Annotated in this window: 49 protein-coding genes and 7 pseudogenes (2 of these 56 cut by a window edge); 41 read left to right on the forward strand and 15 right to left on the reverse strand. The window is 50.4% G+C overall.

What is annotated here, in order from left to right; genetic code table 11:
* The 7 genes and pseudogenes from A3SI_RS09275 to A3SI_RS09305 form a co-directional block, all read left to right on the forward strand.
* On the forward strand, positions 1-296 hold the 3' portion of the coding sequence (locus A3SI_RS09275; protein ID WP_156810253.1) for a cell division protein FtsQ/DivIB. 238 nt of this gene lie to the left of the window's left edge; only the last 296 of its 534 coding nucleotides appear in the window; its start codon lies beyond the left edge, outside the window; it ends in the stop codon at positions 294-296.
* Positions 297-340: 44 nt separating this feature from the next.
* Positions 341-1,674 (forward strand): annotated as a pseudogene (gene ftsA / locus A3SI_RS09280) (cell division protein FtsA).
* 54 nt (positions 1,675-1,728) lie between these two features.
* Positions 1,729-3,672 carry a cell division protein FtsZ gene (ftsZ, locus tag A3SI_RS20735; protein WP_040670584.1) on the forward strand — a complete coding sequence of 648 codons (1,944 nt, stop codon included), beginning with the start codon at positions 1,729-1,731 and terminating at the stop codon, positions 3,670-3,672.
* 646 nt (positions 3,673-4,318) lie between these two features.
* Positions 4,319-4,579, forward strand: a complete 261-nt coding sequence (locus tag A3SI_RS09290) for a hypothetical protein (protein ID WP_156810254.1) — start codon at positions 4,319-4,321, stop codon at positions 4,577-4,579.
* A 66-nt stretch (positions 4,580-4,645) separates the two neighbouring features.
* Positions 4,646-5,791 (forward strand): hypothetical protein, encoded by a 1,146-nt coding sequence (locus tag A3SI_RS09295; RefSeq protein WP_009055359.1) that lies wholly within the window; start codon positions 4,646-4,648, stop codon positions 5,789-5,791.
* On the forward strand, positions 5,745-6,428 hold the full coding sequence (locus A3SI_RS09300; RefSeq protein WP_238531701.1) for a carboxypeptidase-like regulatory domain-containing protein: 684 nt from the start codon (positions 5,745-5,747) through the stop codon (positions 6,426-6,428). The genes A3SI_RS09295 and A3SI_RS09300 overlap by 47 nt, the downstream gene beginning before the upstream one ends.
* Positions 6,389-7,234 carry a hypothetical protein gene (locus A3SI_RS09305; protein ID WP_156810256.1) on the forward strand — a complete coding sequence of 282 codons (846 nt, stop codon included), beginning with the start codon at positions 6,389-6,391 and terminating at the stop codon, positions 7,232-7,234. Before A3SI_RS09300 ends, A3SI_RS09305 begins: the two co-directional genes overlap by 40 nt.
* Before the next feature lie 184 nt (positions 7,235-7,418).
* Here the strand turns inward: A3SI_RS09305 and A3SI_RS09310 are convergent, their stop codons facing one another.
* Entirely contained in the window at positions 7,419-7,946 is a 528-nt protein-coding gene (locus tag A3SI_RS09310; RefSeq protein WP_009055362.1) for an NADPH-dependent FMN reductase, read from the reverse strand.
* A 170-nt stretch (positions 7,947-8,116) separates the two neighbouring features.
* Here A3SI_RS09310 and A3SI_RS09315 point away from each other — a divergent pair.
* The 6 genes and pseudogenes from A3SI_RS09315 to dnaN all read left to right on the forward strand — a co-directional run bounded on the left by A3SI_RS09315 (position 8,117) and on the right by dnaN (position 13,545).
* Positions 8,117-8,952 (forward strand): annotated as a pseudogene (locus A3SI_RS09315) (purine-nucleoside phosphorylase).
* 14 nt (positions 8,953-8,966) lie between these two features.
* Positions 8,967-9,950 (forward strand): ATP-binding cassette domain-containing protein, encoded by a 984-nt coding sequence (locus tag A3SI_RS09320; RefSeq protein ID WP_009055369.1) that lies wholly within the window; start codon positions 8,967-8,969, stop codon positions 9,948-9,950.
* Between the two features lie 249 nt (positions 9,951-10,199).
* Positions 10,200-10,640, forward strand: coding sequence for a gliding motility-associated ABC transporter permease GldF (locus A3SI_RS22600; RefSeq protein ID WP_009055371.1), 441 nt, complete (start codon positions 10,200-10,202; stop codon positions 10,638-10,640).
* Positions 10,637-11,149, forward strand: a complete 513-nt coding sequence (locus A3SI_RS21620; protein WP_262491769.1) for a DUF7088 domain-containing protein — start codon at positions 10,637-10,639, stop codon at positions 11,147-11,149. The genes A3SI_RS22600 and A3SI_RS21620 overlap by 4 nt, the downstream gene beginning before the upstream one ends.
* On the forward strand, positions 11,116-12,315 hold the full coding sequence (gene gldG / locus A3SI_RS09330; RefSeq protein WP_262491770.1) for a gliding motility-associated ABC transporter substrate-binding protein GldG: 1,200 nt from the start codon (positions 11,116-11,118) through the stop codon (positions 12,313-12,315). Before A3SI_RS21620 ends, gldG begins: the two co-directional genes overlap by 34 nt.
* A gap of 105 nt (positions 12,316-12,420) precedes the next feature.
* Entirely contained in the window at positions 12,421-13,545 is a 1,125-nt protein-coding gene (gene dnaN / locus A3SI_RS09335; RefSeq protein WP_009055373.1) for a DNA polymerase III subunit beta, read from the forward strand.
* Between the two features lie 122 nt (positions 13,546-13,667).
* Here dnaN and nadD read toward each other — a convergent pair whose 3' ends face one another.
* From nadD to A3SI_RS09355, 4 genes are all read right to left on the reverse strand, one after another.
* Complete coding sequence (gene nadD, locus A3SI_RS09340) at positions 13,668-14,234, reverse strand: nicotinate (nicotinamide) nucleotide adenylyltransferase (protein ID WP_009055375.1); 567 nt, start codon at positions 14,232-14,234, stop codon at positions 13,668-13,670.
* A 6-nt stretch (positions 14,235-14,240) separates the two neighbouring features.
* A complete protein-coding gene (gene gmk / locus A3SI_RS09345; protein ID WP_009055377.1) occupies positions 14,241-14,816 on the reverse strand; it encodes a guanylate kinase in 576 nt (191 codons plus the stop codon).
* Positions 14,817-14,909: 93 nt separating this feature from the next.
* A complete protein-coding gene (locus tag A3SI_RS09350) occupies positions 14,910-15,194 on the reverse strand; it encodes an anti-sigma factor (protein WP_009055379.1) in 285 nt (94 codons plus the stop codon).
* Between the two features lie 61 nt (positions 15,195-15,255).
* Entirely contained in the window at positions 15,256-15,861 is a 606-nt protein-coding gene (locus A3SI_RS09355; protein WP_009055380.1) for a sigma-70 family RNA polymerase sigma factor, read from the reverse strand.
* A 204-nt stretch (positions 15,862-16,065) separates the two neighbouring features.
* Here A3SI_RS09355 and A3SI_RS09360 point away from each other — a divergent pair, with 204 nt between their 5' ends.
* From A3SI_RS09360 to A3SI_RS09390, 9 genes and pseudogenes are all read left to right on the forward strand, one after another.
* Positions 16,066-16,920 (forward strand): lysophospholipid acyltransferase family protein, encoded by an 855-nt coding sequence (locus A3SI_RS09360; RefSeq protein WP_009055382.1) that lies wholly within the window; start codon positions 16,066-16,068, stop codon positions 16,918-16,920.
* Between the two features lie 37 nt (positions 16,921-16,957).
* A complete protein-coding gene (locus tag A3SI_RS09365; protein WP_009055385.1) occupies positions 16,958-19,216 on the forward strand; it encodes an ATP-dependent helicase in 2,259 nt (752 codons plus the stop codon).
* An 82-nt stretch (positions 19,217-19,298) separates the two neighbouring features.
* Entirely contained in the window at positions 19,299-19,946 is a 648-nt protein-coding gene (locus tag A3SI_RS09370) for a DUF4290 domain-containing protein (protein ID WP_009055387.1), read from the forward strand.
* Positions 19,947-19,952: 6 nt separating this feature from the next.
* Positions 19,953-21,256: pseudogene (gene murA, locus A3SI_RS09375) on the forward strand (UDP-N-acetylglucosamine 1-carboxyvinyltransferase).
* A 40-nt stretch (positions 21,257-21,296) separates the two neighbouring features.
* Positions 21,297-21,938 (forward strand): hypothetical protein, encoded by a 642-nt coding sequence (locus tag A3SI_RS09380; protein WP_009055389.1) that lies wholly within the window; start codon positions 21,297-21,299, stop codon positions 21,936-21,938.
* A gap of 191 nt (positions 21,939-22,129) precedes the next feature.
* On the forward strand, positions 22,130-22,339 hold the full coding sequence (locus A3SI_RS20740) for a hypothetical protein (RefSeq protein ID WP_009055391.1): 210 nt from the start codon (positions 22,130-22,132) through the stop codon (positions 22,337-22,339).
* A 5-nt stretch (positions 22,340-22,344) separates the two neighbouring features.
* Positions 22,345-23,562 (forward strand): alpha-amylase family glycosyl hydrolase, encoded by a 1,218-nt coding sequence (locus A3SI_RS09385; RefSeq protein WP_449406405.1) that lies wholly within the window; start codon positions 22,345-22,347, stop codon positions 23,560-23,562.
* Entirely contained in the window at positions 23,538-23,981 is a 444-nt protein-coding gene (locus tag A3SI_RS20745) for an alpha amylase C-terminal domain-containing protein (protein WP_238531702.1), read from the forward strand. Before A3SI_RS09385 ends, A3SI_RS20745 begins: the two co-directional genes overlap by 25 nt.
* Before the next feature lie 66 nt (positions 23,982-24,047).
* Entirely contained in the window at positions 24,048-24,635 is a 588-nt protein-coding gene (locus tag A3SI_RS09390) for a GNAT family N-acetyltransferase (protein ID WP_009055397.1), read from the forward strand.
* Positions 24,636-24,662: 27 nt separating this feature from the next.
* On the opposite strand, the gene A3SI_RS09395 is transcribed toward A3SI_RS09390, so the two are convergent.
* The 3 genes from A3SI_RS09395 to A3SI_RS09405 all read right to left on the reverse strand — a co-directional run bounded on the left by A3SI_RS09395 (position 24,663) and on the right by A3SI_RS09405 (position 29,597).
* A complete protein-coding gene (locus tag A3SI_RS09395) occupies positions 24,663-25,175 on the reverse strand; it encodes an SHOCT domain-containing protein (RefSeq protein ID WP_009055399.1) in 513 nt (170 codons plus the stop codon).
* Positions 25,176-25,364: 189 nt separating this feature from the next.
* Entirely contained in the window at positions 25,365-28,808 is a 3,444-nt protein-coding gene (locus A3SI_RS09400; RefSeq protein ID WP_009055401.1) for a pyruvate carboxylase, read from the reverse strand.
* A gap of 177 nt (positions 28,809-28,985) precedes the next feature.
* Positions 28,986-29,597 carry an RNA polymerase sigma factor gene (locus A3SI_RS09405; RefSeq protein ID WP_040670614.1) on the reverse strand — a complete coding sequence of 204 codons (612 nt, stop codon included), beginning with the start codon at positions 29,595-29,597 and terminating at the stop codon, positions 28,986-28,988.
* Between the two features lie 308 nt (positions 29,598-29,905).
* On the opposite strand from A3SI_RS09405, the pseudogene tgt reads away from it, so the two are divergent.
* The 7 genes and pseudogenes from tgt (at position 29,906) to A3SI_RS09440 (ending at position 35,333) form a co-directional block, all read left to right on the forward strand.
* Positions 29,906-31,035: pseudogene (gene tgt / locus A3SI_RS09410) on the forward strand (tRNA guanosine(34) transglycosylase Tgt).
* A gap of 3 nt (positions 31,036-31,038) precedes the next feature.
* Complete coding sequence (locus tag A3SI_RS09415) at positions 31,039-32,112, forward strand: LptF/LptG family permease (protein WP_009055407.1); 1,074 nt, start codon at positions 31,039-31,041, stop codon at positions 32,110-32,112.
* Entirely contained in the window at positions 32,112-33,059 is a 948-nt protein-coding gene (locus A3SI_RS09420) for a DMT family transporter (RefSeq protein ID WP_009055408.1), read from the forward strand. Before A3SI_RS09415 ends, A3SI_RS09420 begins: the two co-directional genes overlap by 1 nt.
* 245 nt (positions 33,060-33,304) lie before the next feature.
* Positions 33,305-33,604, forward strand: coding sequence for a hypothetical protein (locus tag A3SI_RS09425; protein ID WP_009055410.1), 300 nt, complete (start codon positions 33,305-33,307; stop codon positions 33,602-33,604).
* Between the two features lie 132 nt (positions 33,605-33,736).
* Positions 33,737-34,348, forward strand: a complete 612-nt coding sequence (locus A3SI_RS09430; RefSeq protein WP_162098442.1) for a 6-bladed beta-propeller — start codon at positions 33,737-33,739, stop codon at positions 34,346-34,348.
* On the forward strand, positions 34,305-34,871 hold the full coding sequence (locus tag A3SI_RS09435) for a hypothetical protein (protein ID WP_009055413.1): 567 nt from the start codon (positions 34,305-34,307) through the stop codon (positions 34,869-34,871). The genes A3SI_RS09430 and A3SI_RS09435 overlap by 44 nt, the downstream gene beginning before the upstream one ends.
* A gap of 6 nt (positions 34,872-34,877) precedes the next feature.
* The gene (locus A3SI_RS09440; RefSeq protein ID WP_009055414.1) at positions 34,878-35,333 is read left to right on the forward strand and encodes a hypothetical protein; all 456 of its coding nucleotides are present in this window, start codon (positions 34,878-34,880) and stop codon (positions 35,331-35,333) included.
* A gap of 104 nt (positions 35,334-35,437) precedes the next feature.
* Here the strand turns inward: A3SI_RS09440 and A3SI_RS22605 are convergent, their stop codons facing one another.
* The gene (locus A3SI_RS22605; protein ID WP_316929152.1) at positions 35,438-35,758 is read right to left on the reverse strand and encodes a 4-(cytidine 5'-diphospho)-2-C-methyl-D-erythritol kinase; all 321 of its coding nucleotides are present in this window, start codon (positions 35,756-35,758) and stop codon (positions 35,438-35,440) included.
* A 35-nt stretch (positions 35,759-35,793) separates the two neighbouring features.
* Positions 35,794-36,249: a 4-(cytidine 5'-diphospho)-2-C-methyl-D-erythritol kinase gene (locus A3SI_RS22610; protein ID WP_316929153.1), complete on the reverse strand. Its 456-nt coding sequence runs from the start codon at positions 36,247-36,249 to the stop codon at positions 35,794-35,796.
* 550 nt (positions 36,250-36,799) lie between these two features.
* On the opposite strand from A3SI_RS22610, the gene ilvD reads away from it, so the two are divergent.
* The 12 genes and pseudogenes from ilvD to A3SI_RS09505 all read left to right on the forward strand — a co-directional run bounded on the left by ilvD (position 36,800) and on the right by A3SI_RS09505 (position 53,192).
* Positions 36,800-38,482, forward strand: coding sequence for a dihydroxy-acid dehydratase (ilvD, locus tag A3SI_RS09450; RefSeq protein ID WP_009055415.1), 1,683 nt, complete (start codon positions 36,800-36,802; stop codon positions 38,480-38,482).
* An 18-nt stretch (positions 38,483-38,500) separates the two neighbouring features.
* Positions 38,501-40,182: pseudogene (gene ilvB / locus A3SI_RS09455) on the forward strand (biosynthetic-type acetolactate synthase large subunit).
* Between the two features lie 10 nt (positions 40,183-40,192).
* Entirely contained in the window at positions 40,193-40,690 is a 498-nt protein-coding gene (ilvN, locus tag A3SI_RS09460; protein WP_009055419.1) for an acetolactate synthase small subunit, read from the forward strand.
* A 26-nt stretch (positions 40,691-40,716) separates the two neighbouring features.
* Complete coding sequence (ilvC, locus tag A3SI_RS09465; RefSeq protein WP_009055421.1) at positions 40,717-41,763, forward strand: ketol-acid reductoisomerase; 1,047 nt, start codon at positions 40,717-40,719, stop codon at positions 41,761-41,763.
* Positions 41,763-43,275: pseudogene (locus A3SI_RS09470) on the forward strand (2-isopropylmalate synthase). The gene ilvC and the pseudogene A3SI_RS09470 overlap by 1 nt, the downstream one beginning before the upstream one ends.
* A gap of 1 nt (position 43,276) precedes the next feature.
* A complete protein-coding gene (gene leuC / locus A3SI_RS09475; RefSeq protein WP_009055423.1) occupies positions 43,277-44,677 on the forward strand; it encodes a 3-isopropylmalate dehydratase large subunit in 1,401 nt (466 codons plus the stop codon).
* 11 nt (positions 44,678-44,688) lie between these two features.
* The gene (leuD, locus tag A3SI_RS09480) at positions 44,689-45,279 is read left to right on the forward strand and encodes a 3-isopropylmalate dehydratase small subunit (RefSeq protein WP_009055425.1); all 591 of its coding nucleotides are present in this window, start codon (positions 44,689-44,691) and stop codon (positions 45,277-45,279) included.
* A gap of 26 nt (positions 45,280-45,305) precedes the next feature.
* Positions 45,306-46,874, forward strand: coding sequence for an alpha-isopropylmalate synthase regulatory domain-containing protein (locus A3SI_RS09485; RefSeq protein WP_040670597.1), 1,569 nt, complete (start codon positions 45,306-45,308; stop codon positions 46,872-46,874).
* Positions 46,875-46,888: 14 nt separating this feature from the next.
* Complete coding sequence (gene leuB, locus A3SI_RS09490) at positions 46,889-47,950, forward strand: 3-isopropylmalate dehydrogenase (RefSeq protein ID WP_009055428.1); 1,062 nt, start codon at positions 46,889-46,891, stop codon at positions 47,948-47,950.
* A 145-nt stretch (positions 47,951-48,095) separates the two neighbouring features.
* Positions 48,096-48,872: a tRNA pseudouridine(38-40) synthase TruA gene (gene truA, locus A3SI_RS09495; protein WP_040670616.1), complete on the forward strand. Its 777-nt coding sequence runs from the start codon at positions 48,096-48,098 to the stop codon at positions 48,870-48,872.
* Positions 48,873-48,944: 72 nt separating this feature from the next.
* On the forward strand, positions 48,945-49,814 hold the full coding sequence (locus tag A3SI_RS09500) for a bile acid:sodium symporter family protein (RefSeq protein WP_009055430.1): 870 nt from the start codon (positions 48,945-48,947) through the stop codon (positions 49,812-49,814).
* A 141-nt stretch (positions 49,815-49,955) separates the two neighbouring features.
* Positions 49,956-53,192, forward strand: a complete 3,237-nt coding sequence (locus tag A3SI_RS09505) for a S41 family peptidase (protein WP_009055431.1) — start codon at positions 49,956-49,958, stop codon at positions 53,190-53,192.
* A 179-nt stretch (positions 53,193-53,371) separates the two neighbouring features.
* Here A3SI_RS09505 and A3SI_RS09510 read toward each other — a convergent pair whose 3' ends face one another.
* The 5 genes and pseudogenes from A3SI_RS09510 to coaBC all read right to left on the reverse strand — a co-directional run.
* Complete coding sequence (locus tag A3SI_RS09510) at positions 53,372-54,043, reverse strand: DUF2911 domain-containing protein (RefSeq protein ID WP_009055432.1); 672 nt, start codon at positions 54,041-54,043, stop codon at positions 53,372-53,374.
* A gap of 9 nt (positions 54,044-54,052) precedes the next feature.
* Positions 54,053-54,868, reverse strand: a complete 816-nt coding sequence (locus tag A3SI_RS09515) for an enoyl-ACP reductase FabI (protein WP_009055433.1) — start codon at positions 54,866-54,868, stop codon at positions 54,053-54,055.
* Positions 54,869-54,973: 105 nt separating this feature from the next.
* Positions 54,974-56,623: a DNA repair protein RecN gene (recN, locus tag A3SI_RS09520; protein WP_009055434.1), complete on the reverse strand. Its 1,650-nt coding sequence runs from the start codon at positions 56,621-56,623 to the stop codon at positions 54,974-54,976.
* A gap of 10 nt (positions 56,624-56,633) precedes the next feature.
* Positions 56,634-57,551 (reverse strand): type IX secretion system protein PorD, encoded by a 918-nt coding sequence (gene porD, locus A3SI_RS09525; RefSeq protein WP_009055435.1) that lies wholly within the window; start codon positions 57,549-57,551, stop codon positions 56,634-56,636.
* A 13-nt stretch (positions 57,552-57,564) separates the two neighbouring features.
* Positions 57,565-57,671: pseudogene (gene coaBC, locus A3SI_RS23245) on the reverse strand (bifunctional phosphopantothenoylcysteine decarboxylase/phosphopantothenate--cysteine ligase CoaBC) (it continues 1,120 nt past the right edge of the window).

The following is a 57,671-nucleotide window of genomic DNA, read 5'->3' on the forward strand; positions in this document are numbered from 1 at the left end:
GGGTGATGACCTTATCTGGCCCAGGTGCAGAGGCGCTGGTCCTGCATGAAGTGCCCGAAAAGCAGCTACAGGAATTGACACAGTTTTTAAAGTATGTATATGGGGATAGTTTTTGGTTTTCTCAGCTGATTCATGCCCATGTGGATGAACAGCTGGAATTAGCGCTTTATCAGCAGGTAGGCAAGCAGGTAATCGCTTTCGGTACAGCGGAGCACTTCGTGCAAAAGCTGGAAAAGGTCATTGTTTTTTATGAGGAGATCGCGCCAAGAAGGGATGGAACGCTTACGAGCGTGTAAATGTAAAGTTTAGTAATCAAATTATATGTGAATAGGGAAACGCTATGGAAAATGAGAAGCTTATAGTAGGTCTAGACATCGGGACGACGAAGATTTGTGCTGTGGTGGGGCGCAAAAATGAGTACGGCAAATTAGAAGTTTTAGGAGTAGGTAAAGCGGTCTCTGATGGGGTAAAGCGCGGCATGGTGGCGAATATCGACAAAACGGTGACAGCGATCGAGAAGGCTGTGCGCGATGCCAGTGACATGGCGCAGGCGGATATCGGCGAGGTATTAGTGGGGATCGCGGGTCAGCATATTCGTTCTTCGGTGCATCACGGCTCTATGGTGCGCAGCCAGGGGCAGGAAGAAATCAGCGTAGAAGATATTCGAAAAATGTCGAATGACATGCATAATATCGTGGTTCCAGCAGGAAACCGTATTATTCATGTCATGCCACAAGATTACACCGTGGACTATGAAGATGGTATTAAGGATCCTGTCGGCATGTCAGGAAATCGTCTGGAGGCAGATTTTCATATTATTACAGCACAAATAGGGCGATTCAGAACATCAACCGATGCGTTTCTCGTGCCAATCTGGAGGCGTCCGAGCTGATTTTAGAGCCTATCGCTAGTTCTTTAGCGGTGCTAAGTGACGTCGATAAGGAAGCGGGTGTGTGCTTAGTAGATATCGGTGGGGGAACTACGGATATCGCCGTTTTTTACGATAATATTATTCGCCATACGGCGGTCATTCCGCTAGGAGGAGAGATCGTCACCTCGGATATTCGCATGGGCTGTAATGTGCTGGCGCATCAGGCGGAGCTGCTCAAGACCCGTTTCGGCAAGGCTATCGCAGAGGAGGCCAGCGAAAATGAAATCGTATCCATTCCAGGGATTCGCAATAGGCCGGCGAAGGAAATTTCCATGAAAAACTTAGCGGCTATTATTCAGGCGCGGATGGAAGAAATTATAGAGTTTGTTTATAGTGAGCTGATGCAGAGTGGCTACCACAAGCAGCTAGCAGGGGGTATCGTACTCACGGGTGGAGGGGCTCTAATGCCCCACTTGACGCAGTTATTTGAGTACTGTACGGGAATCGATACACGTATCGGCTACCCGAATGAGCACTTAGGGAAGTGTCCTGATGAAGAGCTTAAGAGCCCGATGTATGCTACCAGTATCGGCTTGGTGCTGGCTGGGTTTATGTCGATCGATAACAGAGAAGAAAGGTACCGGACGGAGTACGCGCAGGGCGTGGTACAAAATTCAGGTTTGCGCCACAGCGCGCCAGAGGAAGCTCCGAAGGAGGGTAAGACCCGTACATTCGGATTTCTGCAGACGATAAGTGATACATTAAAACGAACGATGAAGGATTCCGGGGACGATTCGTACTAGACCTTTTTATGTAAATTTTTTATAACAACCAGCAGCAATTTAAAGAATAAAGATATGTCAGATAACGCGAGAGAATATATGTTTGATCTCCCAAAGAACCATAAATCCATTATCAAGGTGGTCGGCGTGGGAGGTGGTGGCTCGAATGCGGTCAACCACATGTACAATCAGGGTATTAAGGATGTGGAGTTCGTGGTGATGAACACGGATGCACAGGCCCTGCAGAGCAGTCCAGTGCCGAATAAGCTTCAGATCGGTACGCACCTGACGGAGGGATTAGGGGCAGGCGCCAATCCCGAGCGTGGCAAAGAGGCGGCTGTAGAGAGTAAGGAAGAGATTCGGGATATTTTCGGGACGAATACCAAAATGGTGTTTATCACCGCCGGCATGGGGGGTGGTACGGGTACAGGTGCAGCGCCTGTAATCGCTAAAATTGCCCGTGATATGGATATTTTAACAGTGGGGATCGTAACTGCGCCATTTGCTTTTGAGGGGAGGAAAAAGATTTTGGCTGCACAGGCCGGAATAGAAGAGCTAAAAAGTAGCTGCGATACGGTGCTCGTCATCTTAAATGATAAGTTGCGCGATGTGTATGGCAACTTAGCCATCCGCTCGGCTTTCGCGAAGGCAGATAATGTTTTGACGACGGCAGCCAAGTCTATCGCTGAAATCATTACGGTGCATCAGGATATCAATGTGGATTTCGAAGATGTGAAGACGGTGATGAAAAATGCTGGTGCGGCGGTGATGGGTTCTGCTCTGGAAGAAGGGGAGAACCGGGCACTGCATGCCGCTGAGCGTGCGATCGCTTCTCCGTTATTGAATAATGTAGACATTAAGGGAGCTAAAAAGATCTTGCTATCCGTAACGTCTGGTGAGGAGGATGAGCTCTCGATGGATGAGTTAACGGAGATCACGGATTATATTAATGCCTGTGCGGGCAGTGACCTGGAGCTTATCTTCGGTCAGGGCATCGACCCAAGCCTTGGCAAGGCGGTACGTGTGACGGTGATTGCGACGGGCTTTATGACGGAAACGCTCCCGCTCGTGAATGCGCCAGGTGAAAATAAGGCTGCGGCGTCTGGGGCTGTAGAGACGAGTGCGAAGCAGGATCATGCTGAGCAGAAAGCGGAGAAGCCTGAGGCTCCGATAGCACCTGCGTCTCCAGCGGCGCCTCAAGCGTCTGCAGCACCGCAGTCCGCAGCAGCGCCATCTGCTCCAGAAGCACCTCAGTCTTCTGTTACCCCATCGACTCCAGAAGCACCTCAGACCTCTGGAGTACCTGAGGCGACCCTTCGTCCTGAAGCTCAGCCAGAGCGCTCTGCTCTAGAAGGAACTACCCGTCCTGCCAACTCGGCGGCTAACAGCGCGCAAGGGGCCACAGATCAGCCTGCCCGCATCGTGGATTTAGAGTCTGGTAAGCGTGTGGAAGAAGATAGTTTTTCTACTGGAAAGACATTTACCTTTAGCATTGGGCATCAGCAGGCTCCCTTAAAACGGGAAGAAGAAAAATCACAAGAAGAGCCACGTATTCGGCAGCAGCCTTTTCGCCCGATCGGCGGGGGGAACTTGATTCAGAAATCTCCCCAGTCGGCACAGCGCCCTTCTGTAGAGGAAGAGGCGCAGCCCGCTAAGCAGGAGCCTTCTGCCAACTCGTACAGCGATGTAGATGGTTTCCGCATCATCCATAAAAAACAGTCGAATGCAGCGCAGGATACGAACTCCTACCGTTCTAACCATGAGCGGCAGTATGAGCAGACCTCATCTATCGTGGGCAAGCGCCTCGGGGAGCGTGGAGACAAGCTGAAAGCGCTTCGTGATCGCTGGACGGATCCCGAAAGCTTAAAAGAACTGGAGAAGCCAGCTTACCTCCGAAATGAGGTGAAGTTACATCCTGTTCCTTCAAGTTCAGAGGTGCGCACGTCCCAGTTGAGTCTAAACGACACGGAGGGGCTTGTGCGTGGAGGAAACCGTTTTTTAGATAAGAACGTGGACTAATCGCGCCGCATCGTGTGCGGTCCTCCTACAGAGATCCGCAGCTTGCTGACCGCCTGTGTTCTTTAAGCAGGGCATGGTGTCTGCTGCTTGATTAGTTGAAAATCAACAATTAGGTAGTAAAAAATGAAATACCTAAACCCCGGATTTGGCTGTTATCAGCTTTTTTCGGGGTTTTCTTTTTAATATATTAATGGTGTAGGATACAATTCGCGACTGGCTAGCTGTCCTGCAGATTATCCTGACAGCTGGAAATAAAGAGGAAAACGAGCAGGTGAGAAGAGTGCTTTTTGAAAAGTATACGTCATCCAGATCCGAACTTTCCCCTCCAAGCAGAAATACATCGATGAATTTGCCGCTTAACTGTCACAAACGTCTAACCCGTTAAAAGGCGGGATAAGTTTTTTTGTATGGGAATGCCTTGAGGTATGTCGCTGATTATGGGGTAGTTAGCTTAGCGGTATATTTTTGTCTCCTGAAAATCAACAACTTATAAAAAGTGCTAAAAAAAATTTCGAACTACACTTGTATTTGTAGTTTGGGGGGGTATTTTTAGTACAGAAAAATTAATATTAGCGCTAAAAAATTGTTTTTCTTGGGTAGTTAATGATTGACTGCCGTCATATTTCTAATTAAAATATCATTTCAAATGAAAAAACTAACACTTCTTATTGTCTTGGGGGTTTTTTTCACAGCATCTCTTCCAAGTCAGCAGGTACAAGCCGATCCGAATACAGTGGGTCATGTCGCATCACTCGCTAAATTGGTTATAGAGGGTATTGATAAAGGTTGTGACAATCTTCGAGAATCAGGTGCTCTGCAGAAACGTTGTAAAAACGATGGCTGTATAACAGTTGCATGTATTTCATTTAGACAAGCATGCGGCAGTGCATCAGATTGTAAGAAATAAATTAAAGTCTAAATTATGGATCAGTGAGGATGATACTCACCTTCACTGATTTAATTATTTGTCGGTATGAGAAATATATACATTAATATCATAGCGTATCTGTTCTTATTTGGATGTGGTAAAAAAGAGAGCACAGCTTTAGTCACAGGTGTTGATGATCAATTTTCGGTAAAGTTGGATACGATTTTAATCCAACCTTCAAGAAGTTCGCAAGTAGGTAGATTTGAATGGACAGGCAGTGAAGTCTTATATATTGACCATTTATACGGGTTTATAGAATCCTATTCTCCTGAGGGCAATTTTATTAAGCGTGAACTGAGAACTCTTCAAGGGCCAGAGGAATTGGCTAGTATCAGTTCGGTTAGTGCCCATGAATATGGTTTTACAGTCAAAGGAGAGGGTTGGACATTTTATGAGTATGATAGAGAGTGGAAGTTTCAGAGAAAGTACACGGTCTATGCGGATGCAGCCTATGAAGTAGATCAATTGATTCAAAATCCTGTAGCCAGTTCCACTATGATGTATGAACTCCAGCATTACAATGACCATTTTCCTGTGTCGGGAGACTATTTTTATGCAAAGGTGGACTGTGAACACCCTACTTTCAATGCATTTATCAATCCATCATTTTATAAAGAGGCATTTTTAGTAGCCAAAATAAGTCGAAGAGATGGTAAAATGGAGCAATTGCTGTATCATTTTCCAGAAACCTATCAGCAATACCGTTTTGTACCTTTTCATATCTTTTTTGATTTTCATATAGGAAGTTCTGGCAAGCATTGGTTAACCTTTGAGATAGATCCTACCATTTATGTTTATGATGCATCAAAAAGTCTAGTTCGTACATTTGGAGTCCCAGGAGTAAATATGCGTACATCCTATCCAGAGACCAGGACCTTGGATGTGGCATTTGATACTGACCTGTATAGGCAATCCCGATTTAAGGATGGCTTTTACAAAGATATTTTTGTGGATGAAGAGTCCGACGTAGTGTTCCGCACGTATAGAACAGGAACCAACAATCAGGCAATTGGTGAAGAGTCGGGAAATCCGCTTCGGTTACAGATTTATAAGTCAGAGCAGTTGGTTTCGGATATAGCTGTTCCTGGCAAATTTAGATTGATTGGTAAAGTTGCAGACAGACGTTACATAGCAGATGGATTTTATGATGAAACAGCCGAAAAGCAAGGGTTTTATGTATTATCGTTCTAAGTTGATAAAGCTCACTTTTCTCCTCTTATGTTCCTTTATGATGGTTTTTCCAGTCATAGGACAGCAGGTATCCCTAAGAGGGATTGTGGTGGATGCTGAGACATGGAGAGGACTTGCACACGCCAATTTGGTATTGGTACGGCAATCTAAGGTAGCGGTTGGGAATTCACAGGGAGCCTTTTCCTTTATGCTTCCATCTGATGTGAGGCCTACAGATACCTTAAGGGTGTCCTTTATGGGATATGAATCGGGAGTCTATCAAGTAGGGGATTTCAAGAAAGACACCAACTTACAGATCCGATTACAAAAAACAGAAAAGGTTTTAAATGCTGCCGTTGTCCTAGGGTATCCCGTGAAGGACCTGATGAAGAAATTTTTGGAAAATATGTCAAATACCTTCTACCCGGATCCATTGGAGTTTGATGTCTTTTATCAAGAAGTGATAGAAGAGGATGGTAAGTACGTAGGTTTCGCAAGAGCGGCGGGATATATGCATTATGCGGGCTATGATCCTTCGTTTTTTGAAAAAATAAAGACTCTGGGGATGGGGATGTTCACTACAATACATTTTATCAGGTTCAAAAATCAGATTATCATGTGCTTCATAGTTTTAGTGGAAGCGGGAGAAATGCAGTAAATTGGCCAATTGCTAAAGAGCCATTTCTTTATTTCGGATTGAACCCGAACTGGTTCGAATATACCTTAGAAGGAGAAGATATCATCCATGACCGACCTGTGTATGTGTTGTCTTTCCGTGCGGCGAGCAAGGCTTTTGAGCGTGATATTAAAAAGTGGCGTAGGTCTCATAAGAAAAAACTACAGCAAGGAAAATTTTACATCGATCAGCTAGATTATGGGCTTCACCGAATGAGTCTCAAGTGGGAAAATCCGGATCAGGAAACTAAAATGTCTGAATCCAGAAGGTACAAGTATTTACCTATTGATGAATCGATGAATGCCTATTTTCGTCGTGATGAGGATGGGCGTTACCTATTTTCGTATGTTAATTATTCAGCGAGTGCCATAGGCTATGGGTACGAGGGAGAAGGGTTTCATGAGGGAAAACTAATGAAGGAATTTGCCGAGTTATATGCTATTGAATCGTACCCTGTGGCATTGTCATATGATGAAATACGCTCCCGCTACAGCTATGGTCTGAGAGGTAAAGCCCCTTATTATATACTGAATTATGTGCCGGACTTGTATAACGGCTGGATTTTTTTACCGGGTCGTTCAACCTATGATCCAAAGTTTTGGGAAAAAGCCACCTTCCCGCCATTGCCCAACGAGCAGAAAGTACTTTCCGATTTATCCCAACCCAGACCGCTGTCCGAACAATTTGCTGATTTTTCCAATATTCAGCTGTATATCATCCCAGAACTGAAACGTAGGCATAAGATTTCAAACCCTTATTGGAATCGTAAGGAAATTCAAATCTATTAGGATAAAAAAAACATTATGGGACTGCATTGGCTTATATCCGCTTTGCTTATTTTCCTCACTGTTTTGCAAATGGTATGAGCTAGTGGAGGTACTAGGTCTTTCGTGAGGTAAACCAAATAAAACGGTCGGCATGCCTTCTCTGAGGTATGCCGACCGTTTTCAGTTTGAAGCGCTCTGCTTGGGTTTAAAATTGGAGCAGGGCCTTTGCTTGTCCCTGAAGAAGCTCCAGGTATAAAGGATTTTGGATGCGATCTTCCTGCATATTGCGCTCGATCTGGGCGAGCTTCGGCTTTTGCGCCAGCACATGCATGCCGAGATAATGGAAAATATCTGTAAGGTGACTCAGTGCGATGCCAGCCCCCCCGATGCCAGAAGAGAGGCCTACCAGAGCGCATTTTTTATCGCGAAACCCATTCGGGTAAGACATGCCATCGATAAAGGTTTTGAGCACTCCGGGAAAGCTGCCATTATATTCAGGTACGATAAAGACGTATTTCTCAGCAGCAGAGACACGGGCGAGCAGCGCATTAAATGCGGGATTTTTCCCGTTATGCTCGTACAGCGCACTAAAAGCAAAATCCGCTGGGAGCTCCTCCAGCGCGAGGGTCTCCACTTCTGCTGCTCCCTGCTCCACTAAAATTTCACGGTACTGCGCCGCGATTTTGTTGGAAAGGGCCTGCTTGCGGTTGGTGCCCACGATAAGTAAAATCATAGTATCATCGGTTTAAAAGAATGGGTGGTCGGGCGCACACAGCAGGCGCCGGCGACTAGAAAAAGCCCTTTGGCTACCTTCCTAAACACGGATTCCGTATTTTTGTGCCAGAAAGGAGGGGGAATTGCGTATATTCCTTCGAAAATAAACCCTTAAAACACGCAGTAAGCATGAGACAAGAGGCAGAACTCTCTGAAATGGAGAAGATTAAGGCTGCAGCCGCCCATATACAGCAGCAGGTTCCCGTCACTGTGGAAATCGGCATTATTTTAGGTACAGGCCTAGGTCAACTTGTAAATTCTATCGAGGTGGAGCAGGTGATTCCCTACGAGGAAATTCCCTTTTTCCCCGTATCGACCGTAGAAAGCCACTCGGGAAAATTAATTTTCGGTCGCTTGGAGGCAAGTATGTGCTCGCTATGCAGGGCCGTTTCCACTATTATGAGGGCTATTCCATGCAGCAGGTGACCTTTCCCGTGCGTGTCATGAAGCTGCTCGGTCTGAAGCATCTGCTCGTCTCGAATGCCGCAGGTGGCTTGAATCCGGGCTTCCAGGTGGGTGAGCTGATGCTCATCTCAGATCATATCGACCTGTTTCCAGAGAATCCCCTTCGGGGTAAAAACATCGACGAGCTGGGGCCACGCTTCCCAGACATGAGCGAGCCTTATGCAGAAGCCCTACAACAAAAAGCGCATTCCATCGCGCAGGCAGCAGGCATCACCCTGCACAGTGGCGTGTATGTGGGCGTACAGGGTCCGAACCTGGAGACCAAAGCCGAGTACCATTACCTCCGTGTAATCGGTGCGGACGCGGTGGGTATGAGCACCATTCCTGAGGTGATCGTGGCTAATCAGATGGGCGTGAAGGTGATGGCACTCTCTGCGATCACGGACCTGTGCTCGCCGGGGAACATTAAAAAAGTAGAAATCGCGGAGGTGCTTGCCGCTGCCGCCAAAGCAGAGCCCGGCATGACGACCATCATGCGTGGCCTCGTAAAAGAGTTGTAAAAAAAACCTGTAGCGTGGGCCGCCACCCGGTATGGCCCACGCCCTTTTTTATCGATATGCAGCAGCTAAGCATCCGTGGAGTAACGAAAGCCTATGAAGGTCAGCGGGTTTTGCACGACGTGCAATTCGAGGCGCAGCGTGGCCGCATACTGGGCTTCTTAGGTCCAAACGGTGCTGGAAAGTCCACCACGATGAAGATCATCATGGGCTATCTGGAAGCAGATAGCGGTCAGGTGCTTTTAGAGGACTGGGATTCACGGGAAAACCCGATCGCTTTCCGGCGGCATCTGGGTTATCTTCCCGAGCAGAACCCGCTCTATACGGACATGTATGTGCGAGAATTTTTGGCGTTTATGGCGGGGCTGTATAAGGTGCCTGCCGGCCAAAGAAAGGATCGTATCCAGTACCTGCTGGAGGCCTGTGGGCTTTTGCCGGAGGCGCATAAAAAAATCCAACAGCTCTCTAAGGGCTATAAGCAGCGGGTAGGACTGGCAAAGGCCCTGCTGCATGATCCAGCCGTGGTGCTACTCGATGAGCCGACTACAGGGCTGGACCCGAACCAGCTTTTGGCCATCCGACAGCTGATTCAGGAGGTGGCAAAGGATAAAATCGTGGTGCTGAGCACGCACATTATGCAGGAGGTGGAGGCGCTCTGTGACGATGTGGTCATCCTCTCCGCGGGGCGTGTGGTGGCGAAAAGCACCTTAGACGAACTGACCACCGCCCGAGGCATGGAGCAGGTGGAGCTGGAGCTGGAACAGCCTTTCGCAGGGGCCATAGGAGAAGGTCCCTGGCAGCGGGTAACGGGTGCAGGTACGCAGCGGCTCCTCTTCGAAGGAGACAATCGACACGCCCTCCAGACGGCTGTCTTGGCCTTCATCCAGCGGGAAGCGCTGGCCGTCCGCCGCCTGCAGGTAAGGCGGGATAGCCTAGAAGACGTGTTTTATAATTTGACCCAAGGAAAAAATGCGCGCGCTACTTTGGAAGGAAATCAGTAGTTTTTTTAGTCAGTTAAGTGGCTTTCTAATGGTGGCCGTGTTTTTACTGACGCTGGGGCTGCTGCTATGGGTGTTTCCGGATACCAACGTGCTGGATTTCGGCTACGCAGACTTAGAGCCACTTTTCTATTTGAGCCCCTTTGTGTTTATGTTTTTCATCCCGGCTGTTTGCATGCGCCTGCTAGCGGATGAGCGGCGTCAGGCACCTGGGAGCTGCTGGCCACTGCGCCCCTGCCGGTATGGAAAGTGGTGGTGGCCAAGTATCTGGCGGCATTGCTGCTCATTTTTCTGGCGCTGCTGCCCACCTGGGGCTACTTGTATAGCTTGTATCAGCTCGGAGACCCCGTGGGCAATATCGATGTGGCGGGCTTTGCGGGCTCCTGGGTTGGTCTCTTTCTTATCGGTGCGGCATTTGTGGCGATAGGGGTCTTGGGCTCGGCTTTCAGCCAAAATCAAATGATCGCCTTCCTCTGGGGGGTGTTTTTAAGCTTCCTGCTTTACAGCGGACTTTCGGCGCTGGTGGACCTGCAGTGGGAGCATCCGCTGGCTTATTATTTAGAGGCACTCAGCATGCGCTACCACTATGTGCAGCTCAGCCGAGGGGTGATCGACATGGAAAATGTCGCGTATTTTACCGGTTTAATCGTGCTGGTACTCGGCATTAGTATTGAAAAATTAGAACGCGCATGAAAAAGAAAAGCTGGAGGAGATTCACCACGATCGGGATGCTGCTGCTGGGGCTTTTTGCGCTTGCGCAATTTTTTCCTTATCGAATCGACCTGACCGAAGAAAAGCGTTACAGCCTAAATCCCGCTACGATCGCCTTCTTGGAGGAGCTGGAAGAGCCGGTGACGGTGGAGCTTTTGCTGACAGGAGAGGCACTGCCGCCAGGCATGAAGCGGCTGCAGCGCGCCATCCGCGAAATGGTACAGACCTTCGATGTGTATAGCCCCGTGAAGATCTCGGTGCGGGAGCTGAACCCCCTGAACCTTCCTAAGGAGGAGCAAGAGGAGTTTATCGTGGGGCTGAGTGAATTCGGGATTAACCCGACTAATGTGTTTACAGGGAATGAGCTCGGGCAGCGGACGCAACTGCTTTTTCCGGGGGTGCTGCTGCGTACGCAGGAGTTTGAGACGGGCGCCTGCTGCTGCGGGGCCTGCGGGATATGCCGGCGGAGCAAATTTTACAGACTTCCATAGAGAATCTGGAGTATGAGCTGCTGCGCGGCTTGAAAGATTTAGTGCAGGAGGGCGGTGCTGCCATCGGGATGCTGATGAGTCGCGGCGAGATGGCCGAAGATGAGGGTTTTGGCTTAGTGGAAGCCCTGTCCGAGGAGTTTGAGGTGTTTAAGGTGCCACTGGAGCAGGCAAATCGGGTGGAGGACTTGGACCCATTCGATGTGCTGCTCATCATGGGGCCGAAGGAAGCCTACACGGAGCGGGAGCGGTATTTTCTGGATCAGTACCTCATGCGAGGTGGGCATCTGGTGTTTGCGCTGGATGCGCTAGCCTTCGATCCGGATGCGCTGAGTGCTCCGGAGGGAACGATCGCCATGCCCTTTGACCATGGCTTCGATCAGATGCTCTTTCGCTATGGCGTGCGGATAAATAAAGACCTGGTGCAAGACCTGAATTTCGGCCTGCTGCCGGTTTATGGGGGAAATTTTGGCAATCAGGAGCAGCTGGTTCCCCTGCCTTGGCCCTTTTATGTGCGGGTTACGCAGCTGGCCAAGCATCCGGTCACGAAGGGGCTGGATCCGCTGCTGGTGCGCTATGTATCTTCTTTGGATACGGTAAAGGCAGAGGGTGTGCGTAAGACACCGCTGCTGTTCAGCTCTCCCTATAGTTTTCGGGAGGCAGCTCCTGTGCGGCTGGCCCTATCGGATGCCGAGCGGGCGCCGGATGTGGAGCGCTTTCAGGCGGGCTCCCTGCCGCTGATGTATCTCTTAGAGGGTGAATTTACTTCCTTTTATAAGAATCGGTTTTTACCTGAGGGGGTGGATGCTGCCGGTTTTCTCGAGCAGGGGAGCAGGGGGCGTGTACTGGTGACGGGCTCGGGCTCCTGGTTTAAAAGCCAGCGGATCGGGGAGGGGCAGGCCCCTTTGGCCCTAGGCCAAAGTCCCCTTCAGGTCGAGGACTACGATAACCGGCGCTTCGTGCAGCATCTGATGCAGTACCTGCTGGAGCCGGAGGGGATGATCGCTAGCCGCGCTAAGGAATTTCGGGTGCGGCCTCTCGATAAGGTGCGTGTGCAGGAAGAGCGGCGCTACTGGCAGGGGGTAAATGTGCTTTTGCCGCCACTGCTGATGGTTCTGCTGGGGCTGGGGCTCGTGCAGCTGCGTCGGATGCGCTACGCAAGGCGCTAATTTTACGGCTTTTTTCCGGGAGAATGCACCTAGAGTGGGCTGAGTTTCTGAATTTATTTCTAACTTTACCCAGTTTTAAAATTAGTATTCAAATAGCCTAGATATATGAAATTCATTGTTTCTTCGTCCGCTTTGCTGAAGCAGCTGACCGCCATTAACGGGGTGGTGACCACAAACCCGGTAGTGCCGATTTTGGAAAACTTTCTTTTTCAGATTGAGAATGGTTTGCTGACCATCACTGCTTCGGATTTGCAGACGTCGATGATGACCTCCATCGAGGTGGATGCGCGCGAAGATGGTAGCATCGCAGTGCCCGCGCGGATTTTGATCGATACCTTAAAAAACCTTCCTGAGCAGCCGGTTAACTTTACCATCGACCACGAGACGTATAGCATCGAAATCAGCTCAGATAATGGTCGCTATAAACTGGCGGGCGAAAACGCTACGGACTTCCCAAAAGTAGTGGAGGTGTCTAACCCGACGGTGGTGGATATGTCCACAGAAGTGTTAAGTAGCGCGATTAACAATACGATTTTTGCGACGAGCAGTGACGATTTACGTCCGTCTATGACGGGGGTGTACATCAATCTCAGCGATACGAATGCTACTTTCGTAGCCACAGATGGGCATCGCCTCGTGCGCTACCGCCGAGTAGACGTAACTTCTGAGCAGCCTGCCAGCTTAATCATCCCGCGTAAGGCACTCAACCTGCTGAAGTCCACGCTTCCTTCTGAAAATGTGCCGGTAAAGGTGGAGTTTAACAGTTCGAATGCCTACTTTAGCTTTAACAGCATTAAGATGATCTGTCGTCTTATCGACGAGCGCTTCCCGGATTATGAAAATGTAATTCCTACAGATAATCCGAACCACATGCGTATCGACCGTCAGGAGTTACTCGGCTCGCTGAAGCGTATTTCCATCTATGCGAACAAGACGACCTATCAGGTGCGCTTAAAAATTACGGGCAGCGAGCTGCAAATTTCAGCGGAGGATTTAGATTTCTCGAATGAGGCGAACGAGCGCTTGTCCTGCCAGCATGATGGTGAGGATATTGAAATTGGCTTTAACGCGAAGCTTCTCGTAGAGATGCTGAATAACTTACACGCGAAAGAGGTGACGCTACAGCTTTCAGCGCCTAGCCGTGCGGGTCTGCTGGTGCCGACGGACTCTGGCGATGCGGAAGATGTGCTGATGCTGATTATGCCGGTAATGCTAAATAATTACGTGTAAGCGTAAGTGCTTTGGGCTGAAAGCCCCAAAAAAAATATAGCTAAAAAGTATAAAATGCCCCAGAGATTCTTTAACCTCTCTGGGGGCATTTTTTTAGGTGTGTGAGCTGCTGAGTAAAGCGCTTATTGAAAGAATTTTTTGTCCGCGATATATTGGGCCACATCCGGGTGTAGAAGGTACTTCACCGAATGTCCTGCAGCGATGGATTCACGGATAAAGGTAGCGGAAATATCCAAGAGGGGGGCTGGAACAAACTGCACGTTCGGATGTTCGTAGGCTTGTGCTTCGCCTGGCCTGGGGTAAACGAGAAGCCCGATGTGCTCTAAGATCCACTCTGCATTTTTCCATTTATGGAAATGTGTAAGATTATCGCTGCCCACGATGAGCTTGAAGGCATGCTGGGGATATTTGTCGGTGAGATACGCCAGGGTATCCACCGTGTAGCTGGGGCGGGGCATGTGAAATTCTACATCCGAGGCCTTAAACGAAAAATGATCGGCGATGGCGAGCTCTACCATCTTAAGCCGATCAAATTCATGCAGCAAGCTTTTCCTCTTCTTAAAAGGATTTTGGGGGCTTACTACAAACCAAATTTCATTTAGGTCACTGCGGTCTAGGAGTGTATTCGCTAAGATAAGGTGTCCGACATGAATCGGATTAAACGAACCGAAAAACAAACCTATTTTCACGCTGCCTTAGGAGTTAAGAAAATTCCCCACAAGTGTCTCTGCTTGCTGAAAGGAAGTCTCTCTATCGTCATTAACGATGGTTACATCAAATTTGTTCTCGAAACTCATCTCGAATTTTGCTTTATAAAGCCTGCGGGAGAGGCTTTCTTCGGATTCCGATCCGCGGTCGGTGAGGCGCTCCTTTAATACCTCGAGACTGGGCACTTTTACGAAGATGGCGAGCGCGTGCGCTCCGAAATAATTTTTCAGATTTACGCCTCCTTTTACATCTACATCGAAGATGACATGCTTACCACTGTCCCAGATACGCTGAATTTCTTCCTTTAGTGTGCCGTAGAAGTTGCCCTCATACACCTCTTCCCATTCGATAAAAGCATCTGCATCGATTTTGGCTTTGAATTCTTCAGGGCTTAAAAAGTAATAATCTTTTCCGTGCACCTCGGCGCGGCCCCGCTTATCGCGTGTACAGGCAGAGATGGAAAAGCCAAGTTGAGGAAATTTAGTAAGTAGATGTCGGACGATCGTCGTTTTTCCAGAACCGGAGGGAGCGGAAAAGATGATCGCTTTACCTTGTGTCGCCATAGGATGGATGGGGGGTGAGGACGTGTGCGTGATTTCGTAATACGGGCGCAAATTACAAAAGTCTCGCACGGAATCAAACGCCAGCTCTCGGGCTTAGCGCGCGTCTAATTTAATTTCTTGAATTTTTTTACGGATATCCGACTTCATGTCCTCTGACATGCAGAACTTGGTGCACTTGGTGTGAATCGCCTCCTTAATCGCTTTTTCTAAGTGAAAATGCTCGAAGCAAGGCTGGCATTTGGCCAGTTTTTCTTGGATAATTTCCTTTGAATCAGGGATATTATTTCCGTCTATGATGCGCTCTAACAGTTGAAAACAGCGACTGACGTCTGCACATTCCAACTTCCTTTGCCCCGATTTGTCTAATTCTTTGTCCATTTCACTCTGTTTTCTTTGCCCGGCAGGGCGGATAATCTTAATAATACAAATTTTACTGGTGTTAATTTTCCTCTTCTTCTTCGGAGTCGGTTTTATAGCCCATATACTGGGCATAAGAACGTAATTTCTCTTTTAATAAGTTCCTCGCCCTGTGCAATCTTGAGCGTACCGTTCCGATGGGAATGTCTAAAATTTTCGCCATTTCTTCATACGTGAAGCCCTCCAGGTCACAGAGTATAATAACCGTACGAAAATCTACAGCCAGGCTATTTAGCGCATTCGAAATCTCGTCCCCGAGCATGTCTTTCACCGAATCCACCCGTAAGTCAGTGGTTCCTTGATAATCAACGTCATCACTGTTGTAAAAGGTTTCCACTTCTTGATAATCTACCTTCGCTGGCTGCTTGGATTTTTTTCGATACTCATTAATGAAGCTGTTTTTCAGGATACGGAAGAGCCAGGCCTTCGCATTGGTGCCCTGTTCGAAACTATTGATGAAGCGGTATGCCTTCAGGTAGGTGTCTTGCACGAGGTCTTTGGCATCGTCCTCGTCGAAGGTGAGCCTGAAAGCAAAATTATACATGCTATCCATGTGGGGCATGAACTCCCCATCAAAGATGCTGTCCTTCTCTTCTTGACTGTATTTTTTTCTTTGACTTTCAGACATAGAATTCAAATGTACATAAACTTCACTTACTGTAACCATTTTTTCAGCGGATTGTCTATGAAATTACGTTATTTTGAGACGCAGTACGGGTGGGAGTCTCCTACAAATGTGCTTAATGTTGTAAATATAGTTCGTGTACGAATAAAATTCAATTTTGCCGGCAGCTCTTTTCGTCTTGCGCGGGTCTGGATACTTTAAAAGTTTATGTTTTTCTTTCGCATTATCGCTTCTTTACCGCTTGGGGTGCTTTATTTGGTGACAGATGTACTCTTCTTGCTGGCCTTTTATGTGCTCGGCTACCGCCGCAAAGTCGTCGAAGAGAATCTTCGTGCCGCTTTCCCGGAGAAGTCCGCTGCCGAGCGGCAAAGGATCGCGAAGGCGTTCTACCGAAATCTTACGGATTCCTTCGCTGAGACGCTTAAGCTTCTCGTCATGTCCGAGGAAGAGCTGCGGCGCCGTGTGCAAATCGAAAACAGTGCGCTCGTGGATGCGCTGGTGGACGAGGGCAAGGTGGTGCTCGGACTGACGGGGCATTTTTTCAACTGGGAGATGCACCTGCTGGGTGCCTCGCAGTACCTGCGCAGCCCTACCGATGTGGTCTATCAAAAAATAAATTCTCCCCTTTTCGAGGAGTTGATGCTGCAGATACGCACCCGTTTCGGGATGCAGCTGGTACCCCGACTGGGTTTTCAGCGGGATTTTTTGCGTAAGCGCACCCAGCCGCGCCTTATCGTGCTGGCGGCAGACCAGCGTCCTACGGAGCAGGAAATCCGTTACCGAAGGCCCTTTATGCATCGGGAGACGGTGTTTTTTGAGGGGGCGGAGAAGCTGGCCAAGCGGTTCGAGCTGCCGGTCGTGTACGGTACTGTGCACAAGCCGAAACGGGGGCACTATGTGTTTCAGTATTCCCTTTTGGCGCAGCCCCTTATGCAGAGAGCCGAGAACATAGCATCACGGATGCATTCGTGGAGCGTGTGGAGGCGGACATGCGGGCGAATCCGGCGGGGTACTTATGGAGCCACAACCGCTGGAAGGCCTTGTGATTTTATGGCTCGCTAAAAAGCCTTAACTTTGTACGCGAGTAGGAAAAGAGGATATGGAATACCTAAAGGGGCTGAATGCTCCACAAAAAGAGGCAGTAGAACACACCGATGGCCCCCTGATGATTATCGCAGGGGCGGGTTCGGGAAAAACTCGGGTGCTGACGTATAGAATCGCGCATCTGATCTATTCGAAGGGCGTGGATCCTTTCCAGATTTTGTCGCTGACCTTTACGAATAAGGCGGCTGCGGAGATGAAGCACCGGATAGAGAAACTGATCGGGCTGGAGGCGCGGAATACCTGGATGGGGACTTTTCACTCCACTTTCGCGAAGATTTTACGCGTGGAGGCGCCGAAGCTGGGCTACACCAGTAATTTTACGATTTACGACACGGATGACAGCAAGTCGCTGGTGCGCACGATCGTGAAGGAGCTGCGGCTGGACGATAAGGTGTACAAGCCTGCCGCGGTGCTATCGCGGATTTCGGGGGCAAAAAACCGGCTGATTTCCTGGGAGGCCTACTTAGAGGATCCTTACATCAAGGCCGACGATGAGGCTGCTATGAAGCCACGCGTCGGGGATATTTATAAGATGTACCAGCAGCGCCTGTTCCGAAGTGGCGCCATGGATTTCGACGACCTACTGTTTAATACGAATGTCCTCTTTCGCGATCATCCGGATGTACTGAATAAGTACCAGCAGCGCTTTCGCTATGTGATGGTGGATGAGTTTCAGGACACGAACCTTTCCCAGTATCTGATCACGAAAAAGCTGGCAGCGGTGCATCAGAATATCTGTGTGGTGGGGGACGACGCCCAAAGTATCTACGCCTTCCGGGGTGCGGATATTCAGAATATCTTGAACTTCGAAAGCGATTATCCGGACTTAAAGGTGGTTAAGCTGGAACAAAACTATCGCTCCACCCGCCACATCGTGGAGGCGGCGAATTCTATTATCGCCAAGAACAAGCGGCAGCTGGATAAGCATGTCTGGACCGCAAATGATAAGGGCGACCTGGTGGCACTGATGAAGGCCTCCTCCGATAATGAGGAGGGACGCCTGGTGGCTACGACCATTTTCGAGGAGCGTAACAATAAGAAGTTGGCCAACTCCGACTTCGCGATCTTGTACCGTACCAACTCCCAGTCGCGTGCGCTGGAGGAGGCGCTGCGCAAAATGAACCTACCCTATAAGATCGTCGGAGGTCTTTCCTTCTATCAGCGGAAGGAGATTAAGGATCTGATGGCCTACCTGCGCTTCACGGTAAATTCGGAAGACGAGGAAGCCTTTAAGCGGATCATTAACTTCCCGAAGCGCGGGATCGGCGATACGTCTGTGGAGAAAATCATGGTAGCGGCCTATGAGCATGATATTCCCCTCTGGGAGGTGCTGTCGAATGCGAGCCACTTTTTATCTGGCCGTGCGGCCAATAGCACCTCGGATTTTGCCACGCTGATCAAGAGCTTCCGCATCGAGGCGGAGCGCAAGGACGCGTATGAGACCGCTAAAAAGGTGGCGCAGCAGTCGGGGCTCTTGAAGGAGCTTTATGAGGACAAAACCATCGAGGGGCTGAACCGTTATGAAAACGTGCAGGAGCTGCTGAATGCGATTAAGGAGTATGTTGACAATGAGGAGAATACCGATAAGTCGCTGGGGGCTTTTCTTCAGGAGATCGCGCTGCTTACCGATAACGATCGGGATAAAGACCAATCTGATGCGGTCACGATGATGACCATTCACGCTTCTAAGGGCTTGGAATTCAAGCAGGTTTTTGTGGTAGGATTAGAGGAAGATCTATTCCCTTCGCAGATGATGATGCAGAGCCGGGAGGATTTAGAGGAGGAGCGCAGGCTGTTTTATGTGGCCACGACTCGCGCCATGGAGAAGTTATACTTGACCTACGCCCTGACGCGTTACCGCTATGGGCGCCTGCTGCAGTGTGAGCCTAGCCGCTTTTTGGATGAAATCGATCCCAACTGCCTCCAGGTCAGCAAGCGTGCCAGCACGGCGCCGATGGGAGCGCTTCGGGGGGAGGGCTTGGGCTCAGAGGGCCAGAACGGCTATGTGGGGATTAAGAAGAAGCCTTTGCAGCGCAGCGGCACCACGGCCAAAATCCATACGCCTAGTCCGGACTTTAAACCTTCGAATACGCAGAACCTGCAGGAGGGTGATCGGGTGGAGCATCCCAAGTTCGGTTTTGGTACGGTGCAAAAAATCGAGGTGGAGGGGCTAAACCGAAAGGCCAGCATCACGTTTGAGAATTTTGGAGAAAAGACATTATTGCTTAGCTTTGCTAAACTACGCATTTTATAAAGGGGATATACCCGATAGCAAGAGGATTTTTCCTCCGAGAGAGCGCCAGTGAGCGCAGATCAGGCATTAAATACCAATCATTTTGAGAGAATACGGGAAAAATATTTTGGCCCTCGTGCACCATGTGGCGGGGCTGGAAGACAGGGAAAGAAGGACGCAGAGTGCCTACACCTTAGTGGAGCTGATGAAGCAGCTGAATCCACAGTTGAAGTCGGAGAGCGACCAGAAGTTATGGGATGATTTGTACATCATGTCCGCTTTCACCTTAGACGTGGATGGCCCCTATCCAGTGCCGGAAAAAGAACTTTTAGGCAAGCAGCCTTTGCCGATAGGCTACCCGGAGACGGAGATCAAGTTCAAGCATTATGGGCGTAACATCGAGCTGCTGATCGAGAAGGCCATCGAGCTGGAAAACGATGAGGAGCAGGAGGCGGCCATTATTTATATCGGTCAGCTGATGAAAAGCTTTCAGGCAGCCTGGAACCGGGATAATTACGATGACGGGATCATTTTAGAAGACATTAGAACCCTTTCGAAGGGGCGCCTGCACATTGACTTGGAGCGTGTACGAGAGCAGGGACTTTTCGATACCTCCACGAAGCGGGATTTTAACGCACCGCCGCAGCCGATCCGCGAGCAAAACAGCTATGGCAACAAAAAATCTTTTGGCCACAAAAATTATAAGGGCCGAAGTGGGGGAGGAAATTACAAAAAACATAACCGTCGTTAAGCATTTATGGCATCTTTTCGAGTAGAGGGAGGCGCCCGCCTCTCCGGAAGTATTACGCCCCAAGGGGCCAAAAATGAGGCGCTACAGATTTTATGTGCTGTTTTACTGACGGACGAGCCAGTGCATGTGCATAAGGTTCCGAACATCCGCGATGTGAACAAGCTCATCGAGCTACTAGCAGATATGGGGGTGAAGGTCACGAAAACGGGAAAGGAGTCCTATACTTTTCAGGCGGATGAAGTGGACTTGGCCTATTTGGAGACGGAAGAGTACCTGAAGCAGGCTTCTTCACTGCGGGGCTCGGTCATGGTCCTTGGGCCGCTGCTGGCACGTTTTGGCTTCGGCAAATTATCCAAGCCGGGCGGGGATAAAATCGGGAGAAGACGTATGGACACCCACTTTACAGGGTTCCAAAAGCTCGGTGCCGTTTTTCCTACGACGCGGAGCGGGAGCTCTACCACATCGATGCCAGTGCACTGAAAGGGACCTATATGTTGCTCGATGAGGCCTCCGTAACGGGGACTGCAAACATCGTGATGGCGGCGGTTCTGGCTGAGGGACGCACCACCATCTATAATGCTGCTTGTGAGCCTTACTTGCAGCAGCTCTGTGCGATGCTAAACCGCATGGGCGCATCCATTTCAGGTATTGGTTCTAATCTTTTACACATCGACGGGGTCAAGCGTCTCGGCGGCACCAGCCATAAAATGCTGCCCGACATGATCGAGATCGGCTCTTTCATCGGGCTAGCGGCCATGACGGGCTCAGCGCTACGGATTAAGGACGTGCAGCTCCCCATGCTGGGCATCATTCCGGAAACTTTTCGCCGCATGGGCATACAGCTGGAGTTCGATGGCGACGACATCGTGATTCCCGCGCAGGAACATTACGAAATCGAGACCTTTATCGATGGCTCTATTTTGACGGTAGCTGACGCCATCTGGCCAGGCTTTACACCGGATCTCCTGAGTATCATCTTGGTGACGGCCACGCAGGCGAAAGGTACGGTGCTGGTGCACCAAAAGATGTTTGAAAGCCGCCTCTTCTTCGTGGATAAACTAATCGACATGGGCGCCCAAATCATTCTATGTGACCCCCATCGGGCGACCGTTATCGGGCTGGATCGCAAGTATCCGCTTCGTGGCATTCGCATGACCTCTCCAGATATTCGAGCGGGTGTGGCGCTACTGATCGCGGCCTTATCGGCCAAAGGGACCTCGATTATCGACAATATCGAGCAGATCGATCGGGGGTACCAGTACATCGATGAGCGCTTGAATGCTTTGGGAGCGAATATCGTGCGCATTTAAACAATTTCGTGTGGAAATGTTTTCTCCAATAAAACAGCAGATGAAAAACGCCTTCTATTATGTGTGCCTCTTGGCGGTTTTGGCGCTAGCCGCCTGCCAAACGGAAGCCAAGGAGCAAACCTTACCTGAAAAAGTAGCTGAAGCCTACGGGTTTAGCGCACTGGAAGGTGTAGAGCAGGTACGCTATACCTGGAATGTGCAGGCAGGAGAGCGCAGGGTAAGCCGCACATGGACCTGGAATATGGCCGAGCAGCTGGTCACCTATGCCGATGCGGATACGACGTTTCAGTATGCGCTGACAGCGGAGCCGCTACCGGAAATCGATGCAGCTTTCGTGAATGACAAGTACTGGGCGCTGTTTCCGTTTCAGCTGATGTGGGATACGGGCTACACCTATAAGGTGGAGGAAAATGCGGAGTCTCCGATCTCAGGAGCTGTGGCGACCAAGTTGGTTATCGTCTATAACGACAGTGATGGCTATACGCCGGGAGATGCGTACGACTTGTACTTGGATGAGCGTTTTATGATCCGTGAGTGGGTGTTTCGGAAAGGGAATGGCAGCGAGGGGCGGGCCTTCACCTGGGAGCAGGAGGAGCAGTATGCAGGGTTAACGCTATCGACCATGCACCGAAATGCCGCCGGAGAGCGCTTTATCTGGCTGACAGATATCGAAGTGAAGTGATTTGCGCCAGGCGCAGCAGGAGGCCGAAGACCTCAGCCCATGCGGCAGGTTTTCGGCTTTGTTTTTTAGGGTGTATGCAGACGTTTGCATCAATTTTTTAGTCCATTTCCCTGTTTTGGCGCCCCGTCTTTACTGAAATCCCAGTATATTGGGGCTATGAAAAAGAAATTTTACAGCGTAGGCGGAGCCTTTTGCTGCTCGCAGCCAGCCTGATGGCCTGCAGCCCGAAAGAAACTGCGCTGACGGCACCTATAGAAACGCATACCATGCAGACAGAGAAAAAAGTCGTCTATCAAGTGTTTACGCGCTTGTTCGGAAATACGGGCACGGCCCAAAAGCCTGGGGCACGGCAGAGGAAAATGGCGTCGGGAAGTTTGCGGATTTCACGGATAAGGCCTTAGCTGAAATTAAGGACCTCGGCGTGACGCATATCTGGTACACAGGAGTGCCGCATCATGCGCTGATTCGGGACTACAGTGCGCTGGGTATTTCGGCAGATGATCCTGACGTGGTAAAAGGACGGGCGGGCTCTCCGTATGCGGTGAAGGATTATTACCAAGTGAATCCAGACCTGGCCGTGGATCCGGAGCGGCGCATGGAAGAATTCGAGGCCCTGGTGCAGCGTACCCATGCGGCAGGAATGCGGGTTATTATCGATATCGTACCCAACCATGTGGCGCGCAAGTACGAAAGTTTGGGCAAGCCAGAGGGGGTGCGCGACTTTGGGGCTGATGATGACACTTCGGTCGCCTATGCGCGGGATAATGATTTTTATTACATCCCTGGCGAGGCCTTCCAAGTGCCCGATCCCTTAGCGGGCTACCGACCGCTCGGAGGGGAAGCGCATCCACTTGCTGATGGTAAGTTCGACGAAAATCCCGCCAAATGGACAGGGAATGGAGCGCGTGATGCCAAGCCACATTTCTACGACTGGTACGAGACGGTGAAGGTCAATTATGGCGTCCGGCCAGACGGGACACGGGATTTCCCTGCTTTGCCGGAAGGCTACAGCCAGGCAGACGCGGCGGAGCACCTCGCGTTTTGGGAGAAACAAGATGTGCCGGCTTCATGGAAAAAATGGAGGGATATCGCCTTTTTCTGGATGGATAAGGGCGTGGACGGCTTCCGGTACGATATGGCGGAAATGGTCCCTGTGGAGTTTTGGTCTTATCTGAACAGTGCGATCAAGGTGAAGAACCCGGAAGCTTTCCTGCTGGCGGAAATTTATAACCCTTCGGTGTATCGCGATTACATTTACAGCGGTAAAATGGATTTTCTGTACGATAAGGTGGCTTTGTACGATACCTTAAAAGGCATTATTCAGGGCAAAGGCTCCACTGATGCCATCGAAAAAGTGCAGCAGGACCTCGCAGATATCCATCCTCACATGTTGCATTTCTTAGAAAATCATGATGAGCAGCGTATCGCCAGCCTGAGTTCGCGGGGAATGCGCAGGCGGCCCTTCCTGCCATGGTGCTTTCTGCACTGCTGGACAGCGGGCCGGTCATGGTGTATTTTGGGCAGGAAGTGGGCGAGCCGGGTGCTGAAGATGCGGGCTTTGGAAAGCCGAGTCGCACCTCGATTTTCGATTACATCGGCGTGCCTCACCATCAGCGCTGGATGAATGGTGGCGCCTTCGATGGGGGACAGCTGTCCACGGAGGAGCGAGAGCTGCGCGCGTACTACCGAAAACTTTTGCAACTTACCCTAAAGGAGCCGGCATTTTCTGGGTCCTATGCTTCGCTGCATGGCTTTAATAGGCAGCATACCAAGTGGTATAACGATCGCGTGTACAGCTTTGTGCGCTGGCAGGGTGAGGAGCGTATCCTCGTAGTAAGTAATTTTAGCGCTTCGGATAGTTATGGTTTCGAGCTGCAGCTGCCAGAAGAACTGGTGCGCACCTGGGCCTGGAAGCCGGGCACCTACGCGGTGGAGGAACTGCTGGAAGGGGTGTCCATGCCAGCACTTCAGGTGGAGGATCGGGCCACTATTCGGGTGGACCTGGCTCCCCTGCAGTCTCTCGTCCTACGGCTGCCCGCGTGAGGAGTGCGGCGTAGCGCAAAATAGTTATTCCGTCAGTGCTTTGTGTAGTGTATGCAGCGATAAAAAATGGAACAAACCTCTTCTTCTAAATCTGTACAGGTATCTTTTCAGCAGGCTCCTGAGGAAGCGCTGGAATACATTACCGATCTAGCGCATCGCATCTGGCCCCATACCTTTGGGGAGATACTCAGCCCGCAACAGCTGACGTATATGTTGGACTGGATGTACGCACCGGCGCATTTAGCGGCGCAGGCAGCTGAGGGGCACCGTTTTTATTTGGTGTACACGTCTGGCGAAGAAGTGCCTATAGGATTTTTTGGCATTCAGCATGCCCTTTCTCCTCCTGAGGAGCTAAGAGACCTTCCTGCAGGCGCCACAGCCACCAAGATTCATAAGGCCTACCTACTACCTGAGCGGCAGGGGACAGGAATCGGTCGCTCCCTCTTTACTTTTATTCAGGAACTTGCTTTACAGGCGGGTAGTGCAGCGGTGTTTTTAAATGTCAACAAGTACAATGTCTCCGCCATTCGTTTCTACGAGCGGATCGGGTTTACGCGCATTCGGGAAGAGGTCATCGACATCGGAGCGGGCTATGTCATGGACGACTATGTGTATGCACAGTCTTTGAGGAGCCGGCCGCTGGCCAAAACTTAGCGAAGCCCACTCGCTTTACCCCTCTTTTTACATCTCCTCGAGCGCACGTTTACGGGCCATTTCGTATTCGGCCTCTGTGATCAGGCCCTCATCGAATAGGGCTTTTAGCTTCCGAAGGCGCTGCTCCAGATTGGAGATGGCCTCGGCTTCTTTTAACACTTGCTTCGGTCCCTCCTGTAGATGCTGTTCGAGCGGATCCAGTTCCGAAAGCGGGGTGAGTTCATACATGCGGCTTGGCTTGTATTTCATGGTCCATAAGAAGGGGACGAGGAAAAATATCCCGCCGATGATGGCGCCTACATCCACTTCCTCATCGCGTGCGAAGTAGCTGTAAAAAGGGGCATAGCCTTCTAATTCCAGACGTACATCCGTGACGCTCCCGACGATGCGTGTGTCCCGATGTTTATGTGGCGTGGTTCCTACCAGCTCATCGTTCAGGTAAAGTTTCGCTCCACCGGGTGTGGATTGAATAAGAGTAGCACTGCTACAGCTGGTGAAGAGCAGGAGTGCCGCCAATAAGATCGCTAAATAAGCTCGCATAAAAATTCCTTTATCGGAACAAAGATACTTTTATTTCAGGAAATTCTACGAATAGCCATGAAAAACAAGCGTTTATTTAGGCTTCTCGGCTTTTTTTGCGACCTAATGTAAAATAAGGAAGCCATGCACCGCGGCATAACTACCGCAGTGCATGGCCTCATTTGCGCATAAACTACTTACCACAGGGTTTTATTTCAACCGAAGGACCAGGTCGTCCTGCTGTACCATGGTGTTTTCCCGCAGCATGATCTCCTCGATCGTGCCTGCAAAAGGCGCCACCACCGTACTTTCCATTTTCATGGCCTCGATAAGGAAAAGCGGATCGTTTTTCTCCACCTGATCGCCACGATTTACGAGGATCTGGGTCAATTTGCCCTGTAAAGGGCTTCCTACATCCCCTTCCTTCGCTACTTTTTCATGCTTCACCGTTTCCACGAGCACCTGCTGATCCTGTACTTGAATCTGTCGATTCTGTCCGTTTAGCTTGAAGAAGGCATAGCGCTTACCCTCTGCATCTGGCGCGGTTACGTTCAGGTATTTGACGATGATTTTCTTACCTGGGGAAATCTCAAACACGATCTCCTCATTCTGCTTCATGCCATAAAAGAAGGCTTTAGAAGGCAGTGGGAGCACATTTCCGTAGTTTTCACAGAAACTGTGAAACTCCTGATATACCTTCGGATAAAGCGAGTAGGAGAGGAAGTCACAGATGCCCTTTTCCTTACCGAATTTCTCTTGGAAAGCTGGCAGCTCGCGCTCAAAGTCGATCGGCTCTAGCAGCTCATTAGGTCGGTGGGTATAGGGTTGCACTTCTTTCAAAACGATTTTTTGGAAATCCCTCGGGAAGCCGCCATAAGGTTGACCCAAGTCCCCCTTCAGGAAGTTGATCACCGAATCTGGAAACGAGAGGGATTCACCGCGACTTAGCAGATCCTGCGCTGTGTAGCCATTCGAGGTCATAAACAGCGCCAGGTCACCCACCACTTTCGAGGAAGGCGTTACCTTCACGATATCCCCTAGCAGCATGTTCGCCACACGGTAGTTCTCTTTAATCGTCTCGAATTTATGTTCGATGCCCAGGCCGCGCGCCTGAGGGCGCAAATTCGAATACTGCCCACCCGGAATTTCATTTTCGTAGACTTGGGCTGTGCCTGCCTTCAACTCGCTTTCGAAGGGATAGTACAGCTCACGTACATCCTCCCAGTAGTTGGCAAAGCGATTTAAGCTGCCCAGATCGATTTTTTGTTCCCGCTCATGGCCCTGCATCATGGCCACCAGAGAGTTAAAGTTGGGCTGAGAGGTCAAGCCACTCATACTGCTGATGGCCACATCTACGATGTCCACGCCCGCCTCGATGGCCTTTAGGTAAGTGGCACTCTGAATGCTGGATGTGTCGTGAGTATGCAGATGAATCGGAAGCTGCACATGCTGCTTCAAGCTGTCGATCAGTTCTGCCGCTGCATAAGGCTTAAGCAGCCCTGCCATGTCCTTGATACAGAGGATGTGGGCACCCATGTCCTCCAGCTTTTTAGCTACCTCGATGTAATAGTCTAGCGTGAACTTGGTTTTCTCAGGATTGCTGATGTCTCCAGTGTAGCAGATGCAAGCCTCTGCCAGCGACTGTGTCCGCTCCCGCACCGCTCGGATACTGATTTCCATGTTTTCGGTCCAGTTTAGGGAATCGAAGATGCGGAAAACATCCATGCCATTTCCTGCCGCCTCTTCGATGAAACGCTCTACCAAGTTATCCGGGTAAGAGGTATAGCCTACCGCATTTGAGCTCCTAAAGAGCATTTGTGTCAGGATATTGGGCATAGCCGCCCGTAATTTGCGCAAGCGCTCCCAGGGATCCTCCTTCAGAAAGCGCATGCATACATCGAAGGTGGCTCCACCCCAAAGTTCCACGGAGAAGAGCTCTGGATGGTGGCGCGCATAGCTTTCGGCGATCGCCAGCATGTCCGTAGTCCGCATGCGGGTGGCCAGGAGCGACTGGTGGGCATCCCGGAAGGTGGTGTCCGTATATAAAATTGGGCGCTGCTCCTTCACCCATTGGCTGAAGCCATCGGGACCGAGCGCTGTCAGCAGGTCCTTCGTACCTTTCGGAAAGGGGCTGTAAGGGTCAAAGTCCGGCACCACAGGAGAGCGAAAGACCTTGTCTTCTTGGATGGTTTTCACGTCCGGATTACCGTTAATGATGACATCAGAGAGGTAGCGCAGCAATTTGGTAGCGCGGTCTTTCCCCTTTGGGAATTCTAAGAGCTCGGGATGATCCTGAATGAAGGAAACGGTCTGCTCCCCCCTCACGAAGATGGGGTGCTTGACCACATTTTGGAGGAAGGGAATGTTCGTTTTTACCCCACGGATGCGGAACTCGGAAAGCGCACGGTCGAGGCGTTCTGCGGCTCCGCGCAATGTTCTGCCCCAGCTGGAGACCTTTACCAGCATGGAGTCAAAGAAAGGGGAGATGGTCACCCCAGAGTAGGAGCTGCCCTCATCGAGGCGGATGCCCATTCCCGCGGCATTTCGGTAGGCGATGATGGTGCCAAAGTCAGGCTGAAAATTGTTCGTAGGATCTTCTGTCGTCACGCGGCACTGAATCGCGAAGCCATTTACTTTCACATCCTCTTGGCTGCTGAGGTAGATGCCAGGGAAGGAGAGGGGGTGGCCCTGCGCGATGAGCAACTGGGAGCGGACGATGTCGATACCCGTAATTTCTTCTGTGATGGTATGCTCTACCTGGATCCTTGGGTTGACTTCGATGAAGTACACGTTTTCTTCTTTATCCACGAGAAATTCCACGGTTCCAGCATTATAGTAGCCCACATGATGGGCGATTTTTAAGGCATAGGCGTAGAGTTTATCTTTCGTGGCCTGGGAGAGGGTAGGGCTGGGCGCTACTTCTACCACTTTCTGGAAGCGGCGCTGTACGGAGCAGTCCCGTTCGTAGAGGTGCACGATATTTCCGTGCTGGTCACCGAGAACCTGTACCTCGATATGTTTCGGGTTTTCGATGTACTTTTCGATAAAGACTGTTCCCTCTCCGAACGCTTTTAAGGCCTCATTACTGGCCTCTTTAAAGGATTTTTTTAGCTCGGAAGCTTCGCGTACTACGCGCATTCCTCGGCCCCCACCCCCGGAGGCGGCCTTTAGCATGACCGGAAAGCCGATGCGCTCGGCTTCTGCGAGGGCCAGCTCCGCATCCTGTAGGTCCACCAAGGAATCTTCGATTACAGGAACTTCCGATTCGCGGGCGATTTTCTTCGCCGCCACCTTGTCGCCCAGTTTTTCCATGGCTTCCGGGGAGGGGCCTACGAAGAGGATACCTTCCTCTCGGCAGCGTCGGGCGAAGCGGACATTTTCGGATAAAAAGCCATATCCAGGGTGGATGGCATCGATCTTCTTGTCTTTAGCGAGCTGAATGATGGCTTCTACATCCAGGTAAGGCTTCAGGGGGTCGTGTTCCTTACCGATCTGGTAGGCCTCGTCCGCCTTATAGCGGTGTAAAGAATAGCGGTCTTCATGGGTGTAGATGGCTACGGTTCGAATTTTTAGCTCAGAACCTGCTCGAAAAATGCGTATGGCGATTTCCCCACGGTTCGCCACAAGCAAACGCTGGATTTTTCTCTCCGTCATTTGGGTTGTTTTATGGATTTTATAATAAAATGAGTGTTTGTCAACTCCTAATATCCACAAAAAGTCCGCCTATTTCAAGTTTGTTAATGAAAAAGACAGAGGCACGTGTTCGTGACGTGCCTCTTTAAGGTTTGAAAGTCTAGCGAAATTAAAGATTTTTTTTGTTTTTTCGCAGGCTTAGATATGTTTTTTCTTTTCTCTGGCGATCTCTAGCAGCAGCTCGCGAGAGCGGTGAAGCTGCGCCTTCACTGTTCCGAGGGGTTTTTCCAGCTCCACAGCGATTTCTTCATAGGAAAGCTCATCGAAGTAGCGGAGCTTGACCAGCTTACGGTATTTAGCTGGTAATTTATCCACGAAGATGCGCACCATCTCGATACGCTGGGAACGGATGAACTCATCTTGGGGATTATTGTCGTCATCTTCCACATCGATCGTCACACTATTTCCTCCATCATCGCTGAGGGTGGTATTCAAGCTCATGGTCTTCAGCTTCTTCTTGCGGATAAAATCGATGGTATTATTCGTGGCTATCCGAAAAAGCCAGGTGCTAAAGGTGTAGTCTTTTTTAAACTTATGCAGGTTTTTAAAGGCTTTGGCGAAAGCCTCCATCGTTAAGTCCTCCGCATCATCAGCATCCCGAATCATTTTAAGCACCATGAAGAAGACGGCCTTTTTATAGCGTTTCATCAGCGTCGCATACGCCTGCTGGTCTTTGCCACTTACCGCCTGGTCGATAAGGTCAAAATCCTCTAAAGCCTTGTTCGAAAAATTTCGCTCATTTACATCCATAGTTGTTTCGTTCTCGGCTTGAAGCCCCACCAGCTTATTTTCCATCTATTTAGCAGCTAAATTTAGGTTAGAACCATTTACATTACCTCTTTTTACCCGAATTAGTTCAGGAAGGTTTTCTGCATGATATAAATAACGACAAAAAGAATACCTATTCTCTTTGCGCTAAGCTAATCTACAAAATTACATTTTTTTCTGTTATCCAAAGCCTTATTTCTGCTCGATCCCATGAAGTAGGGCGCGCGCTATGTGAAAGCTCATGAATAAAGCCTATTTTTGTGCACTTCTTTACAGTAGGAAACCCCGAGATGAAATTTACTTTAGAACACGAAGATCCTAAAAGCAGGCACGTGCTGGTCGCCTCCAGACCGATCATGGCGAGATTCTTACCCCTATTTTTATGCCCGTAGGCACTGCCGGAACGGTCAAAGCGGTGCACACCCGCGAGCTGGAAGCGGATATTCAGGCCCAAATCATTCTCGGTAATACGTACCACCTCTATTTGCGGCCGGGGCTGGAGGTGCTCCGCCAGGCGGGAGGCTTGCACCGGTTTAATGGTTGGTCCAAGCCGATTTTAACGGACAGTGGCGGTTATCAGGTGTTTTCGCTGGCCCAAAGCCGGAAAATTACGGAGGAGGGTGTGACCTTTAAGTCTCACATCGATGGCTCCAAGCACCTGTTTACACCGGAGGGGGTCATGGACATCGAGCGGACCATCGGAGCGGATATCATCATGGCCTTTGACGAATGTCCCCCCTATCCCTCCACCTACGCATATGCGGAGCAGTCCATGCAGCTGACCCATCGCTGGCTGAAGCGCTGCATCGAGCGAGTGGATCAGACGGAGCCGCATTATGGCTACGCCCAAAGTCTTTTTCCGATCGTTCAGGGCTCCACCTATAAGGATCTACGCGCCCAGTCTGCCGAGTTTATCGCTTCCTGTGAGCGCGAGGGCAATGCCATCGGCGGCCTATCGGTGGGGGAGCCGGCAGAGATGATGTATGAGATGACCGATCATGTAAACCGCATACTGCCACGGGATAAACCACGTTATCTCATGGGTGTGGGAACGCCGGCGAATATCCTCGAAAATATCGCGCTCGGCGTGGATATGTTCGACTGCGTGATGCCCACACGAAATGCACGGAATGGCATGCTCTTTACCACGGAAGGGATTATAAATATTCGGAACGAAAAGTGGAAATCGGACTTTTCTCCGATCGATAGTGGCTTCCCTTCTTATGTGAGCCAGTTTTATTCTAAGGCCTATCTGCGTCATCTGGTGATTTCTAAGGAGATTTTAGCCTCCCAGATCGCTAGCATCCATAATCTGAGCTTCTACCTGTGGCTGGTGGGAGAGGCGCGGGCGCAAATTCAGGCGGGCACCTTTGCGGGCTGGAAAAACCGTATGGTAGAAGTGGTTAGCCGAAGATTATAAACTATGAAATTACTCGATAAACTCATCATAAAAGACTTCCTGAAGACCTACCTCTTCGTGGTGTTTTTACTTGTTCTGGTGGTCCTCGTACTGGATTTCACCGAGAAAAATGATACGTTTATTCGAAATGAAGTCCCCTCAGGAGAGATTATCAAGTACCTGCTGAATTATGGGCTGTACCTGAATAATCTTCTCACGCCGATCACGGTCTTTATATCCGTGATTTTTATTACCTCGCGCATGGCTGGACGCACGGAAATCATCGCGATCCTAAGTAGCGGCACCAGCTTCGTGCGCATGCTCGTGCCTTTCTTTTTTAGCGCGGCATTAATCGGTACGGCTAGTTTTTTCCTAAACGGCTGGGTGCTGCCCGTAGCTACCGAGGGTGTGACAAGCTTTAAGGCACGCTACCTGGATGATGACAAATATTATAATGAGTCTAATATCCACGTGAAGGTGGCAGCCCATCACTATGCTTTTATCTCCCGCTATTACACGAGTAGCAATACGGGGTATAATTTCACCCTAGAACATATAGAGGATGGGATTTTACATGCCAAGCTGTCTTCAGATCGCATCGTATGGGATACAGCGAAGCGGGTCTGGTCGGTAAAAAACTACCGCATCCGCTCGCTAGAGGACTGGGGTGAGCGCTATGAAGTGGGGGAGTCCTTAGATACAGTGCTGTCTATCACGCCTTATGACTTCGACCTGCCACTCAATCACCACGAAATGCTGAAGACCCCCGAGCTGTCCCGGCAAATAAAAATTTTAGAAGAGCGTGGGGCTGATAATGTCAACTACTACAAGATTGAGCGCTATGTGCGGTATATGTCGCCCTTTGCAGCGATTATTTTAACGTTCATCGGTGTTATTGTCTCTTCGAAGAAGACGCGTGGAGGCTCGGGCTTTCAGATCGCTTTAGGCTTCTTTTTGGCCTTTATCTATATCATTCTCTTTCTGCTTTCCAAGACCTTCGCTGAGGCAGGAACAGCCTACCCAATTTTAGCCGTTTGGCTACCGAATATCGTGTTCGCTGTCACCGGCTTAGCACTTTATAAAACAGTACCGCGCTAATGTCTACTGCTCCGACTTCTGCTGGCCTAAAAGATTATGCCATGCTGCACTTTATCGTGCTCATCTGGGGGTTTACGGCCATTCTGGGCTTGTTGATTAGCCTCCCGGCCTTAGAGATCGTCTTTTACCGTACACTATTGGCCGTAGTGGCCATCGGTGGTTTTTTTCTTTGGCGGAGCCAAAGCCTGCGGCTTTCCCGCGCCTCTCTCATTCGTATTATCGGGACGGGCATGTTGATCGGGCTGCACTGGGTGCTTTTCTTCGGCGCAGCACGGGCTTCGACTGCTTCGGTCTGTCTGGCTGGAATGGCGACAACCTCTCTCTGGACGGCATTTATCGAGCCCTTCGCCTATAAGTCTAAGGTCAAATGGTATGAGGTGCTGCTGGGGCTTATGGTGATTTCAGGGCTGTATGTGATTTTCCGCTTTGAAGGGGGCTACTGGTTGGGGCTAAGCATGGCTATCGCTTCGGCATTCTTGGGTGCTGTTTTTTCGGTGATCAACAGTAAATTGACCAAAAAACATGAGCCTTACACGCTAACATTTTATGAAATGCTGGGTGCCTGCCTGTTCACGCTCCTATGCATGCCGATTTACAGCATGTACTTCGCTGAAGAAGGACTGCAGCTGCTGCCTAAGGGACTGGATTGGCTTTGGTTGTTCCTGTTAGGTGGGGTCTGTACGGTGTACGCTTTCGCCGTTTCGGTGGAGCTGATGAGGAGAATTACCGCCTTTGCGGTGAATTTAACCATCAATTTGGAGCCTGTTTACGGGATTGTTTTGGCTGTTTTGATCTTCGGGGAGAAGGAGCAGATGACCCCGGGCTTTTACTTGGGGACGCTTATTATTTTGATTTCCGTGCTGCTATATCCCTTGGTTCAATTTCTATACCGCAAGCGGCAAGCGCGACGTGCTGCTACAGCTGCGAAGCTTTACCCTCGTGCATAAAGGTGTGTAGCGTTCGTTTTTGGGTATAAAAGATTGAATAGTGTATGTATAGGGTGTACAGGTTCTTTTATAATAGTTGAAATCTTGTTTTTTTTTCACCTGATAATCAACGGGTTATGATCGTTTTTTTTTTTGCTGATATGTTTTCTTATATCACTTATTTTTCGATGCGGATAGGTCTATATTACAGTGTGTTTAGCGCTGAATTACTTTTATTTTTTTACGATCCAACTTAAAAAAAAACTATGAAAAGGTTTGTTTTTAGATTATTTTCATTTAAGATTATTGTTGTTATTTTTACGATAATGACTATTAATCAAGAAAAAGCGCTATCAGGTACCACATATGGTAAAGAATTGTCCTCAACTATAGCATATGGAACGTTTTTTCACGGAGGACTTGATGTTCTAGGATTAGATATGCCTATGGGTTTTACTTTAGAATATGGAACAGATCCAGTGGGTGTCATGAAAAACTGCACTTGGGCCTTTGCAACATGTGATAATTCACAATCTGGATTTTCTTTGTTTCCTGGTTGCAATTGAAATTAAGTATAAGGCTCCCATTATTTAATGGGGCCTTTTTTGATTTATTTATATAATACGATGTCGAATAAATACATTTTCATTAAATTGTTCATTTTTTTTTCCTTTGCATGTGGGCGTAAGGATGCGTTTATGAGCTATCAGAACCTGACTGGAGATGAGGTGCTTATACGGGTAGAAGAGATCCCTTTTCAGAAAAGATACGTTTTAGATAGTTTACTTGAAGTGCAAAAAGTTGTCCAACTGGAAGGTGGAGCGGATATTTTTATTGGGAGTTATGATAAAGTGTCACTAGCAGGAGGAAACATCTTTGTTTTAGACAAGACGCTGACCCACTCTCTTTTTGTATTTAATGAAAATGGTGAATTTTTGTTTAAAATAGCCAGTCTTGGTGAAGGTCCTGAAGAATACCGAGAAATCCGTGATTTTACAGTAAGCTCCGATTCGCAGACACTCGATATTTTAGACTTTGGAGGGAAGAAAATTTTAACGTATAATAGAAATAATGGAGCATTTATTCAGGCAGTCCCGCTGGATATAAGCACCTATTTTGATACCTTTGAAAAAGTGGAGGATCACTATATCGCCATGCACGCCAATCACTGTGGCAATTTAAATGGCTGTAACAATATATCCTTTGTAGAGAGTGGTTTTTCAACATTAAAAAGCGCACTTCAGATCCACGAGAGATTGAAAAATTATGATTATAAGGGAGCGTTATCGTTTTCACGAAACGGCGATTAAGATTTTTTTTAGTGAGCTCTTTAATGATACTATTTATGAAGTGATGATGGAGGATCAAAGACTCCGTGCAAAATTTGCCATAGACTTCGGGAAGTATCAACTTCCGGATGCATTCAAATATTCGAGGCGTAATTCCAAATTAGATAAGGCCTTAGATTATGCTATTACAAATGGACTGACGCTTGGTCTCCATGACTTCTATTGTTCCGATAGGTTCTTATATTTTAGGTATGGTATGCCACAGTTAAGAGAGGTTTATATAGATCTAACGACGGATAAGGCCCTTTCATTCGATCGTTCCGTTACGCAAAATTTTTTACTCATAGGCGACGTTGTAGCGATGGACCAGGAGCATCTAGTAAAGGTAATGTCTTCAGAGCTGGTAGATAATATGTTAAAAACATATTTTAACACAAGCGATTCTTTGGAATTTAGAAGTAAGCATAAAACTTTTTATGAACTGGCTAAGGACGTCCAAACAGGATCAAATGGCCTCATCACTTTCTTAACCTTAACGCTATAATGTGCTATGCGAATTTCTGTTCTTTTCTTTATTTCGGCACTTTTTCTGATCTCATGTGAGCGTGGGCCGCAAAATGACGAAGCCTACACGTTAAAAATCTACTCTTGGTTTGCGAGTTATTATGAAAAAATAGACTTTCACGCTTCCACCCATTCAACGGAGGTCTGGTACCTCTATTTTGATGATGCATTAACCTGCGAAACATGCAAATTAGAGATACTTTCACAAGTTAGGGAGAATCCCGCTGTGCATGTTATTACCAACTTCGAAGAGGAGCAGCGGGTAAATTTATTTAAAAAAGTATATAAATTACAGCACAACGTTTATAATGTGCAGTCCAGGTTTGTAGAATTGCCTACACCTTTCTTATTCCGATTAGATGGAACTCGGATGTATGATTTACACGTCTTGGATGATGATTTTTTACAGCGTAGGTCTATCGCTAAGCTGTTGAAGAGCTAATAAAACAGTTCCTCTAAGAAGCTAACCAGGTGGTTCAGGGCCCGTAAGGCTTTACCTTTGCCCGAAGGGCAAAATTATGGATAAGTTAGGTCTGTAGCCTGCGCTTACCACTTCCACGGCAAGGTAAACACCTGATAGTGCCTTGGCCAGTCCATAGGTGGGGGCCCTTGTTCGAAAATGCCGAACATGGTGGAGCCAGAACCGGACATGGCCGCATACCAGGCACCTGCCGCGTAGAGGGTTTCTTTTATTTGAGCAAGCTCAGGGTGTAGTTCAAAAATGCCCTGCTCGAAATCGTTTATAAGTTGTTCCTTCCAGCTTTCCGGCTTGGTCAGCACCTCTTGGAGAACAAAGGCCGGCTTTTTAGGACGTATGCCAGCGTATGCTTCGCGGGTACTGACGTGTACCTGTGGATAGATCAGCACCAGGTGGCCTTCCTGAGTCGGTAATTGGATGGGGTTTAAAATCTCCCCTCTACCTGTTGCGATTTTAGGCGTGTTCTGAATGAAAAAGGGCAGTCGCTTCCTAATTTAGCGGCATATTCTTCTAACAGCCAGTCCTCGAGGTGTAAGTTGAACAGCTTACTCATTAGCGTAAGTGCAAAGGCTGCGTCTGCAGATCCACCTCCAAGTCCCGCGCCCATAGGGATTTTTTTTAGCAGGTGGATTTCTGCCTCGGGAAGGGAGGGGAAGTCTTTTTTAAGTAAACGGTATGCTTTTAGGATTAAGTTATCCTTTTCATTTCCCGGAATGGGGATGCCATGGGCAAAAAAGCGCTGCTGCTTGCTTTCGACGATTTCCAGTGCATCATGCAGGGCGATGGGTACCATGCAGGTTTCGATTTCATGATAGCCATCTGAGCGTTTTGCTGTAATGGAAAGGCCAAGATTGATTTTTGCGTTGGGAAAGGCAAGCATCTTTTTTTCGGGTAAAGATAGGGAAAAAGGGCGTGGTCTGCTTGAAAATGTATTTTATGTGCGTAGGAAGCGGTTTTTTGTTCGTGAACGACATTCGAGGAAAAGGGCGAGTGCGTTAACGAAAATTCGATAAACTTTATTTTATATTTCCAAAACTGTAATGGTATCCATATTTTTTTTAGCAACTATACAATCGAAACATTGTTTGGTTCTGCTGGGGTTTTTTTAGGGGATTCAAGAATAAAGTCTTAAAAAAATTATCGATAGTGAATATTATTTTGCAAAAGTGCTTTTTGGCAGCACTAAAAAATTATTAAAAAGGTAAAAAATGAAATAAATGTTTGTGAAATCTCGAATTAACCCCTTATGTTTGTATCACCATTACAACAGAAACAACACATGTACCACGTAATCAGCGTCCTCTTTATTCTTCTACTGCTCATTAGTAAAATGAACTGAGGCACTGTTTTACCTATCTAACAACTATAATCGGGAAGTGCCTCCTACACAGGCACTTTTTTTATACCGATTACAGCAGGCAAAGTAGCACATGAACGACATGAAACGACATAGTTGGGAGATCAGTCAGAATCCCGAGCATCCAGCAGGCAAGGCCATGTTATATGCCACTGGCATGAGTGATAAGCAGATGAACCAGCCCTTCGTGGGTGTCGGAAGCTGCGGTTATGAGAGTAATCCCTGTAACATGCATCTAAATGACCTGGCAGCCTCCATCCGTGAAGCGACACGGAAAGAAGGGTTGACAGGTCTTGTTTTTAATACCATCGGTATCTCTGATGGAACCTCTATGGGGACCTTAGGGATGCGGTACTCCTTGGTTTCGCGAGAGATAATCGCCGATTCGGTGGAGTCTTTTATTTGTGGACATTCTTTCGACGCTTCCATCACGGTGGCGGGATGTGATAAAAACATGCCAGGTGCTATTATGGGCATGCTCCGTACAGATCGTCCCGGTATCATGGTGTATGGGGGTACCATCGCCTCGGGACTCTATAAGGGAGAGAAATTAAATATAGTTTCTGCTTTTGAGGCCTTCGGCAAGCGCCTAAAGGGTGAGATTTCAGAGGAGGACTACGATGGCGTCATCCGAAACGCCTGCCCCGGCGCAGGAGCGTGTGGCGGCATGTACACGGCGAATACGATGAGTTCTGCGGCGGAAGCTATGGGCATGTCCCTGCCCTATAGCAGTACGAATCCAGCGATGTCCCCAGAGAAACAAGCGGAGTGTGCCGAAGCTGCCGCCGCTATCAAGCGCCTGATTGCTGCCGACATTCGTCCCTCGCACATCGTCACCCGAAAGAGTTTGGAAAACGCCGTTCGTGTGGTCGTACTTTTGGGCGGTAGCACAAATGCGGTGCTCCACCTTCTCGCCATCGCACGTACCGCTGGAGTGCCCTTTACCCTGGAAGATTTTCGACGGATCAACGAGGAAACCCCTGTCATCGGCGATTTCAAGCCAAGCGGACAATTTTTGATGGAAGATCTTCATGAGCAGGGTGGCCTGCCCGCTTTTATGCGCTATCTATTGGATAAGGGCCTTCTCCATGGAGACTGTCTGACGGTAACGGGTAAAACCGTAGCGGAAAATTTAGCGGCGATCAGTCCGATTATCCCTTCTACGGTGAATGCCATTCGCCCTTTAGAGCAGCCCCTTAAGCCGACTGGTCACCTCTGTATTTTAAAGGGGAATTTGGCCCCAGAGGGGGCTGTCGCCAAAATATCCGGTAAGGAGGGCAAAGCCTTCCAAGGGCCAGCTAAGGTGTATGACTCCGAGGCGGAGGCAAATGCAGCCATTCGAGACAAGCAGGTACAGGCGGGCGATGTCGTGGTCATTCGCTATGTAGGTCCCAAGGGAGGCCCCGGAATGCCGGAGATGTTAAAACCCACAAGTATGATCATCGGAGCAGGCTTGGGTTCAGAGGTGGCCTTGATTACGGATGGCCGCTTTTCGGGAGGTACCCACGGTTTTGTGGTGGGGCATGTGACACCAGAAGCCTATCTGGGAGGACCCATCGGGCTGCTGCAGGATGGCGATCTGATCACGATCGCTTCGGATGGGCTTACGCTCTCAGTCGATCTAAGTGAGGAGGAGCTGGCGCAAAGGAAAAAGACTTGGACACCTCGACAGCCGAAGGGCTTACAGGGAACACTTAAAAAATACAATCGATTAGTTGCCACGGCCTCTGAAGGCTGTGTGACAGATCAAGACTAATCTTTAACCACTAATTTTATGATCAGAGGAGCAGATATCATCGTTCAGTCGCTGATAGCCGAGCAGGTGGAATACATCTTCGGCTATCCCGGGGGGGCCATCATGCCCGTTTATGATGCCTTATACGACTATCATGAGCGCATCAAGCATGTGCTTACGCGGCATGAGCAGGGAGCTATTCATGCGGCACAGGGCTATGCGCGCGTTTCAGGTAAAGTGGGTGTAGCGCTGGCTACTTCCGGGCCTGGTGCGACGAATTTGATCACAGGGCTGGCTGACGCCTTAATCGACAGTACACCTTTAGTCTGTATCACAGGACAGGTGGCGGCTCACCTGCTCGGTTCGGATGCTTTCCAAGAAACAGATGTGGTGGGAATTTCCATGCCGGGCACGAAATGGAACTATCAGGTGCGCCACGCGGCAGATATCGCACCAGCGATCGCGAAGGGCTTCCACATCGCGCGAAGCGGCAGGCCTGGTCCAGTGCTTATCGACATCACGAAAAATGCACAAATCGAGCTGGCAGAAATGCAGTACACGCCCTGCACCTACATTCGGAGTTACCGACCTTATGTGCCGATTAGTGCGGAGCGGGTGGCAGAAGCAGCGGCCTTAATCGATGCAGCAGAGCGTCCTTACCTGTTATTTGGCCAAGGGTGTCTATCGGTGAGGCAGATGAAGAGTTGAGGGCATTTGTAGAAAAAACTGGCATACCTTCCGCGGCTACCTTACTGGGAACGGGCTCTTTATCCGAAGATCATCCCTGCTATGTAGGAAAATTAGGCATGCATGGCAACTATGCGCCGAACTTGCTTACCAACAAGTGCGATGTTTTAATCGCTGTGGGGATGCGTTTCGATGACCGGGTGACAGGCGATTTAAAGCGGTACGCACGACAGGCGAAGGTAATTCATTTAGAGCTAGACCCCGCCGAAATAGATAAAAATGTAAAAACCACTGTAGCCATTCAGGGGGATTGTAAGTTGAGCTTAGCGGCTCTGACGGAGGCCGTGAAGCCTAACGCGCATCCGGAGTGGCTGGCGGAGTTTCGCGCCTTGGAGGCGCAAGAATATGAGCAAGTCGTCTGCGGGGATTTGAAGCCCTGCAAGCCAGGCCTGACTATGGGTGAGGTGATGCACCATATTAATGCCTTTAAGACAGATGATGCTGTGCTGGTTACGGATGTGGGGCAGCATCAGATGATCGCCTGGAGGTATTTTAAATTCCAGCAGGGAAGAACGAATATCACTTCTGGCGGCTTGGGCACGATGGGATTTGGCTTGCCAGCCGCCTTAGGTGCGCAGCTACACGATTACAAGCGGCAGGTGATCTGCGTGATGGGAGACGGTGGCATCCAGATGACGATTCAGGAGCTGGGAACGATTATGCAGACCAAGGCTCCTGTGAAGATGGTGCTTTTAAACAACAATTACCTCGGTATGGTGCGGCAGTGGCAGCAGCTGTTTTTTGACAAGCGGTATTCTTTTACCGAGCTAGAAAATCCAGATTTTATAAAGATCGTGGAAGCCTACAACATTAAGGCCCGCAAGGTGACGACGCGGGAGGGACTGCGAGAAGCGGTGGCAGAGATGCTTTTCGAGGAAGGACCTTCCTTTTTAGAAGTCGTGGTAGAAAAAGAGGACAATGTCTTCCCGATGATTGCTACTGGATGTGCTGTGGATGAAGTTCGCTTGGCCTAAACTAACCCGTATGAAACGTTATACTATTTCTGTTTTTACAGAGAATTTTATCGGAATCTTAAACCGCATCACCATTATTTTCACCCGGAGGGGGATTAATATCGATGCACTTACAGCCTCCGAAAGCCGGCAGGACGGCATACATAAGATCACCATAGAGGTGACGACCACGGAGGAGAAGATCGTCCACCTTACCAAGCAGATCGAGAAAATCATCGACGTGGTAAAGGCTTTTTACTACCTAGATGAGGAAGTGGTGTATCAGGAAATCGCTTTGTATAAAATTCCCACCCGCTGTCTGGATGCGGGCTTAGAAAGTGTGATTCGGCAGTTTAATGCCCACATCATTGCGGCGGAGCCGGAATTTGTCGTCTTGGAATTTACAGGCCATAAAGAAGAAACGCAGCAGCTGCTAGAGCTGCTGAAAGCGTATGAAATTTTAGAGTTTGCCCGCTCCGGGCGTGTGGCTGTGGCCAAGCCGATGGAGACTATCAATGCTTATTTATAACATCAAACCATAAAACCTAATTACTTATGAAATTAACGTTCGGATCAGTAGAAGAGAACGTGGTAACACGTGAAGAATTTCCTTTAGCACAAGCCCAGGAGGTATTAAAAGATGAGGTCATCGCTGTTTTAGGCTATGGCGTTCAGGGACCTGGGCAGGCGCTCAATCTGAAAGACAATGGCTTTAACGTCATCGTGGGGCAGCGGAAGGATTCCAAAACGTGGGACAAGGCCGTAGCCGATGGCTGGGTGCCGGGAGAGACGCTTTTCGAGCTGGAGGAAGCCTGTGAGAAGGGTACGATTTTACAGTTTTTGCTCTCCGATGCCGGGCAGATAGCCCTTTGGCCAACGGTAAAAAAGCATCTTAGCCCAGGGAAAGCGCTTTATTTTTCGCATGGTTTCGGTGTGACTTATAAGGAGAAAACAGGCATCATTCCGCCAGCAGATGTGGACGTGATTTTAGTGGCGCCGAAGGGTTCAGGCACTTCCTTAAGAAGGATGTTTGTGGAGGGCCGCGGGCTTAATTCTTCATTCGCGATTTATCAGGACGCTACAGGGCGTGCGCGTGAGCGTGTGATCGCCCTTGGAATCGGTGTGGGTTCGGGCTACCTGTTCGAAACAGATTTTTATAAGGAGGTGACTTCCGACCTTACAGGGGAGCGCGGAACGCTGATGGGGGCCATTCAGGGTATCTTCGCTGCACAGTATGAGGTGCTTCGCGCGAATGGGCACAGTCCTTCTGAGGCCTTTAATGAGACGGTAGAGGAGCTGACGCAAAGCCTAATGCCGCTGGTGGCAGAAAATGGAATGGACTGGATGTATGCCAACTGCTCCACCACCGCACAGCGAGGTGCCTTAGACTGGTGGAAGCCTTTCCGTGATGCCACTAAGCCTGTTTTTGAATCGCTCTATGAAAGCGTAAAAACCGGCCAAGAGGCGCAGAAGTCGATTGATTCCAATAGTAAATCGGATTATCGTGCGAAGCTAGAGGAGGAATTAAAGGAATTAAGAGAATCTGAGATGTGGCAGGCGGGAGCTACCGTCCGTCAGTTAAGACCTGAAAATAACGGATGATGAGTGATAAGCTATGGATTTTCGATACGACCTGCGTGATGGGGAGCAAGTGCCCGGTTGTCAGCTGCATACAGAGGAAAAAATCGTGGTGGCACGCGCGCTCGAAGCGCTGGGAGTGGACATTATAGAAGCGGGCTTTCCGATTTCCAGCCCGGGAGATTTTAATTCGGTCGTCGCGATTTCGAAGGCCGTAAGCGAACCGATTATTTGTGCACTCTCCCGGGCTGTAGAGAAGGACATAGAGGTCGCAGCGGAGGCCCTTCGCTACGCGAAAAAGGGGAGAATACATACGGGAATCGGGGTTTCTCCCTATCACATTCAGTATAAGCTACGCTCCACTCCGGAGGCCATCATCGAGCGGGCCGTGCAGGCAGTGAAGTTTGCGAAGCGCTTCGTGGAAGATGTGGAATTTTATGCTGAGGATGCAGGCCGTGCGGACAAGGAGTTTCTCGCGCGGATCGTAGAGCAAGCCATCAAGGCCGGCGCCACTGTAGTGAATATTCCCGATACGACGGGCTACTGCCTGCCTGAACAGTATGGTGCCATCATCCGACATTTAAAAAATGAGGTGCCGAATATCGATAAGGCCATCATCGCTACCCACTGCCATAATGACTTAGGCATGGCCACGGCCAATACCATTTCAGGGGTGCAGCAGGGTGCACGACAGGTGGAAGTAACGATTAATGGAATCGGTGAGCGGGCTGGAAACACGTCTATGGAAGAGGTGGTGATGGCCATACAGTGTCACCATGCGATTCCTGTCAAAACCGACATTCATACCCCTAAGATTTACGAGACGAGCAGGCTGGTGTCCAAGTTGATGAACATGCCCGTTCAGCCAAATAAGGCCATCGTGGGAAGAAATGCCTTTGCGCATAGCTCCGGCATTCACCAGGATGGAGTGCTGAAGCATCGAGAAAACTACGAAATCATCGATCCGCAGTCCGTTGGCGTACATGAATCTTCCATCGTGCTTACTGCCAGAAGTGGTCGGGCGGCGCTGAAGCATCATTTGGATGCCCTGGGGGTGCACTTAGAGGGAGAGGAGCTGCGTCTGGTGTATGAGGACTTTCTTTTGCTAGCGGATAAAAAGCGCGACATCGGCCCTAAGGACTGATGGGCCTAGTGGGCAAGTACATGGATGAGTCGCACCTGATCACCCTTGAGCAATTAACCTACAGCTCGAATGGACATATTCAAGCTACAGTCTCCCTGCGCGTGGGCGAAGCCTTACAGCATGCCAGCGCCACAGGGAATGGGCCTGTAGATGCGGCGCTGAAAGCGATAGAATCTATCGTGCAGCCCCAAATCATTTTGGAAGAATTCCTGATCCAGGCCATTACGGCCGGCAGTGATGACCAGGCGAAAGTACACATGCGGCTGATGAAGGGCAAGGTTCCTTTCTATGGCTTTGCTTCGGATACGGATATCGTCCGTGCATCTGCGCAGGCTTTCGTGGATGCGTTAAATAAAATACCTGTTAAAGAAAAGGCTTTGGCCACGAAGTAATATGGCAGCGAAAACATTATTTGATAAAATATGGGATGCTCATGTCATCCGCAGTGTTCCGGGGGGGCCGGATGTTTTCTTCATCGATAAGCATTTTATCCATGAGGTGACCAGTCCCGTCGCCTTTCTTAATCTGGAAAAGCGTGGGATTCCCGTCATGTATCCAGAGCGCACCATCGCTACCCCAGATCATAATGTCCCTACGGTAGATCAGGATAAGACGATTAAAGATGCGCTTTCCCGCATGCAGGTGGAAAAGCTCCGCGAAAACTGCCGCAAGTATGGCATCGAGCTGCATGATTTAGGGAGCGATCATCATGGGATCGTTCATGTGATCGGCCCGGAATTAGGTGTGACGCAGCCGGGGATGACGATCGTTTGTGGCGACAGCCATACCTCCACGCATGGGGCCTTCGGAGCGATCGCCTTCGGAATCGGTACCTCTGAGGTGGAAATGGTGCTGGCGACTCAGTGCATCATGCAGGCCAAGGCCAAGAAGATGCGCATCCGGGTGGAAGGCGAAGTGGGCCCTGGCGTGAGCGCCAAAGACATCATCCTTTACATCATCGCGCAGATTTCTGCGAGTGGAGGCACGGGCTACTTCATCGAATATGCTGGTTCAGCGATCGAAAGCCTGAGTATGGAAGCCCGAATGACTATTTGCAACATGAGCATCGAGATGGGTGCCCGTGGTGGCCTAATCGCACCGGATGCCACCACCTTTGCCTACCTAGAGGGTAGACCGTATGCGCCGAAGGGGGAGGCCTGGGAGCAGGCTAAGGCCGAGTGGCTTGCGCTACGCACCGATGCAGATGCCGTCTTCGACAAAGAGTATGTTTTCGATGCGGCGGATATAGAGCCCATGATCACCTACGGAACGAATCCCGGCATGGGCATTAAAATCGGAGCTGCCGTCCCGGAAGTTTCGCGCTTCAGTGGTAGCGAGCAGGCTTCCTATGTGAAATCGCTGCAGTATATGGGCTTCGAAGCCGGGCAGCCGATTAAGGGACGTGAGGTGGATTATGTCTTCGTGGGCAGCTGTACGAATGGCCGCATCGAAGATATCCGAGCCGTGGCGCACTTTGTGAAAGGCAAGCGAAAGGCGCCTAACATCACTGCCTGGATCGTGCCAGGCTCTCGCGAAGTAGAGAAGCAGGCGCAGCAAGAAGGCTTAGTGGCCATTTTAGAGGAAGCAGGCTTTGAGTTAAGGCAGCCGGGCTGTTCCGCCTGTCTGGCGATGAATGACGACAAAATCCCTGCGGGCAAGTATGCAGTGAGTACCTCGAACCGAAATTTCGAGGGTCGGCAGGGCCCAGGTGCGCGCACCCTTTTGGCCAGCCCGCTTACCGTGGCGGCAGTAGCTGTGACAGGAAAAATCGCTGACCCGAGAGAAGTATTTTAACGAGACAACCTATGGCTTACGATAAATTTACCCAGCTGCGGAGCACGATGGTGCCGCTGCCAGCTGAAAATGTGGACACTGATCAAATCATCCCCGCGCGCTTTTTAAAAGCGACAGAAAGAAAGGGCTTTGGCGATAATTTATTTCGCGACTGGCGCTATCATGCCGATGGCAGCCCGAAGGAAGATTTCGTCCTAAACGATGCCACCTACTCCGGAAAGGTACTGGTGGCAGGAAAGAATTTCGGCTCAGGGTCGAGCCGCGAGCACGCTGTGTGGGCCCTCTACGACTATGGCTTCCGCTGTGTGGTTTCCAGCTTCTTTGCGGATATTTTTAAAAACAACTGCCTGAATATCGGGGTGTTGCCGGTGACAGTGAGTGTGGAGTTTGCCGACAAGCTCTTTGCTGCGGTAGCAGCGGATCCACAGGCGGAGGTAGAAATCGATCTGGAGGCACAGATCATCAGGCTGCTCACGGACGGCTCGGAGGAGGCCTTCGAGATCAATAGCTATAAGAAAGAAAACATGAAAAATGGCTTTGATGACATCGATTATCTGCTGCACATGCAGGAGGAAATCCGTGCCTTCGAGCAGCAGCGTTAAGCCCCAGGGCAGTTACGGAGGTCGATATGAAGGAGGATAACAGGCGCATAGAGATAATGGACACCACCCTGCGGGACGGGGAGCAGACCTCTGGGGTGGCTTTCCTGCCGAGTGAAAAGCTCCAGATTGCCAAGCTGCTCTTAGAGGAGCTGCAGGTGGATCGGATCGAGGTGGCATCCGCTAAGGTCTCAGAGGGGGAGCTCCGCGGGGTACAAAAAATCACGCGCTGGGCAGAGGAAAAGGGCTTTCTCGACCGAGTGGAAGTGCTAGGTTTCGTGGATGGGAGCATCTCGGTGGACTGGCTGAAGGAGGCTGGGGCACGGGTGCTCAACTTGCTCACGAAAGGCTCTCTGAACCACTTGGAGCATCAGTTGCGGCAGCAGCCAGAGGAGCATTTTGCACGGATTAGCGCTACGATCGGCCATGCACGAGCGGCGGGGATGCGGGTAAATGTGTACCTGGAGGACTGGAGCAGTGGCATGCGGCATTCGCAGGCATACACGCGTAGTCTGATCCGGTTTTTGCAGACCTTAGAGGTGGAGCGCATCATGCTTCCCGATACCTTGGGGATTTTGCGACCGAAAGAGGTGCGTGAATTCATCGGGGCGCTCTGTGCGGATTTTCCTGCGGTGCATTTCGATTTCCATGCGCATAATGATTATGATTTGGCCGTGGCCAATGTCCTCGAAGCGGTGGAGCAGGGTGTTTCGGGCTTGCATAGCACTGTAAATGGGCTGGGTGAGCGCGCTGGGAATGCTCCCATCGAAAGTATTTTAGCCGTTTTAAGTGATTTCACGCAGGTTCGCCATGGCTTGCAGGAGCAAAAGCTCTATCGGGTGAGCAAGTTGGTGGAGCAGTTTTCGGGCTTGCATATCCCTGCGAACAAGCCGGTGGTGGGGGAAAATGTATTTACCCAGACGGCGGGCATCCATGCGGACGGCGATCAGAAGAAAAATCTTTATTTTAATGATTTACTGCCCGAGCGTTTTGGGCGCCAGCGCCAATATGCCCTAGGAAAAACCTCTGGGAAGGCGAATATCCTCAAAAACCTTCAGGCGCTGGGGATTTCTTTAGAGGAGGAGGAGCTCAAGCAGGTGACTGCGCGGATCATCGCTCTGGGCGACCGGAAGGAGCGGGTAACTACGGAGGATCTTCCCTACATCATTTCGGATGTGCTCCAGCAGGAAAGTGGCGAGCAGGAGGTGCGCATCGAGGGCTATCACATGACCCACAGTAGGGGGCTGAAGCCTACGGTGCAGCTCAAGTTGGTTTTGGCCGGTGAGGCCTATGAGGCGCATGCTTCCGGGGACGGTCAGTACGATGCCTTTATGCAGGCGGTAAAGAAAATATACAAAAAACTAGGCTATCGCCTACCTAAATTAACGGATTATCACGTGCGGATTCCCCCGGGGGGCAAGACGGATGCCTTCGTGGAGACGGTGATTACCTGGGACTTTGGTCGGATTTTTAAGACCAAGGGACTGGATAGTGATCAGACGGTGGCAGCCATGAAGGCGACAGAAAAGATGCTGAATAGCGTCGGGCTGGTGCCGGAAGCCGAGGAAGTCGTGCTGAATCAAGAAGTGAGTAAGTAAACCAAGATACAGGTATGAAAATAACGATTGCACTTTTACCCGGGGATGGGATAGGCCCTGAGGTGGTCGCACAGGCGGTCAAAGTAGTGGACGCGGTGGCTAAAAAATTCGGACATGAGATTAGCTATCAGGAGGCTCTGGTGGGCGCGGCGGCGATCGATGTGCACGGAGATCCCTATCCGGAGGAAACACATCGCATCTGTCAGGCGGCGGACGCGGTCCTTTTCGGAGCGATCGGTGATCCGAAATACGATAATAATCCCAAAGCGAAAGTGCGACCGGAAGAGGGACTGCTGCGCATGCGCAAATCCTTAGGTCTCTTCGCTAATGTGCGGCCGACGTTTACGTTTCCTTCCTTGATCCATAAGTCGCCGCTCAAGTTAGAGCGTGTGGAGGGGACGGATTTTGTCTTTTTCCGAGAGCTCACCTCTGGAATTTATTTCGGAGAGCCGAGGGGCAGAAATGAGCAGGGGACGAAGGCCTTCGATACAAATGTGTACACCAAAGAGGAGATCGCACGCCTGGCGCGGATGGGTTTCGAGGCGGCACAGAAGCGACGTAAGCATCTCACCTGCGTGGACAAGGCCAATGTGCTGGCCACGTCGAGGCTGTGGCGGGAGACAGTTCAAGAGCTGGCCCCCGAATACCCAGACGTGGAGGTGGCCTATGAGTTCGTGGATGCGGTGGCGATGCGTCTGATTCAGTGGCCGAAAGCCTACGATGTACTCATTACAGAAAATCTTTTTGGCGATATCCTGACCGATGAGGCTTCGGTGATTTCGGGCTCCATGGGGCTGATGCCGTCGGCTTCGCTAGGGGCCGAGGTGAAGCTTTTCGAGCCGATACACGGTTCCTACCCACAGGCGGCAGGGAAAAATATCGCGAATCCTTTAGCTACGGTCCTGTCTGCTGCCATGCTTTTAGAGTATGCGTTCGGGGCGATGGAAGAAGCTGAGGCCATTAAGGCGGTGGTCAATAAATCTCTGGAGGCGGGAGTCGTGACAGAGGATATCGCCGACCAAGGGCAGGCACACAGCACCTCTGCAGTGGGGGACTGGCTGGCTGCTAACCTATAAATGCAACATACAAACCTATTTGCCTTCACCCCTCAGGATGCATTTCCGAGGGGTGTGTTTTTTTCTTTTTGGGGGAAAAGCCGTTATTTGCGCTTGGGAAGCGCAATTCAGGCGTAACCCTATCACCTTTTTTCCACCTCTTTTCATGCAGCAGCGGCCCTACCAGTATCTTGTTTTCCTTCAGTACCTTGGCTTGCGCTATCGGGGCTGGCAGAAGCAGGCGGGCCAAAAAACCGTCCAAGGACAGCTGGAGCGCGTCATTCGCTTTGTGCTCGGGCATGAGGAGTTTACCGTTTTAGGGGCAGGAAGGACAGACTCTGGGGTGTCCGCGGCGGAAGGGGCCTTTGCGCTGCACAGCGCAGAGCAGATCCACCCTGAGTCCTTTCTGCAAGGGGTGAATGCCATGCTGCCGGCGGATATCCTACTGCTGCGCTGTCAAGAGGTGCCGCTGACCTTTAACATCATTCAGGATGTGGAGCAAAAGGAGTACCGCTATTATTTTCGTTTAGGGGCTAAGCCGGCGCCTTTAGAAAGTGCTTATCAAGGTTATTTTGCAGAGGATTTAGCTTTAGAAGCCCTGCAGGCGGCGGCGCTACTCTTCGAGGGGACACATGATTTTCGCTGTTTTTGTCCGCGTCAAAAGACCAGTGCCAGCTATGTGCGCACGATTTTTCAGTCTCGCATCGTGGCGCTGGAGCCGACGGAGAAGGGAAATTTCAATGGATATTATCAGGTCAGAGGTACCGGGTTTCTGATGCACCAGGTGCGCATGATGCTGGGCGCCCTGCTGGCGGTGGGCCGTGGCGAAAAACGGGCGGAAGACCTGAAAGCGGCCCTGCAGACGGAAAAAAAGGAGCCTTTCGCAGCAGCTGTGCCTGCGCATGGGCTTGTACTCCACCGCCTGCACTTCCGAGGACTGTAATTTCCCACCGCCACGATTAGGTTTTTTCTTTCAGAGGAGGTATTTTGGGCTATCTAAACCCAAAAATATCCTATGGAAGGCAGTATCCTCACCGCTGTATTTCTCCCGCTCGCCCTCGCATTCATCATGCTAGGTATGGGCCTGAGCCTGAAGGTAAATGATTTTAAGTTGCTCTTTCTTCAGCCCAAAGCCGTGCTGCTGGGGCTCTTTAATCAACTTATTCTGCTGCCGCTGGTGGGGTTTGGGCTGGTGCTGGCCTTCGGACTGACGGGGCCGCTGGCGGTTGGCGTCATGGTGATCGCGGCCTGCCCAGGGGGACCTACTTCTAACTTGATTGCCCATCTTTCCCGTGGCGACTTGGCCCTTTCCATCAGCCTGACCGCCCTGAGCTCGATCTTGACCATCGTGACCATTCCGTTTATCGTGAATTTTTCGATCGGATATTTTGGAGAAGAAGGCAGTGTGTTTTTGCCCATCGGGCAAAGCATCCTTCAGATCATGGGGGTAACGCTGATTCCAGTGAGCATCGGCATGTTTCTCCATAAGCGCTTCCCGAAATTAGTGGATCGGGCAGATCGACCCGTGCGTATCGCCTCAGCAGTGCTGTTTACGCTGATTTTAGTAGCGGCTATCCTGAAAGAAAGGGAGTCGCTCGTGCCCTTTTTCCTGTTGACGGGTCCCATCGCACTGCTTTTAAATATCTCCACCTTAGTCTTAGGGTTTCTACTGGCGAGCGCACTGCTGCTGCCGAAAGCGCAGCGCAAGACCATTGCCATCGAGTCAGGCATTCAGAACGGGACTTTGGGCATCATGATCACCGCCACCCTGCTGGGGAATGCTGAAATGACGATCCCCGTAGCGATTTACAGTCTGCTGATGTTTTTAACGGCCATCCCTATTATCTTATTAGCGAATGCCGGCCAAAAGCGCCTGACCACTTGAGGCTGGAGGGTAATTTTTAGACCGCACTTACCTTAGTCGATCGCCTGCGATTCTGCCTAATTCAGGGCTTTTATAGGAACGGTTTGGTAGTCCCCTACGCGAAGCAGTATCTTCCAGACTTCATCTTGAATCCAAGCGAACATGAAAATTTTACAGAAGCTAATCCTGTTTTTCTGCTGTGTGGGCGGCCTGCAGGCCCAGGAAATAGGGTATTATATGCAGCCAGCACTTCATGGGGAAACGATCGTCTTCGTCTCCGAAGGGGACCTTTGGAAGGTGCCGATCTCCGGCGGTAAGGCCACCCGCCTCACCACGCATCATGGGGAGGAATTTTCTCCTAAGATTTCGCCTGACGGCAAATTTGTGGCCTACGCTGCATCGTATGAGGGGCCCACAGAGGTCTACATCATTCCCATCGATGGGGGACTGCCTAAGCGCATGACCTATGAGCCCTCCGCTTCCGTGCCTACAGCATGGAAGTCAGAGAAGGAGCTGGCTTACACCACCAACCAGTACGCCACCTTACCGCGGCTGCAGACCGTGACCGTCCATATCGAGACAGGAGAGCGGCAGGTACTTCCACTGGAAATGGCCGCTGAGGGCAGTTTTTCGGAGGATGGCACGCAGTATTTTTTCGTTCGCCCGACCTTTCATAATAATGTAACCAAGCGTTACGAGGGGGGCACCGCCCGTCAGGTCTGGGCCTACACGCTAGGCAGCGCAGAAGCGCAAAAACTGACGCAAAACTATACCGGTGAGGACCATCACCCCACCTTCTACCGGGGCCGCGTCTACTTTTTATCCTCCCGTGATGGCATCCAAAACATCTGGTCTATGCGTCCGGACGGGGAAGATTTGCGCCAGCACACAAAAGAAAGCAGCTACGATGTGCGGGAATTTTCTCCCCAAGGCGGGCGCATCGCCTATCGGGTAGGGGCGGATCTGCATGTCCTCGACCTAGCTACGGAACAAAGCGAAACGCTAGCGGTACAGCTGAGCTCGGACTTCGAGCAGATGCGGGAAAAGTGGATTAAAAATCCAGAAAGTTATATTACAGGCATTTCCGTGGCGAATGATGGGCAGCACGTGGCCCTCACTGCGCGCGGTAGGAGCTTTGTACTGCCCACTAAGGAAGGGCGCATCGTCCGCCTCGACCGAAATGATGGGGTGCGCATGCGGGATGCGGTGTTCGCGCCTGACGGTAGAAGCGTCTACCTCTTCTCAGATCAGAGCGGGGAGTTCGAAATTCACCAGTATGATAGCCGTGGGCTGGATGCCGGCAAGCAGTTGACGCAGGATGGTAGCACTCTGCGCTTTAACTTGACGCCTTCGCCTGACGGCAAAAAACTGGCCTATACGGACCTCAACAGGGATTTGTGGATTTTAGAGCTGGCTACGGGCAAGCAGGTGAAAGCGTCCACGAACAGGGAAGGGGTCAGTGGTGCCATGGCCTGGTCTCCGGACAGCGAGTGGCTGGCCTTTTCGCAGACTGCCTCCAATACCTTTAATCAGATTTTCGCTTTCGGTTTTTCTTCGGGCAAGCGTATCGCCATGACTAGTGATCGGGCGAATAGCGTCAGCCCACAGTGGAGTCCAGATGGCAGCTGGCTCTACTTTCTTTCGGATCGGAACTTTCAAACGAAAGTGGGCTCTCCATGGGGTACGCGGCAGCCGGAGCCTTACTGGCATAAGCAAATGAAAATTTACCACATCTCCCTTACAGAGGGAGCGGTTTCTCCTTTTCATTTCAACCATGAGCTGAAAGCGGAGGACAAAAAGGAGGACAAAAAAGACGAGAAAAAAGCCGACGCTGCCGTGAAGGTGCGCATCGATGAACAGGGGCTCATGGAGCGCCTTCGTGAGGTGCCCGTTCCTGCCGGAAACTACCGCAGCCTAGTCGTGACCGATAAGGCGTTGTATTACCTGAATGATCCGAATGATGACGGCAAGACCAACATTACCATGACGGCGATCAGCTCGAAAGTGGAGCCTAAGGTCTTTATCGATAATGTGCGCCGCTTCGTGCCTTCCGCGAATAACAAGCATCTGCTGGTTACTGTAGGCAGCACTCATCATGTCGTGGAGCTAAAAACCGCTCCGATAAGTAACCTGACCGAGTACCGCCTGGACCTGAGCAAGTGGAACTTCTCGATCGACCCACGCGAGGACTGGGTGCAGCTGTTCACAGACGCTTGGAGAATGGAGCGGGACTATTATTATGATCCAAACATGCACGGTGTGGACTGGGATAAGATGTATGCCAAGTATCTACCACTCGCCAAGCGGGTGACTACGCGTGCGGAGCTTTCTGACGTGATGGGCGAGTTGATCGGTGAACTAAGCGTCCTACATACGAGTGTGGGCGGTGGCGATCTTCGTCGCGGGCAAGATAACATCAGCATGGGGCTGCTGGGGGCACGCCTATCTCCGCATGCGGAGCTGGGCGGTTTCCAAGTGGATTACATCTATCAGACGGATCCCGATTATCCGGATGAGCAGTCGCCTTTAGCCCACCCAGACATCGCGATACCTGTGGGGACCATCATCACCCATGTGGATGGGCAGCCAGTGAAGGGAGCCTATGATTTTAATTATTTCCTTCGAGATAAAGCCGGTCAGCAGGTACGTCTCTCCCTGCGCAACAGTCAGGGGCAAGCGCTCGGGGACAAGGTGCTCATTCCGATGAATGCCCGCGAAGAGTCCAACTTGCGCTATAACGACTGGGAGTACACCCGCAGATTGGAAGTGGAAAAAGCCTCTGATGGGGCATTGGGCTATGTCCATCTGCGTGCCATGGGCGCCAGCGACATCAATCAGTGGTTCCGCGATTTTTATCCTCAGTTTAAGAAGCAGGGATTGGTGATCGACGTGCGCCATAATAGGGGCGGAAATATCGATAGCTTTATACTGTCGCGCCTGATGCGGGAGGCCTTTTTCTACTGGAAAAACCGCGAGGGAGAGCCCTACTGGAACATGCAGTACGCTTTCCGTGGACATTTGGTCCTGCTTGTGGATGAATTTACGGCCTCGGATGGAGAGGCCTTTGCGGAAGGATTCCGCAGACTGAAGCTAGGCGAAACGATCGGAGCACGTACCTGGGGAGGCGAAGTCTGGCTTTCCGGTGCTAATACGCTTTCCGATAACGGGGTAGCCCGCGCACCGATGATGGGCGTGTATGGCGAAGAAGGCGAGTGGTTGATCGAAGGTGTCGGATTCGTTCCTGACATCGAGGTGATTAACCTGCCGAAGGCGACCTTCGAAGGCAAGGACGCCCAGCTGGAGGCGGCCATCGAACACTTAAAGAAACAGATAGAAAAGGATCCTAGACCCGTCCCGAACCCACCGGCTTACCCGGATAAGTCGTTTAACAACAACTAAGGTTCGTAAGCGTGCCAAGTCTCCATTTCTGGTCTCTATTTTAGGGCTGGGGTGGAGATAAAAAAGAAGCGGAAAGCAATCCAATCGATTGCCTTCCGCTTTTTATTTTTTTGGCCCGTGGGGCAAAAGCCTCTGTTTAGGCTATTTTCCTGTGTAGGGCACTCTCTTCGCTTTATCGCTTAGGCGTTTACCCCTGTGATGGGGAGGCGCACCCGAATTTTCTCCCAAGAGAGGACGAGAAAGCCTTCCGTGTCGGAGACTGTTTCGATTTCGTAGGTGAGACGCTGCACGGGCTCCTCCAAAATTTCTGGGTTTACCACGAGGCGGATGATATCTTCTCCTTCAAAATACTCTTCTGCCAGGTGCATGTCGTAGGCCTCATTTAGGATGAGTACCCATTCCTCTTTACCGGGAACGGTGAAAAAGCCATACATTCCGGGCTCCACTTTTTTGCCATTAATGGAAACAGGGGCAGAGAAGGATACTGCTGTGGCCCAGTGGGAGCCGCTCACCCATACCTGATCGTAGGAAACTAAGCCATTCCAAATGGTACGTCCCCGCACACCTGGAGAGCCATAGTTGACGGTAATCAAGCTCTTGCCGATCGTGCCAGTCGCTTCGCGGCGGGCGCTTCCCTTAAAGGTGTCTTCCAGCAGGCCCGCGTTTACCGAGTCTGCATAGGCCACTTTTTCTAAGAGATGCTCTTCTTCCAGACGGCTAAGCGCTGAAGTTTCAGCGGGGCTTTCTTCCGCTTCGGATTCGCTAGCTTTTTCACCGGAACAGGCGAAGAGTCCAGCGGCCAGTAGGCAGGCCCAAGCAGAATTTCTGAGTAGATTGCGTTTGTGTTTCATCGTTATCGCTTATTTAGTGCCGAAGGCTTCCATGATTTCTTCGGAAATACCCGTGTGGGAGTAGCCGCCATCGTGGAAGAGGTTCTGCATGGTCACCATGCGTGTGAAGTCAGAGAATAAGGTGATGATGTACTCAGCGCAAGCCTCAGCGGAAGCGTTTCCGAGTGGCGAAATTTGGTCTGCGAAGTTAAAGAAGCTATCAAAACCGCCGATTCCTGTGCCCGCTGTTGTTTTAGTAGGAGACTGCGAGATGGTATTTACACGGACTTTTTTGGCTTTTCCAAAGCGATAGCCATAGCCACGAGCGATGCTTTCGAGGAGGGCCTTCGCGTCTGCCATATCCGTGTAGAAAGGGTACACCCGCTGAGCGGCGATGTAGGAAAGCCCTACGATGGAGCCCCAGGTTTTCATGACATCCATCTTTTCTGCCACCTGCATCATCTTGTGAAAGGAGATCGCCGAGACATCATAGGACTTCATCGCCCAGTCATAGTTGAGGTCACCATAGGAGCGACCTTTCCGGATGTTAGGCGACATCCCGATGGAGTGGAGGATAAAGTCGAAATCCCCTCCTAAATATGCTTTGGCTTCCGCATACAATTTCTCTATGTCTGCTAAGGAAGTGGCGTCAGCAGGGATGACGATGGTTTCGCACTGCTCGGCCAAGGTCTGAATGGAGCCCATACGCATGGCGATCGGCGCATTCGTCAGCACAAAGCGCGCGCCTTGTTCTTTCGCTTTCAGTGCCGTTTTCCAGGCGATGGAGTTCTCATCTAATGCACCCGTGATGATGCCTATCTTTCCTTCAAGTAGTTTTTCTGCCATTTTATTTCTTGGTTACATGCAAGCTAAACCGTAAAATTACAGCAATTCAGCCTATAAACAAGTGCCGAGTTCCTGCTTTTTGTCCCGTGTAGGGGTTTTTGGCCCTCAGGCCAAAAGGGAACGGGCACTCTCTAAGGCCGCAGCTGGGGGCTGATCCCCTGCGATCATCTTCGCCAGCTCTAAAACGCGCTCCTCGCCAGTCAGCTCGCGCATTTTGCTGACGGTTTTTTCGGCGCTGTGGTCTTTGTACACGAAATAATGACGTTCGCCCTTGGCCGCCACCTGCGGCAGGTGAGAAATACAGATCACCTGATGCTTCCGCGCGATGTCTTGCATCATTAGCACCATCTTCAGCGCCACTTCCCCGGAAATCCCCGTGTCGATCTCATCAAAGATAAGCGTCGGCATGGCGATCTTATCGGCCATCAAATACTTGATCGCAAAGATTAGGCGTGAAAACTCCCCTCCAGAGGCTACCTGCCGAAGCGGCTGCAGCGCCACTCCCTTGTTGGCTGAGAAAAGCAGCTCCACCTCATCGGTGCCTGCAGGTCCTGGAGCGATGGGGCTGTGGGCGATGCGTACCTGGGCGTTTTCCATACCCAGCTGCCGGACTAATCCTGCCAGCGCCTCGCTGAAGGGGGCGAAAAACGCTTGACGTTGCTCCGAAAGGGCAGCAGCAGCTTTAGTTAATTCTTTTTCTAAGGAGGCCACCTCCTCGGCCACCGCCTCCAGCTGCTCGTCGAGCTGGTCGGTTTCGATGACCTTTTCGGCTAAGTCGGCGGCGAGCGCTAAAAGCTCCTCCACGCTGTCTACGCCATGCTTTTGCTGCAACTGAAACAGTCGGCTGAGGCGCTCCTGCAGCTGGCTGAGGCGCTCCTCGTCCACTTCCACACGCGCATCCTCCTCGTAGAGGCCGTCCATTATGTCTTTTATTTCGATCAGGCAGCTTTCAAAACGCTGCTGATAACTTGCAAAATGCTCACTAAAGCGCGCCAGCTGCCCCAGCGTTTGCTTTGTGGCGTCCAGTTGGTCGGAGAGGCCTACCTCTTCCTGCTCGAAGCGCTGGACCACTTCCTGAATGCGGGACTTGATGTCTTCGGCATGCGTCAGGAGCTCTTGTTCCTGCTCCAGCTCTGCCTGCTCACCTGCCTTCAGCTGTAGCGCTTCGATCTCTTCCAGTTGGAAGCGGTTATAATCGGCTTCCTTACGTAGTGCTAAGGCCCGCTCCTGCAGCTCTTTTTGTCGCTTTTGAGCTTTTCGGTAGGCACGGTAGCTGTTTTGGTAAGCGGCTAAAAGGGTATGGCTGCTGCTAAAGGCATCGATGAGCGCCAACTGATACTCGCCATTCGCGAGCTGCAGCGTGTCGTGCTGGGAGTGAATGTCCATCAGCGCGGCTCCTAGCTTTTTCAGGTGCTCGAGCCGCACAGGCGTATCGTTGATGAAGGCACGGGATTTTCCAGTGGCACTTATTTCCCTGCGGATGATGCAGGTACTCTCATAGTCCAGCTCTTCCTCTGTAAAAAAAGGCTGCAGCCCGTAGGCCGCGATCTCAAAAAAACCTTCGATCACACATTTTTGGGTACTGTCGTAGAGCACCTTGCTGTCGGCACGATTTCCCAGCAGCAAGCCGAGCGCGCCCAGCATAATGGATTTCCCAGCACCTGTCTCTCCTGTGATCATGTTCAGGCCCGGGTGTGGACTCAATTGTAAGCCCTGAATAAGGGCATAATTTTTAATCGTAAGTGATTTCAGCATGGTGACCGCATCAACCTTTTAAGAGTTCATTGTACCGTTTGGCATTATTGGGATCTACGCGCAAGAGGGCTTTTACAGCTTCTGCGCGGATTTCAGGAGAGGCGAGGCGAAAAATTTTTGCGATTTCTTCTCCTTTAGCGTCCATAAATGCGATGGTAAAGATACTATTTGGCTGGGCATCATTCGCATCTGCCACCTTTTTTATTGCCTCCAACATGTTTATAAACGCTTCTTCCTGCCGTGTGCCCAGCAGGTCCATGCCACGGCGGTGGTACAGGTAAAGCGCCTCCCGAATAGGGCCATAGACGGAGGAGATGTAAATATCATTGGTTAGCCAGTAGCGATTACGCCGGTCGGACCCACTTGCCCCCCAGCCCGCGCGGTTAGACTGCTGCGCATTATTCACGATATTATTCGCGATCTCGAAGTAGGGATCTCCGCCCCTCAGGGCAAAGGTGTCAGCATCTAACCCGAGGATGATATAGGCATAATAGGAAAGTAGACTGCTGATATTATTGAGGAAGGAAAAACGATTAAACTCCAGCGGCTGGTTTTGGAGGTACTCAAAGGACCAGTTGCGGTCGATAAAATTCAGGTACATGCTTTCATAGTTGGTGCCATGCACGGGACGGACGGCCTGAATTTGTACGGTGGCATTATAAAAACCCACCTGGGGCATGTCATTAATGGTAATCAAAACATTGCCTTTGATGCGCTCGTGGGGGAGGAAATCCTCGTTGGTCCAGTTTCTATTGTTTAGAAACTGCTCGAACGTCACCTTCATGTCTTCGAAGACCTCTTTTTCTTGGGTACGTGCGCGCTCTGAATTGATGATGACCTGGAGATTAAGCTCCTGGGCCACGAGCGTCAGGGGAAGTCCCCCACCGAGGAAGAAACATAAAAAGAGGATGTGCTGCCAGTACTTCATGGGTGCAGGTGGATTAATTCGTCCTTTTCTCTTCCAAAACGCTTTCAAGCTCCTCTAAGATACGGAAGGCGATTTCTTTTTTAGGTGCCAGCCCTGTGCTTCCTCTTTGGCCGGAGGCCG

It is taken from the genome of Nitritalea halalkaliphila LW7 (genome assembly GCF_000265075.1).
GTDB lineage: Bacteria > Bacteroidota > Bacteroidia > Cytophagales > Cyclobacteriaceae > Nitritalea > Nitritalea halalkaliphila.

Coding starts and splice junctions, on each gene's coding strand:
- truA (WP_040670616.1), top strand. CDS start 48,096: ATGCAGCAGCGGCCCTACCAGTATCTTGTTTTCCTTCAGTACCTTGGC.
- A3SI_RS09485 (WP_040670597.1), top strand. CDS start 45,306: ATGAAGGAGGATAACAGGCGCATAGAGATAATGGACACCACCCTGCGG.
- ilvD (WP_009055415.1), top strand. CDS start 36,800: ATGAACGACATGAAACGACATAGTTGGGAGATCAGTCAGAATCCCGAG.
- leuD (WP_009055425.1), top strand. CDS start 44,689: ATGGCTTACGATAAATTTACCCAGCTGCGGAGCACGATGGTGCCGCTG.
- A3SI_RS09515 (WP_009055433.1), bottom strand. CDS start 54,868: ATGGCAGAAAAACTACTTGAAGGAAAGATAGGCATCATCACGGGTGCA.
- A3SI_RS09430 (WP_162098442.1), top strand. CDS start 33,737: ATGAGCTATCAGAACCTGACTGGAGATGAGGTGCTTATACGGGTAGAA.
- A3SI_RS09290 (WP_156810254.1), top strand. CDS start 4,319: ATGAAAAAACTAACACTTCTTATTGTCTTGGGGGTTTTTTTCACAGCA.
- leuB (WP_009055428.1), top strand. CDS start 46,889: ATGAAAATAACGATTGCACTTTTACCCGGGGATGGGATAGGCCCTGAG.
- A3SI_RS09365 (WP_009055385.1), top strand. CDS start 16,958: ATGGAATACCTAAAGGGGCTGAATGCTCCACAAAAAGAGGCAGTAGAA.
- A3SI_RS09355 (WP_009055380.1), bottom strand. CDS start 15,861: ATGTCTGAAAGTCAAAGAAAAAAATACAGTCAAGAAGAGAAGGACAGC.
- A3SI_RS09420 (WP_009055408.1), top strand. CDS start 32,112: ATGTCTACTGCTCCGACTTCTGCTGGCCTAAAAGATTATGCCATGCTG.
- recN (WP_009055434.1), bottom strand. CDS start 56,623: ATGCTGAAATCACTTACGATTAAAAATTATGCCCTTATTCAGGGCTTA.
- A3SI_RS22610 (WP_316929153.1), bottom strand. CDS start 36,249: ATGCTTGCCTTTCCCAACGCAAAAATCAATCTTGGCCTTTCCATTACA.
- ilvC (WP_009055421.1), top strand. CDS start 40,717: ATGAAATTAACGTTCGGATCAGTAGAAGAGAACGTGGTAACACGTGAA.
- ilvN (WP_009055419.1), top strand. CDS start 40,193: ATGAAACGTTATACTATTTCTGTTTTTACAGAGAATTTTATCGGAATC.
- A3SI_RS09295 (WP_009055359.1), top strand. CDS start 4,646: ATGAGAAATATATACATTAATATCATAGCGTATCTGTTCTTATTTGGA.
- A3SI_RS09380 (WP_009055389.1), top strand. CDS start 21,297: ATGAAAAACGCCTTCTATTATGTGTGCCTCTTGGCGGTTTTGGCGCTA.
- A3SI_RS09405 (WP_040670614.1), bottom strand. CDS start 29,597: ATGGATGTAAATGAGCGAAATTTTTCGAACAAGGCTTTAGAGGATTTT.
- A3SI_RS09350 (WP_009055379.1), bottom strand. CDS start 15,194: ATGGACAAAGAATTAGACAAATCGGGGCAAAGGAAGTTGGAATGTGCA.
- A3SI_RS09500 (WP_009055430.1), top strand. CDS start 48,945: ATGGAAGGCAGTATCCTCACCGCTGTATTTCTCCCGCTCGCCCTCGCA.
- leuC (WP_009055423.1), top strand. CDS start 43,277: ATGGCAGCGAAAACATTATTTGATAAAATATGGGATGCTCATGTCATC.
- gldG (WP_262491770.1), top strand. CDS start 11,116: ATGCCGGCGGAGCAAATTTTACAGACTTCCATAGAGAATCTGGAGTAT.
- gmk (WP_009055377.1), bottom strand. CDS start 14,816: ATGGCGACACAAGGTAAAGCGATCATCTTTTCCGCTCCCTCCGGTTCT.
- porD (WP_009055435.1), bottom strand. CDS start 57,551: ATGAAGTACTGGCAGCACATCCTCTTTTTATGTTTCTTCCTCGGTGGG.
- A3SI_RS09435 (WP_009055413.1), top strand. CDS start 34,305: ATGATTATAAGGGAGCGTTATCGTTTTCACGAAACGGCGATTAAGATT.
- A3SI_RS09390 (WP_009055397.1), top strand. CDS start 24,048: ATGGAACAAACCTCTTCTTCTAAATCTGTACAGGTATCTTTTCAGCAG.
- dnaN (WP_009055373.1), top strand. CDS start 12,421: ATGAAATTCATTGTTTCTTCGTCCGCTTTGCTGAAGCAGCTGACCGCC.
- A3SI_RS09310 (WP_009055362.1), bottom strand. CDS start 7,946: ATGATTTTACTTATCGTGGGCACCAACCGCAAGCAGGCCCTTTCCAAC.
- A3SI_RS09360 (WP_009055382.1), top strand. CDS start 16,066: ATGTTTTTCTTTCGCATTATCGCTTCTTTACCGCTTGGGGTGCTTTAT.
- ftsZ (WP_040670584.1), top strand. CDS start 1,729: ATGTCAGATAACGCGAGAGAATATATGTTTGATCTCCCAAAGAACCAT.
- A3SI_RS21620 (WP_262491769.1), top strand. CDS start 10,637: ATGAAAAAGAAAAGCTGGAGGAGATTCACCACGATCGGGATGCTGCTG.
- A3SI_RS09300 (WP_238531701.1), top strand. CDS start 5,745: ATGATGAAACAGCCGAAAAGCAAGGGTTTTATGTATTATCGTTCTAAG.
- A3SI_RS09415 (WP_009055407.1), top strand. CDS start 31,039: ATGAAATTACTCGATAAACTCATCATAAAAGACTTCCTGAAGACCTAC.
- A3SI_RS09510 (WP_009055432.1), bottom strand. CDS start 54,043: ATGAAACACAAACGCAATCTACTCAGAAATTCTGCTTGGGCCTGCCTA.
- A3SI_RS09395 (WP_009055399.1), bottom strand. CDS start 25,175: ATGCGAGCTTATTTAGCGATCTTATTGGCGGCACTCCTGCTCTTCACC.
- A3SI_RS09400 (WP_009055401.1), bottom strand. CDS start 28,808: ATGACGGAGAGAAAAATCCAGCGTTTGCTTGTGGCGAACCGTGGGGAA.
- A3SI_RS09425 (WP_009055410.1), top strand. CDS start 33,305: ATGAAAAGGTTTGTTTTTAGATTATTTTCATTTAAGATTATTGTTGTT.
- A3SI_RS09440 (WP_009055414.1), top strand. CDS start 34,878: ATGCGAATTTCTGTTCTTTTCTTTATTTCGGCACTTTTTCTGATCTCA.
- A3SI_RS09505 (WP_009055431.1), top strand. CDS start 49,956: ATGAAAATTTTACAGAAGCTAATCCTGTTTTTCTGCTGTGTGGGCGGC.